Origin of the sequence: Gordonia sp. ALPHA1B1 (genome assembly GCF_005502615.1) — a bacterium.
GTDB lineage: Bacteria > Actinomycetota > Actinomycetes > Mycobacteriales > Mycobacteriaceae > Gordonia > Gordonia hongkongensis.
In genome coordinates this window covers 56,607-114,277 of sequence record NZ_SCOC01000007.1, presented here as the reverse complement: position 1 = coordinate 114,277, position 57,671 = coordinate 56,607, and the positions used below count along the sequence as shown (strand labels likewise).

The 57,671-nt window shown below is 69.4% G+C and carries 52 protein-coding genes (2 of these 52 cut by a window edge); 37 read left to right on the top strand and 15 right to left on the bottom strand.

Annotated elements, in window-relative coordinates; all coding sequences use genetic code 11:
* Positions 1–1,261, bottom strand: partial view of a PLP-dependent aminotransferase family protein gene (locus FFS52_RS06855; RefSeq protein ID WP_068970148.1) — the 5' portion only. It extends 203 nt beyond the left edge of the window; the window shows 1,261 of its 1,464 coding nt (coding positions 1–1,261); its start codon is at positions 1,259–1,261; its stop codon lies off the left edge, out of view.
* Between the two features lie 82 nt (positions 1,262–1,343).
* Between FFS52_RS06855 and FFS52_RS06850 the strand changes: the two genes are divergently transcribed.
* On the top strand, positions 1,344–2,123 hold the full coding sequence (locus FFS52_RS06850) for an SDR family oxidoreductase (protein ID WP_068970149.1): 780 nt from the start codon (positions 1,344–1,346) through the stop codon (positions 2,121–2,123).
* Positions 2,120–2,629 carry a carboxymuconolactone decarboxylase family protein gene (locus FFS52_RS06845; RefSeq protein ID WP_068970150.1) on the top strand — a complete coding sequence of 170 codons (510 nt, stop codon included), beginning with the start codon at positions 2,120–2,122 and terminating at the stop codon, positions 2,627–2,629. The genes FFS52_RS06850 and FFS52_RS06845 overlap by 4 nt, the downstream gene beginning before the upstream one ends.
* Here FFS52_RS06845 and coaA read toward each other — a convergent pair.
* Positions 2,601–3,542, bottom strand: a complete 942-nt coding sequence (coaA, locus tag FFS52_RS06840; protein ID WP_058250729.1) for a type I pantothenate kinase — start codon at positions 3,540–3,542, stop codon at positions 2,601–2,603. The genes FFS52_RS06845 and coaA overlap by 29 nt on opposite strands.
* A gap of 97 nt (positions 3,543–3,639) precedes the next feature.
* Between coaA and FFS52_RS06835 the strand changes: the two genes are divergently transcribed.
* The 5 genes from FFS52_RS06835 (at position 3,640) to FFS52_RS06815 (ending at position 10,347) form a co-directional block, all read left to right on the top strand.
* A complete protein-coding gene (locus tag FFS52_RS06835; protein WP_068970151.1) occupies positions 3,640–4,872 on the top strand; it encodes a DUF885 domain-containing protein in 1,233 nt (410 codons plus the stop codon).
* Positions 4,873–4,962: 90 nt separating this feature from the next.
* The gene (gene glyA, locus FFS52_RS06830; protein ID WP_068970153.1) at positions 4,963–6,270 is read left to right on the top strand and encodes a serine hydroxymethyltransferase; all 1,308 of its coding nucleotides are present in this window, start codon (positions 4,963–4,965) and stop codon (positions 6,268–6,270) included.
* Positions 6,271–6,313: 43 nt separating this feature from the next.
* Complete coding sequence (locus FFS52_RS06825) at positions 6,314–7,180, top strand: acyl-ACP desaturase (protein ID WP_068970154.1); 867 nt, start codon at positions 6,314–6,316, stop codon at positions 7,178–7,180.
* 341 nt (positions 7,181–7,521) lie between these two features.
* Positions 7,522–8,814, top strand: a complete 1,293-nt coding sequence (locus tag FFS52_RS06820) for a PhoH family protein (RefSeq protein WP_058250725.1) — start codon at positions 7,522–7,524, stop codon at positions 8,812–8,814.
* A gap of 558 nt (positions 8,815–9,372) precedes the next feature.
* Positions 9,373–10,347, top strand: coding sequence for a L,D-transpeptidase family protein (locus tag FFS52_RS06815; RefSeq protein ID WP_068970155.1), 975 nt, complete (start codon positions 9,373–9,375; stop codon positions 10,345–10,347).
* A 382-nt stretch (positions 10,348–10,729) separates the two neighbouring features.
* Here FFS52_RS06815 and FFS52_RS06805 read toward each other — a convergent pair whose 3' ends face one another.
* Positions 10,730–11,377 carry a response regulator transcription factor gene (locus FFS52_RS06805; RefSeq protein WP_068970176.1) on the bottom strand — a complete coding sequence of 216 codons (648 nt, stop codon included), beginning with the start codon at positions 11,375–11,377 and terminating at the stop codon, positions 10,730–10,732.
* Positions 11,378–11,547: 170 nt separating this feature from the next.
* On the opposite strand from FFS52_RS06805, the gene FFS52_RS06800 reads away from it, so the two are divergent.
* The gene (locus FFS52_RS06800) at positions 11,548–13,266 is read left to right on the top strand and encodes a GAF domain-containing protein (RefSeq protein ID WP_068970177.1); all 1,719 of its coding nucleotides are present in this window, start codon (positions 11,548–11,550) and stop codon (positions 13,264–13,266) included.
* 361 nt (positions 13,267–13,627) lie between these two features.
* Here FFS52_RS06800 and FFS52_RS06790 read toward each other — a convergent pair whose 3' ends face one another.
* From FFS52_RS06790 to glpX, 4 genes are all read right to left on the bottom strand, one after another.
* Entirely contained in the window at positions 13,628–14,314 is a 687-nt protein-coding gene (locus FFS52_RS06790) for a PIG-L family deacetylase (protein WP_068970156.1), read from the bottom strand.
* 5 nt (positions 14,315–14,319) lie between these two features.
* Positions 14,320–15,744, bottom strand: a complete 1,425-nt coding sequence (locus FFS52_RS06785; RefSeq protein WP_137809247.1) for a class II fumarate hydratase — start codon at positions 15,742–15,744, stop codon at positions 14,320–14,322.
* 8 nt (positions 15,745–15,752) lie between these two features.
* Positions 15,753–17,450 (bottom strand): fumarate hydratase, encoded by a 1,698-nt coding sequence (locus tag FFS52_RS06780; protein WP_068970178.1) that lies wholly within the window; start codon positions 17,448–17,450, stop codon positions 15,753–15,755.
* Positions 17,451–17,539: 89 nt separating this feature from the next.
* Complete coding sequence (gene glpX, locus FFS52_RS06775) at positions 17,540–18,535, bottom strand: class II fructose-bisphosphatase (protein ID WP_065629922.1); 996 nt, start codon at positions 18,533–18,535, stop codon at positions 17,540–17,542.
* A gap of 135 nt (positions 18,536–18,670) precedes the next feature.
* On the opposite strand from glpX, the gene FFS52_RS06770 reads away from it, so the two are divergent.
* Positions 18,671–19,252 carry a DUF4245 domain-containing protein gene (locus FFS52_RS06770; protein ID WP_068970157.1) on the top strand — a complete coding sequence of 194 codons (582 nt, stop codon included), beginning with the start codon at positions 18,671–18,673 and terminating at the stop codon, positions 19,250–19,252.
* Between the two features lie 57 nt (positions 19,253–19,309).
* Positions 19,310–19,642, top strand: a complete 333-nt coding sequence (locus tag FFS52_RS06765) for a hypothetical protein (RefSeq protein ID WP_068970158.1) — start codon at positions 19,310–19,312, stop codon at positions 19,640–19,642.
* Positions 19,643–19,648: 6 nt separating this feature from the next.
* Here FFS52_RS06765 and FFS52_RS06760 read toward each other — a convergent pair whose 3' ends face one another.
* From FFS52_RS06760 to FFS52_RS06750, 3 genes are read right to left on the bottom strand one after another with little or no spacing between them, the layout of a single operon-like run.
* The gene (locus FFS52_RS06760) at positions 19,649–19,891 is read right to left on the bottom strand and encodes an exodeoxyribonuclease VII small subunit (RefSeq protein ID WP_068970159.1); all 243 of its coding nucleotides are present in this window, start codon (positions 19,889–19,891) and stop codon (positions 19,649–19,651) included.
* Positions 19,888–21,174: an exodeoxyribonuclease VII large subunit gene (xseA, locus tag FFS52_RS06755; protein ID WP_068970160.1), complete on the bottom strand. Its 1,287-nt coding sequence runs from the start codon at positions 21,172–21,174 to the stop codon at positions 19,888–19,890. Before xseA ends, FFS52_RS06760 begins: the two co-directional genes overlap by 4 nt.
* Complete coding sequence (locus tag FFS52_RS06750; RefSeq protein ID WP_137809246.1) at positions 21,171–21,875, bottom strand: lipid droplet-associated protein; 705 nt, start codon at positions 21,873–21,875, stop codon at positions 21,171–21,173. The genes xseA and FFS52_RS06750 overlap by 4 nt, the downstream gene beginning before the upstream one ends.
* 52 nt (positions 21,876–21,927) lie before the next feature.
* Between FFS52_RS06750 and FFS52_RS06745 the strand changes: the two genes are divergently transcribed.
* Positions 21,928–22,881, top strand: a complete 954-nt coding sequence (locus tag FFS52_RS06745; protein ID WP_058250715.1) for a 4-hydroxy-3-methylbut-2-enyl diphosphate reductase — start codon at positions 21,928–21,930, stop codon at positions 22,879–22,881.
* A gap of 28 nt (positions 22,882–22,909) precedes the next feature.
* Here FFS52_RS06745 and mycP read toward each other — a convergent pair whose 3' ends face one another.
* Positions 22,910–24,307, bottom strand: coding sequence for a type VII secretion-associated serine protease mycosin (gene mycP, locus FFS52_RS06740; RefSeq protein ID WP_137809245.1), 1,398 nt, complete (start codon positions 24,305–24,307; stop codon positions 22,910–22,912).
* Positions 24,307–25,860: a type VII secretion integral membrane protein EccD gene (eccD, locus tag FFS52_RS06735; RefSeq protein ID WP_137809244.1), complete on the bottom strand. Its 1,554-nt coding sequence runs from the start codon at positions 25,858–25,860 to the stop codon at positions 24,307–24,309. The genes mycP and eccD overlap by 1 nt, the downstream gene beginning before the upstream one ends.
* 97 nt (positions 25,861–25,957) lie before the next feature.
* On the opposite strand from eccD, the gene eccCa reads away from it, so the two are divergent.
* The 12 genes from eccCa (at position 25,958) to FFS52_RS06675 (ending at position 40,985) form a co-directional block, all read left to right on the top strand.
* Positions 25,958–30,037 (top strand): type VII secretion protein EccCa, encoded by a 4,080-nt coding sequence (gene eccCa, locus FFS52_RS06730; RefSeq protein ID WP_137809243.1) that lies wholly within the window; start codon positions 25,958–25,960, stop codon positions 30,035–30,037.
* A gap of 16 nt (positions 30,038–30,053) precedes the next feature.
* Positions 30,054–31,400: a type VII secretion-associated protein gene (locus FFS52_RS06725; protein WP_058250711.1), complete on the top strand. Its 1,347-nt coding sequence runs from the start codon at positions 30,054–30,056 to the stop codon at positions 31,398–31,400.
* A 205-nt stretch (positions 31,401–31,605) separates the two neighbouring features.
* Positions 31,606–32,049 carry a 50S ribosomal protein L13 gene (gene rplM, locus FFS52_RS06720; RefSeq protein ID WP_058250710.1) on the top strand — a complete coding sequence of 148 codons (444 nt, stop codon included), beginning with the start codon at positions 31,606–31,608 and terminating at the stop codon, positions 32,047–32,049.
* Positions 32,046–32,567, top strand: a complete 522-nt coding sequence (gene rpsI / locus FFS52_RS06715; RefSeq protein WP_065629913.1) for a 30S ribosomal protein S9 — start codon at positions 32,046–32,048, stop codon at positions 32,565–32,567. Before rplM ends, rpsI begins: the two co-directional genes overlap by 4 nt.
* A gap of 2 nt (positions 32,568–32,569) precedes the next feature.
* Complete coding sequence (gene glmM, locus FFS52_RS06710) at positions 32,570–33,916, top strand: phosphoglucosamine mutase (RefSeq protein ID WP_137809242.1); 1,347 nt, start codon at positions 32,570–32,572, stop codon at positions 33,914–33,916.
* On the top strand, positions 33,913–34,617 hold the full coding sequence (locus FFS52_RS06705; RefSeq protein WP_137809241.1) for an HAD family hydrolase: 705 nt from the start codon (positions 33,913–33,915) through the stop codon (positions 34,615–34,617). Before glmM ends, FFS52_RS06705 begins: the two co-directional genes overlap by 4 nt.
* Positions 34,618–34,781: 164 nt before the next feature.
* Positions 34,782–35,162, top strand: coding sequence for a hypothetical protein (locus FFS52_RS06700; RefSeq protein ID WP_137809240.1), 381 nt, complete (start codon positions 34,782–34,784; stop codon positions 35,160–35,162).
* The gene (locus FFS52_RS06695) at positions 35,159–36,286 is read left to right on the top strand and encodes a hypothetical protein (protein ID WP_137809239.1); all 1,128 of its coding nucleotides are present in this window, start codon (positions 35,159–35,161) and stop codon (positions 36,284–36,286) included. The genes FFS52_RS06700 and FFS52_RS06695 overlap by 4 nt, the downstream gene beginning before the upstream one ends.
* Positions 36,283–36,543, top strand: coding sequence for a hypothetical protein (locus tag FFS52_RS06690; protein ID WP_137809238.1), 261 nt, complete (start codon positions 36,283–36,285; stop codon positions 36,541–36,543). The genes FFS52_RS06695 and FFS52_RS06690 overlap by 4 nt, the downstream gene beginning before the upstream one ends.
* 10 nt (positions 36,544–36,553) lie before the next feature.
* The gene (locus FFS52_RS06685) at positions 36,554–37,543 is read left to right on the top strand and encodes an alpha/beta hydrolase (RefSeq protein WP_065629907.1); all 990 of its coding nucleotides are present in this window, start codon (positions 36,554–36,556) and stop codon (positions 37,541–37,543) included.
* A 100-nt stretch (positions 37,544–37,643) separates the two neighbouring features.
* Positions 37,644–39,506 carry a glutamine--fructose-6-phosphate transaminase (isomerizing) gene (glmS, locus tag FFS52_RS06680; protein ID WP_065629906.1) on the top strand — a complete coding sequence of 621 codons (1,863 nt, stop codon included), beginning with the start codon at positions 37,644–37,646 and terminating at the stop codon, positions 39,504–39,506.
* A gap of 9 nt (positions 39,507–39,515) precedes the next feature.
* Entirely contained in the window at positions 39,516–40,985 is a 1,470-nt protein-coding gene (locus FFS52_RS06675; protein ID WP_065629905.1) for an NAD(P)H-hydrate dehydratase, read from the top strand.
* On the opposite strand, the gene FFS52_RS06670 is transcribed toward FFS52_RS06675, so the two are convergent.
* Positions 40,933–41,409 carry a hypothetical protein gene (locus FFS52_RS06670; protein WP_137809237.1) on the bottom strand — a complete coding sequence of 159 codons (477 nt, stop codon included), beginning with the start codon at positions 41,407–41,409 and terminating at the stop codon, positions 40,933–40,935. The genes FFS52_RS06675 and FFS52_RS06670 overlap by 53 nt on opposite strands.
* 173 nt (positions 41,410–41,582) lie before the next feature.
* Here FFS52_RS06670 and alr point away from each other — a divergent pair, with 173 nt between their 5' ends.
* The 8 genes from alr (at position 41,583) to groL (ending at position 48,865) form a co-directional block, all read left to right on the top strand.
* Positions 41,583–42,767 (top strand): alanine racemase, encoded by a 1,185-nt coding sequence (alr, locus tag FFS52_RS06665; RefSeq protein WP_137809236.1) that lies wholly within the window; start codon positions 41,583–41,585, stop codon positions 42,765–42,767.
* Complete coding sequence (locus FFS52_RS06660; RefSeq protein WP_137809235.1) at positions 42,764–43,900, top strand: alpha/beta hydrolase; 1,137 nt, start codon at positions 42,764–42,766, stop codon at positions 43,898–43,900. Before alr ends, FFS52_RS06660 begins: the two co-directional genes overlap by 4 nt.
* On the top strand, positions 43,897–44,373 hold the full coding sequence (gene tsaE / locus FFS52_RS06655; RefSeq protein WP_058250699.1) for a tRNA (adenosine(37)-N6)-threonylcarbamoyltransferase complex ATPase subunit type 1 TsaE: 477 nt from the start codon (positions 43,897–43,899) through the stop codon (positions 44,371–44,373). Before FFS52_RS06660 ends, tsaE begins: the two co-directional genes overlap by 4 nt.
* Positions 44,370–45,074 (top strand): tRNA (adenosine(37)-N6)-threonylcarbamoyltransferase complex dimerization subunit type 1 TsaB, encoded by a 705-nt coding sequence (tsaB, locus tag FFS52_RS06650; protein WP_137809234.1) that lies wholly within the window; start codon positions 44,370–44,372, stop codon positions 45,072–45,074. Before tsaE ends, tsaB begins: the two co-directional genes overlap by 4 nt.
* On the top strand, positions 45,071–45,580 hold the full coding sequence (gene rimI / locus FFS52_RS06645; protein WP_137809233.1) for a ribosomal protein S18-alanine N-acetyltransferase: 510 nt from the start codon (positions 45,071–45,073) through the stop codon (positions 45,578–45,580). The genes tsaB and rimI overlap by 4 nt, the downstream gene beginning before the upstream one ends.
* On the top strand, positions 45,577–46,623 hold the full coding sequence (tsaD, locus tag FFS52_RS06640) for a tRNA (adenosine(37)-N6)-threonylcarbamoyltransferase complex transferase subunit TsaD (RefSeq protein ID WP_137809232.1): 1,047 nt from the start codon (positions 45,577–45,579) through the stop codon (positions 46,621–46,623). Before rimI ends, tsaD begins: the two co-directional genes overlap by 4 nt.
* Positions 46,624–46,816: 193 nt before the next feature.
* On the top strand, positions 46,817–47,116 hold the full coding sequence (gene groES, locus FFS52_RS06635) for a co-chaperone GroES (protein WP_004019185.1): 300 nt from the start codon (positions 46,817–46,819) through the stop codon (positions 47,114–47,116).
* 132 nt (positions 47,117–47,248) lie between these two features.
* Entirely contained in the window at positions 47,249–48,865 is a 1,617-nt protein-coding gene (gene groL, locus FFS52_RS06630; protein ID WP_137809231.1) for a chaperonin GroEL, read from the top strand.
* Between the two features lie 99 nt (positions 48,866–48,964).
* On the opposite strand, the gene FFS52_RS06625 is transcribed toward groL, so the two are convergent.
* Entirely contained in the window at positions 48,965–49,261 is a 297-nt protein-coding gene (locus FFS52_RS06625; protein ID WP_010841865.1) for a WhiB family transcriptional regulator, read from the bottom strand.
* 416 nt (positions 49,262–49,677) lie between these two features.
* On the opposite strand from FFS52_RS06625, the gene FFS52_RS06620 reads away from it, so the two are divergent.
* The 3 genes from FFS52_RS06620 (at position 49,678) to FFS52_RS06610 (ending at position 52,457) form a co-directional block, all read left to right on the top strand.
* Positions 49,678–50,637 carry a hypothetical protein gene (locus FFS52_RS06620; protein ID WP_137809230.1) on the top strand — a complete coding sequence of 320 codons (960 nt, stop codon included), beginning with the start codon at positions 49,678–49,680 and terminating at the stop codon, positions 50,635–50,637.
* A 175-nt stretch (positions 50,638–50,812) separates the two neighbouring features.
* On the top strand, positions 50,813–51,400 hold the full coding sequence (locus FFS52_RS06615; protein ID WP_010841867.1) for a sigma-70 family RNA polymerase sigma factor: 588 nt from the start codon (positions 50,813–50,815) through the stop codon (positions 51,398–51,400).
* Positions 51,384–52,457: an anti-sigma-D factor RsdA gene (locus FFS52_RS06610; protein WP_137809229.1), complete on the top strand. Its 1,074-nt coding sequence runs from the start codon at positions 51,384–51,386 to the stop codon at positions 52,455–52,457. Before FFS52_RS06615 ends, FFS52_RS06610 begins: the two co-directional genes overlap by 17 nt.
* Before the next feature lie 133 nt (positions 52,458–52,590).
* Here FFS52_RS06610 and FFS52_RS06605 read toward each other — a convergent pair whose 3' ends face one another.
* A complete protein-coding gene (locus FFS52_RS06605; RefSeq protein WP_137809286.1) occupies positions 52,591–52,980 on the bottom strand; it encodes a DUF5319 domain-containing protein in 390 nt (129 codons plus the stop codon).
* Positions 52,981–53,126: 146 nt separating this feature from the next.
* On the opposite strand from FFS52_RS06605, the gene guaB reads away from it, so the two are divergent.
* The 3 genes from guaB to FFS52_RS06590 all read left to right on the top strand — a co-directional run.
* Positions 53,127–54,638: an IMP dehydrogenase gene (gene guaB / locus FFS52_RS06600; RefSeq protein ID WP_137809228.1), complete on the top strand. Its 1,512-nt coding sequence runs from the start codon at positions 53,127–53,129 to the stop codon at positions 54,636–54,638.
* Positions 54,639–54,725: 87 nt separating this feature from the next.
* Positions 54,726–55,883, top strand: coding sequence for a GuaB3 family IMP dehydrogenase-related protein (locus tag FFS52_RS06595; RefSeq protein ID WP_137809227.1), 1,158 nt, complete (start codon positions 54,726–54,728; stop codon positions 55,881–55,883).
* Between the two features lie 54 nt (positions 55,884–55,937).
* Positions 55,938–57,671 carry the 5' portion of a GMC family oxidoreductase gene (locus tag FFS52_RS06590; protein ID WP_137809226.1) on the top strand. It continues 45 nt past the right edge of the window, so only the first 1,734 of its 1,779 coding nucleotides appear in the window; it begins with the start codon at positions 55,938–55,940; its stop codon lies off the right edge, out of view.

The following is a 57,671-nucleotide window of genomic DNA, read 5'->3' as shown; positions in this document are numbered from 1 at the left end:
CGACGGGGATCAACGCGTGCAGTCCGGCGGCGATGCCGGGGAGTTCGAGTCCGATTCCGGCCAGGGCCGACACCAGCGCATCGCGCCGGGTCCGGTACGCCTGACGACTGCGCCGGATGTGCCGGTCGTAGGCTCCGGAACCGATCAGTTCGGCCAGCGTGAGCTGATCGACGATGCTCGCGTCGGCCTCACGGAAGCCCTTGCCGCGCAACACCGGTTCGACCAGGTGGGCGGGAGTGGCCAGCCAGCCCGCGCGTACCGCCGGCGACAGGCTCTTGCTCAGCGAGCCGGTGTGGACGACGACGTCGGGGCCGAGCGCCTGCAACGCACCGACCGGTTCGCGGTCGTAGCGGAACTCGCCGTCGTAGTCGTCCTCCACGATGACCGCGCCGGTCCGCCGCGCCCAGTCGACGACCTGCATCCGGCGCGCCGGCGAAAGAGCGACACCGGTGGGGAACTGGTGGCTGGGGGTCAGCACGACCGCGGCCGCCCCGGTGCGTTCGAGCTCGTCGATCACCATGCCGTCGGCGTCGATGCGCACCGGTACGACCCGCGCGCCGCCGCGCTCGAGGGCGTGCCGGTGAAAGGGCAGACCGTGGCTCTCGACCGCGACGACACCACCGATCACCGTGCGCGCCAACAACTCCAGTGCCGACAGCACCGACGTCCCGAGAACGATCAGGTCCGGTGCGGTGCGGACACCCCGCGTGCGGGCCAGGTAACCGGTGAGGGCGTTCCGCAGCTCAAGGCGCCCGCGGGGGTGAGCCGGTCCGAAGGCGTCGTCGGGGGTCTCGGTCAGGGCGCGTCGGGTGGCGCGGATCCAGTCGTTGCGCGGGAACATCCCGGCGCAGGGTCGTCCCAGCGAGAAGTCGTGACGCAGGGCCGGCATGGCGGTGGACGCACCGGGATCGTCGATGGCCGGTGGCCGTGCCGCACCGTCGGCGACCCGGGTGGCCGAGCCCTGGCGCGCGGTCAGCCACCCTTCCGCGATCAGTTCGGAGTAGACCGCCGACACGGTGCCGCGAGCGAGACCGAGGTCCGCGGCGAGGGATCGGTACGGCGGCAATGCGGTGCCCGCGGGCAGTCGGTTGTCGAGGATGGCCGAGCGCAGCGCCTCGGTGAGGGCCCGACGCAGGGTGGCACCGCGCCCGCGTGCACCCGCGCCCGGATCGGGCTGCAGGTCGAGGAAAAGGTCCGCGCCCAGCCGCTCGGCCACTTCGGCCCAGGGATCCGCCGTCGAATTGACCCGCTTTTCTGCCATCGGATTGGACCACTTTCTTGAGCTAATTGCGGCATAGCCTAAACCCACAACACAGAGCTGTCCGTCCTTGAGGAGGAACGAGATGAAGATAGTGGTCGTGGGTGCCAGCGGTGCGCTGGGAAGTCGGGTCGCCGACCTGCTCGTCGAGCGGGGCCACGAGGTGGTGCGCGCCAGCCGGGCGACCGGCGTCGACGCCTACACCGGAACGGGTCTGGCGGCGGCGTTCGACGGTGCCGACGCCGTCGTCGACTGCCTCAGTCTCCAGACGCTGAAGGCGAAGGAGGCGATCGACTTCTTCGAGACCACGGCGACCAAGATCGGCCGTGCCGCGACGACGGCGGGTGTCGCGCACGTCGTCGTGGTGTCGATCGTCAACGCCGGCGATCCGGCGGTCAACGCCAAATTCGGTTACTACCAGGGCAAAGCGGCACAGGAGGCCGCCTACGGCGAGGTCGTCGACCCCGCGGCACTCACCATCCTGGCGTCGGTGCAGTGGTTCGAGCTCGCCGAGCAGATGATGTCGTCGATGGGGTTCGGTCCGATCGCCGCGGTGCCCAGGATGCGGTGCGCCCCGGCCGCGGTCGCCGACGTGGCCGTGGCGGTCGCCGACGTGGTGACCGCGGGTCCGACCGGAAAGCGGACGATCGAGGTGAGCGGACCGGTGGAGATGGACCTGGTCGATGTGGCGAAAGCGGTTGCTGCGCAGACCGGCTCACCACGATGGATATTCGGCGTCCGGTTCGGGGGGCCGGCGATACGGGAGGGCGGACTCGTGCCAGTCGATCCCGACGTCGTCACGTCGACGACGCTCGACGGGTGGCTGGCCGGTCGCGAGAATGCGAGCGCGGGGGAACGGCGATGAGCACCGCCGCCCGGCCTGCGACGAGAATGTGGATACCGCAGGACAATCCGTCCGTGTACAAGGCCCTCGTGGCGCTGCAGCGGGCATCGTCGGCCGGGGTTGACCCAGAACTCGCCGAACTGATCGTCATCCGGGCCTCGCAACTCAACGGGTGCGCCTACTGCCTGCACATGCACACCTCCGATGCCCTCGCCAAGGACATCGACCCGCACAAACTGATGCTGATCGCCGCGTGGCGGGAGGCCGGATCGGCGTTCACCCCGGCCGAACGGGCGGCGCTGGCTCTCACCGAGAGCGTCACGCTGATCGGCGAGAACGGTGTCCCCGACGACGTGTTCGATTCCGCACGAGCCCATTTCGACGCCGCCGCGATGGGTCAGCTGGTCGCGTCGATCGTGATGATCAACGCGTGGAACCGCATCGCGCTGGCCGGCGGGTACCCGGCCGGACTCGACGAACGCCGGGCCGCATCGTCGGTCAGAGCTTCCGCAGGCGCACCCGATTGATGGAGTGGTCGTAGTCCTTGCGCAGCACCAGTGACGCCCGCGGCCGGGTGGGCAGGATGTTCTCGATCAGATTCGGACGGTTGATCGAGGTCCACAGATCCCGGGCCGCGGCGGTCGCCTGATCGTCGGTCAGCGACGCGTACGCGTGGAAGTGCGAGTCCGGGTTGGCGAACGAGGTGGTCCGCATCTGCAGGAAGCGCGAGATGTACCAGGATTCGATGTCGTCGATCTTGGCGTCGACGTAGATGGAGAAGTCGAACAGGTCCGAGACCATCAGCGTCGCTCCGGTCTGGAGCACGTTGAGGCCCTCGAGGATCAGGATGTCGGGCTGGCGCACATAGTGATAGACGTCGGGCACGATGTCGTAGGCGAGGTGCGAGTAGACCGGCGCGGCGACCTCGCGCGCACCCGACTTCACCTCGGTGACGAAGCGCAGAAGGGCCCGGCGATCGTAGGACTCGGGAAATCCCTTGCGGTGCAGAATGCCCCGACGCTGCATCTCCGCGGTGCGCAGCAGAAAACCGTCGGTGGTGATCAGGTCCACCTTCGGGTGGGACTCCCAGCGGGCGAGCAGGGCGGCGAGCACGCGGGCCGTCGTCGACTTCCCGACCGCCACACTGCCCGCGATCCCGATGACGAAGGGCACCTGCCGATTGGTCTGCCGCTCACCGAGGAAGGTCGAGGTCGCGGCGAACAACCGTTGCCGCGCAGCGACTTGCAGGTGGATCAGACGAGAGAGCGGCAGATACACGTCGGCGACCTCGTCGAGGTCGATCTGCTCACCGAGGCCGACGAGCTCGGCCAGTTCGTCCTCGTTGAGGACCAGGGGCATCGACTCGCGGAGTTCGCGCCACTGCCTCCGGTCGAGTTCCAGGTACAGACTGGGATCCCGATCGGTGGCGTTGCGGGCCATCAGGGCAGCTCCGCCGATGTCGGTTCCGCCGCTCCCTGAGTGATCATGCGTACAGCTTAGGGCGACGTGTGACAGCGTCGATCGGTAGCCTGCCGGTATGCCGTCCCCGACCGTCGCCGACACCGACCACGCCTCGGACCCGCTGGTGGCCGAGTACCTCCGTCTCGGCCTCGCCTTCGATCGCCTCGAACGGGGCTTCGTCGACGCCTACACCGGCGATCCCGCGCTGAAGGCGGAGGTCGAGAACGCGCCCGCACCCGATCCCGCCCGGCTCGCCGACCGCGCGCGCGGGCTGCTCGCCGACCTGCCCGGCGCGCTCGACGCGGCGCGCGCCGAGTTCATCGGCGCCCACCTGCGCGCGCTGGAGTGCTCGGCGCGCAAGTTCGCCGGCGACGACGTCGGATTCATCGACGAGGTCCGCGCCTACTTCGACGTCGACATCGCGATGGCCGATCCGGACCGGTATCGGCAGGCGCACGCCGACCTGGCGGAGGCCCTCGGCGTCCCGGGCGCCACCGGCGACGAGCTCCGGGACATCTACGCCGCGCACCGGCGTGCCGACGAGATCCCACCCGAGCGGGTCGACGAGTGCGTCCGCGCGTTCAGCAGCGCGCTCCGCGAACGAGTACGGTCCGCATATCCGTTGCCGGACAACGAGATCGTCGAGTTCGAAGTCGTCACCGACAAGCCGTGGTCGGGATTCAACTACTACCTCGGCAACTATCGCTCACGCGTCGCCATCAACGCCGATCTCACGCAGTACATGTCCTCCCTGCCGGCCCTCATCGCGCACGAGGCCTACCCCGGTCACCACACCGAGCACTGCCGTAAAGAGCAGTTGCTCGTCGGCGCGGGGCACGACGAGCAGTCGATCTTCCTGGTCAACACCCCACAGTGCCTGATGGCCGAGGGCCTCGCCGACCACGCGCTGGCCGCGATCGTCGGTCCCGAGTGGGGAACGTGGGCACAGGAGATCTACGCCGACCTCGGACTCCGCTTCGACGCCGGGCGGGCGATGGGCGTCGGACGCGCCACCGCCGGGCTCCTCGGCGTTCGTCAGGACGCCGCGCTGCTGCTGCACGACCGCCACGCCGACGCCGACACCGTCGCCGAACATCTCCGGCGCTGGCTTCTCGCGCCCGAGGAACGGGCCCGACAGATGCTGCGATTCCTCACCTCGCCGCTCTGGCGCGCCTACATCAGCACCTACGTCGAGGGATACCGATTGCTCGAGGCGTGGCTCGAGCAGGCCGACGACCGCGCGGCCGCCTTCGGTCGCCTGCTCGACGAACCACTCATCCCGGCGAGTCTGCGGCGCGAACTGCTGTAGACCCTTCGTGACGTCCCTCCGCAGGCTCCGGGACTCCTCAGGGAGCGGGCGGCGAGTCTGCGGCGCGAACTCGGTGCCTAGAATCGGGGCATGACCGCGAACCCGTCATCCCTGAACTCGATGTCCCTGGCAGAGCTCGACCCCGACGTCGCAGCCGCCATGAACGGTGAACTCAGCCGCCAGCGGGACACCCTCGAGATGATCGCCTCGGAGAACTTCGTGCCGCGTGCGGTGCTGCAGGCCCAGGGCAGCGTGCTGACCAACAAGTACGCCGAGGGGTACCCGGGACGTCGCTACTACGGCGGGTGCGAGTACGTCGACGTCGTCGAGGACATCGCCCGCAACCGGGCGAAGGAGCTGTTCGGCGCCGACTTCGCCAACGTGCAACCGCATTCGGGTGCCCAGGCCAACGCCGCGGTGCTGCAGGCCCTGATGGAGCCGGGGGAGACCATGCTCGGTCTCGACCTCGCGCACGGCGGTCACCTCACCCACGGCATGCGCCTGAACTTCTCCGGCAAGCTCTACGAGAACGCCTTCTACGGCGTGAGCAAAGAGGACTTCCGCATCGACATGGACGAGGTGCGCAAGATCGCCCTCGACGTCAAACCGAAGGTCATCGTCGCCGGGTGGTCGGCCTACCCGCGCACGCTCGACTTCGAGGCGTTCCGCTCCGTCGCCGACGAGGTCGGCGCACACCTCTGGGTCGACATGGCCCACTTCGCCGGTCTCGTCGCCGCCGGCCTGCATCCGTCGCCGGTCCCGCATGCCGACGTCGTGTCCTCGACCGTGCACAAGACCCTCGGCGGCCCGCGTTCGGGGATCATCCTGGCCAAGCAGGAGTGGGCCAAGAAGCTGAACTCGGCGGTGTTCCCCGGTCAGCAGGGCGGGCCGCTCATGCACGCGATCGCCGGTAAGGCGGTGGCCCTGAAGATCGCCGCCACCGACGAATTCGCCGAGCGCCAGCGGCGCACCCTGTCCGGGGCGCGGCTCCTCGCCGAACGCCTCAACGGCTCGGATGTGGCCGGGGCCGGCGTCTCGGTCCTGACCGGCGGTACCGACGTCCACCTCGTGCTCGTCGATCTGCGGAACAGCGCCCTCGACGGCCAGCAGGCCGAGGACCTGCTGCATCAGGTCGGCATCACCGTCAACCGCAATGCGGTGCCGTTCGATCCGCGACCGCCGATGGTCACCTCGGGTCTACGTATCGGCACCCCGGCACTGGCCACCCGCGGCTTCGGCGACGAACAGTTCACCGAGGTCGCCGACATCATCGCCACCGCGCTCGCGGCCGGCGATGCCGCCGACGTCTCGGCCCTGCGCGGGCGCGTGTCCAAGCTCGCCCTCGACTTCCCGCTCTACGACGGTCTCGAGGAGTGGGGCCTGATGAGCCGGATCTGACCTGGATTGCCTGTCCCGGCGGCGCGTCCGTATCCTTTCAGCGATGAACGCCCTCACTGAAGACGACCTGATCATCGCGCTCGAGAAGGCTCTTCCCGAGATCGCCGAAGACCACCAGTCGGCCGCGGCTCCGTGGAATCCGCACGACTGGGTGCCGTGGGACGACGGACGCAACTTCGGGTTCCTCGGCGGAGCGGATTTCGATCCGTCGGAGGCCTTCCTGTCCGATGAGGCACGTGCGGGACTGCTCGCCCTCCTGCTGACCAAGGACAACCTGCCGTCGTACCACCGGGTGCTGGCCAAGCACTTCCCGGCCTTCTCCGACTGGCGACAGCTCGTGGGCGTGTGGACCGCCGAGGACAACCGCCACGCGATCGTCCTGCGCGACTACCTCGTCGTCCGGCGCGCGATCGATCCGGTGGACGCCGAGGAGCGCCGTCGCATCCACGTCACGCAGGGGTATCGGCAGACGCCGGAGCAGGTCGAGCCACTCGGCCCGCTCGACGTGCTCGCGCTGATGGCGGTACACGAGAACCAGTGCGTCCACTTCATCAAGCGCCTGTCCGCGGTCGCCGGCGACGAGGCACTCGTGGAGATCCTGACGAAGATCTCCAACGACGACCAGGGCCAGGCCACCACCTTCGGCGCGTTCCTCAACGCCGGCATTGTCGCCGACCAGGACGCCACCGTCCTCGCCATCGACCGGGCGCTGGCCCTCGACGAGCCGATCGGCCACGACATCGCCGACTTCGACGCCGAGCGCGCACTCATCGCCGACTACGAGAACGCCGAGGTGAAGGCGGCCATCGCGGCGGCCCTGGCCGACGCGGTCAAGCTCGACACCGTCTCCGGTCTCGGTGAGGAGGCGGAGGCCGCGCGCACCCGCATCCTCGCCCGCACCGGCCGCTGACGACTCGCGCCCAGTACGAACACGGCGCCACCGGGACGACGAAAGTCCTGGTGGCGCCGTGTTGCGTCTCCGGTGGAAACGATACGGCGGTTTACCCACAATTCACGCCGACACACCGGATTCCGGCGCGCCGCCAACGATTTTCGCGCGTACGTTGGCGAGTGACGGACCGCGGGGAAGCGGTTCGTTCGGGAGGTTCAATTCGTGGTTTGTGCGAGCAACGCGAGGGGACCGGCCCCGGTCCTCGTCCACCTCGGCTGACGCCGGGACAACGGACAACTGGACCGGCCGGTCGACCAACACTGGTTTGTGCGGGAGCCGCACGAACGTAGGAGCCCCACGTGACCACACGCACCTACGTCCTCGATACCTCCGTGCTGCTGTCCGATCCCTGGGCGGTCATGCGTTTCGCCGAACACCACGTCGTGCTGCCACTGGTGGTCATCAGCGAACTCGAGGGCAAACGTCACCACCACGAACTCGGCTGGTTCGCGCGTGAGGCGCTGCGCATGCTCGACGACATGCGACTCGAACACGGCCGGCTCGACCTGCCGCTCGAGATCGGCGACGAGGGCGGCACCCTCCAGGTGGAGCTCAACCACACCGACCCCGCCGTGCTGCCCGCCGGCTTCCGCACCGACTCGAACGACTCCCGGATCCTCGCCTGTGCACTGAACCTGCGCGCCGAGGGCAAGGACGTGACCCTGGTTTCGAAGGACACACCGCTGCGGGTGAAGGCCGGTGCGGTGGGCCTGGCCGCCGACGAGTACCACGCGCAGGATGTCGTGGTCTCGGGGTGGTCGGGCATGACCGAACTCGATGTCGCCACCGCCACGGTCGACACGTTGTTCGCCGAGGGCGTCGTCGACCTCGACGAGGCACGCGAACTGCCGTGTCACACCGGTGTTCGACTGCTCAGCGCCACGTCGAGTGCCCTGGGCCGGGTGAACGCGGACAAGCGGGTGCAACTGGTCCGCGGCGACCGCGAGGCCTTCGGACTGCACGGACGGTCGGCCGAGCAGCGGGTCGCCCTCGACCTGCTCCTCGACGAGAGCGTGGGAATCGTCTCGCTCGGCGGCAAGGCCGGTACCGGAAAATCGGCGCTCGCGCTTTGTGCGGGACTGGAAGCGGTCCTGGAACGGCGTACCCAGCGGAAGGTCGTCGTGTTCCGGCCGCTGTACGCAGTCGGCGGACAACAGCTCGGCTATCTGCCCGGTAGTGAGTCCGACAAGATGGGTCCGTGGGCGCAGGCGGTCTTCGACACGCTGGAGGGGCTCGCGTCGCCGGAGGTCATCGACGAGGTCTTGAGCCGCGGCATGCTGGAGGTGCTGCCGCTGACGCACATCCGCGGGCGGTCGCTGCACGATTCGTTCGTCATCGTCGACGAGGCGCAGTCGCTGGAGCGCAACGTGTTGCTCACCGTTCTGTCCCGCCTGGGATCGGGATCTCGCGTGGTGCTGACCCACGATGTCGCGCAACGTGACAATCTCCGCGTGGGCCGCCACGACGGCGTCGCCGCGGTCATCGAGAAGCTGAAGGGACACCCGCTCTTCGCGCACATCACGCTCACCCGCAGCGAGCGGTCGCCGATCGCCGCACTCGTGACCGAGATGCTCGAGGAGTTCGCGCCGTAGGGTCGGCGCCGACCTCTGGGTTCCAATTGCTCGGTGGCCGTAAGGATTTCGCCGCCGGAAACTCGAAGGCCGCGTCGACACCGGAAGGGAGTCGACGCGGCCCTCGTGTGTCAGATCAGGCGGTCGGCGGTTCGATCGGGGTGAAGTCGCGGAGCGAATTCAAGAGGTCGACGATGGCGGTGAGCAGTTCGACGTTCTCCAAGGATGTCATTGTTCTCCCTTAATCGAATGGCTATCCGTTTCGACGGCCGCCTTTATTCGACGCCGTCGTTCGCAACAGTAATGATCTGATAACAAACGCGCAAACAAAGTCCAAGAGAATTCGACCCATTTCTCAGATTGATTCGTCGAATGCGTTTTTGTACTGCATTTCGAATCATGGCAATTCGGTGTTTTCGTATCGAGAAATCGACCTCGACCGCGTGAATACGGCTTCTGTCCATACGCCGACCGGCTCGTCGCCGACACCTGATCCGAACCGCACCGTGACCAGGACGTGACTCATGGTCTCTTGCGCACTGTCAGACTGGCATGGTGCAGAAGTTACTGATGAGGCGAATGAGACTGTTGGGACTGTTGGTGATCGCGGTGCTCGCCGCGATTGTCGGCGGCGCCGGGCAGTCGGTCGCCGCCCCGGAGACAACTACACCCGAGACATCCACGCCGGGGACGTCCACCACACCTAGTCCGGGAACGACGCCCGGGTCGGGCATGCCGCTGCTCGACGGCATTCTCGACCAGCTCGCCGGTGGGACCGGGTCGGACGACGGCACCGGCGGTGCCGGTGCACCCGGGGCGGGTGGGCCGACGAGCCAGATGATCGTGGTGACCGCGCCGAAGGCGTCCGACACCACCGCCACCCTGACGGCCTTCGACCGGGGCGCCGACGGCAGTTGGAAACCCGTCATCGGCCCGACGAAGGCCTACCTCGGTTCGCTGGGCATGGGCGAGCCGAAGGACGACGTCCACCGGACCCCGCAGGGCACCTTCCCGCTCGACCAGGCCTTCGGCCGTGCGGAGAATCCCGGGACCAAGATGCCGTATCGCAAGGTCGACCAGCAGGACTGGTGGGACTCGAACATGAAGTCGCCGACCTACAACACGCACGTGCGTCAGCCGCAGAGCCCCGGTGGGGACAGTGAGAACCTCTACAACTCCGGCCCGGTCTACGACTACGCGGTCAACATCGCGCACAACCCGCAACGCACCCCGGGTCGGGCGTCGGCAATGTTCCTCCACGTGACGAACGGTGAACCGACGATGGGCTGCGTCGCGATCGAACGCGAGCTGATGAAACAGATCCTCGTGTGGCTCGATCCGGCCAAGAGCCCGAAGATCACCATCGGTGTCAACCAGGGTGCACCCGCGGGCGACGCGCCCGGAGCAACCCCTCAAACCGCTCCGGGCACGACGCCGGGGACGACGCCTCCCACCACCTCGGGTGTTCCGGGTGCCGACGTCCTGACCGGTCTGCTCTCGCAGCTCGTCGGCGTGGTTCCGGCCCTCTTCGGGCTCGGCGGTCAGGCGGGCTGATCGGTCCGGCCGGGCCGGGCGCGAACGTCGGACAAACTCATCCGGGCACATCGGCAGCCGGGGCACCACGTGGCCTCGGTGCTGATGTGCCACCCGTTGACCCGGGCGAGATCGTCCAGATCGGACTGGCGGAGCGGCGTACGGATCGCGAACGCGCGTCCGCAACTACCGCAGTGCCGGTCGGAGGGGGAAGTTCCGGTTTCCACGAATGCGGAAACAACTGTTATCTCGATGGACCTTCTCTGTCACTTGTTGGGGCGTCGGGCCGCACTCGTCCGAGAGCCCTCCCTGTCGGACGAGCGACCATTTCAGTGTCGGCTTATGTGACGTAGATCTCAAGAGTCGAATGACACATCGTTCGATCGACCCTCCGCGTGGCGCTTCAGCGTCGTCGGTCGCGGTTCGCGGTCTTCGCCGCGTACACCGCCGCTTGGGTCCGACGCTCCATGCCGAGCCTGCCGAGCAGTCGCGAGACGTAGTTCTTGACGGTCTTCTCGGCGAGATGCATCCGCGCGGCGATCTGCCGGTTGGTCAGGCCCTCGCCGAGAAGGGCCAGCAGCGTCCGATCCTGCTCGCTGAGTCCGTCGTCCGCCGGTTCCGCGGCGTCCTGCCGGGCGCGTAGCCGATCCATCAACGCCGCCGCGGCGCGGTTGTCGAGCAGAGACCGGCCGGCGCCCACCTCGGCGATCGCACGCGCCAGTTCCATCCCGGTGATGTCCTTGATGACGTATCCGCTGGCCCCGGCCAGGATGGCGTCCATCATCGCCTCGTCGTCGGTCAGTGAGGTCAGCATGAGGCAACGCAGGCCGTCCACCCTGCTGAGGAGCTCACGGCACAATTCGATGCCGTTGCCGTCCGGAAGCCGGACGTCGAGCACGGCGACATCCGGAGACACCGCGGGAATGCGCGCGAGCGCCTGCGCGACGCTGGCGGCCTCGCCGACGACCTCCACGTCGGAAACGGAGTCGAGCAACTCGACGAGTCCCCGTCGGACGATTTCGTGGTCGTCCACCAGGAAAACCCTGATCATGCCGTCTCCCTCCGGATCGGACACCTGAATCGGATTGTAGGACGGGCCGGACGAATTCGACGAATGTGTGCAGGTCTACCAAATGTCATCGCTCGTGTCCCAACCCGAGCGAAACCGCGTTCGAACTCGAAGTGCAGCACCCGGAAATGAACCTGACTATGATCCGGTACATGGTTTCCGAATTCTCGGAACTGGATCCGAGATCGCTCGAATTGCAGAAAGCGCTGTCGCAGATGCGTTTGCGCGAACTGCTCGACGAGGTCTCCGACCGGATCAGCCAGATCGCCGAAGTACGCGATCAGACCGACGGACTCCTGCAGGCGATGCTGGTCGTCAGTTCCGGACTCGATCTGGAAACCACCCTCGAATCGATCGTGGCGTCGGCGATCCGTCTCGTCGACGCCGAGTACGGGGCGCTGGGCGTGCTCGGGAGCGGGCATCATCTGTCCGCGTTCCTCTCCCAGGGCATCGATGCCGAGACCCGGGTACTCATCGGCGACCTGCCCACCGGCGGTGGCGTCCTCGGTCAGCTCATCGACCAGCCCGAGCTCCTGCGGTTGTCCGACCTGTCCGAGCACCCCGAATCGGTGGGTTTCCCCGCCAACCACCCGCCGATGACGAGTTTCCTGGGCACGCCGATCCGGGTCCGCGACGAGATCTTCGGCAATCTCTATCTGACCGAGAAGAGGAACGGCGGCGTCTTCACCGAGGACGACGAGGTGGTCATCCAGGCACTGGCCTCGGCTGCCGGGATCGCGATCGACAACGCCCGGCTCTACGCGCAGGCGCAGAACCAGCTGGCCTGGATCGAGGCCAACCGCGACGTGATGACCGAGTTGCTGACCGGCGCCGATCATCAAGACGTCCTCGAGCAGATCGCGCGGAAGGTGCTGACCCTGGCCGATGCCGACCTGGTCTTCATCGCCGAGCCCCACGACACCGAAGAGCCTGTGGAGCTGATCGACGAACTGGTGATCACGGTCGCCGAGGGAGAGGACGGACACGTCTTCCGCGGCCAGAGCATCCCCATCACCGGGTCGACCTCGGGGACGGCATTCGTCCAACGACGGCCCGTGCTCCGGAATCACCTGGAGTACGACGTCGGCGATTCGACGCGCTACGGGCCGGTCATGGCCGCGCCGCTGCGGACCATCGATTCCACACGAGGCGTGTTGATCGCCATGCGGGCTGACGGGCGGGAGCCGTTCGCCCGGGATCTCCTCGGGCTGTGCGCCGACTTCGCCGACCAGGCCGCACTCGCGATGCAACTGGCCACCGCGACGTTGCAGGCCCATCACATGCGCGTGCTCGAAGACCGTGAGCGCATCGCGCGCGACCTCCACGATCACGTGATCCAGCGGATCTTCGCCGAGGGGCTCAGCCTGCAGGCGACGCTGCAGCGCACCCACTCACCCGATATCCGCTCGCGACTCACCCGGTCGATCAACAACCTCCAGGACATCGTCCAGGAGGTGCGCTCGACCATCTTCGACCTGCAGACCGAGGACATGACGGTCACGCGGTTGCGGCAGCGCGTGCAGGAGGTCATCGACCAGCAGATCGACGATCTGCCGATCCAGATGCACGTGCGGACCTCGGGTCCGCTGTCCGTGGTCGATCGCCCCTTGGCCGAGAACGTCGTCGCGGTGATACGCGAGGCGGTCAGCAACGTCGTGAAGCACGCCCGGGCCACGACGGTGACGGTGTCGATCACGGTCGCCGACGAGCTGGTCGTCGAGGTCATCGACAACGGCATCGGGCTGCCGGCGGACGTGACTCCGAGCGGTCTGGCCAACCTCGCGCTCCGGGCCGAGAAGGCCGGCGGGGCGTTCACGACGACCCCGCCGCCGGGCGGCGGTCTCGCGCTGCGGTGGTCGGCGCAGCTCTAGTGGAGACACCCCACTAGGGGGCATCCGCCTCGGCCGGTAGTCGCCATGCCGACATGCGCTCGGTCAGCCAGGCGACCGTTTGGAGTCCGGTGAGCACTCCGAAGAGCACGAGCAGCCACACGGACAATCCGATGACCGCGCAGACGGCGAATGCGGCGAGGAAAGCGACGAGAACGGCCGTGAGAGTGATGACGGTCCCCCTGGGAGAGCTTGCACCGAACGGTGTGCGGAGAGATTGACCCTCACACCATCCACCGGCGTCGCGCCCGCCGGGAGGGGCCGAAGGTCACCGATCCGAGGGGCCAAGGAAACGTCGGGTCGTCGCCGCTGCCGCTGCTGATGCGCGGCGGGTCGTGCCGACTCAGGCGGGCCGACCCCGTTTGAGCTCGAAGCCGGTCACATGACGGGCATCGCCGTCCCGCGGCGCGGTCGCCATCTCGATCTGCGCCCGCGCCTGGTCGAGGACCGGGGTGTCCGGATCGAGGACGGAGAGGTAGCGGTCGTGGGCGGCCAGTGCGCGAACGGCCGTGTCGAGTTGTTCCTCGACCTCGACGCCGTGGGTCGCCGCCGGACCGTTCTCGAACAACCACGACGGCGGGGCTTCCAGGGCGTCGTAGGCCTCGAGGACCGCCGCGGCGAACTCCATGTGGTCGCGTTGATTGGGCATGCCCGGCGCCCACTCGGGTCCACCGAAGAGCGAGACGATCACCTGCGGCCGCACCCGTTCGACGGTCTCGGTGATCTTGTCCCGCAACTCCGGCACGTTGCGGATGTCACTGTCGGGGAACCCCCAGAACTCCACCTCGTCCACGCCGACGATCGACGCGGACGCGCGCTGCTCCGCTTCCCGCAGGGGGCCGCACTCGGCGGGCGGCAGACCCTCGATGCCCCGCTCGCCGCTGGAGGCCAGCGCGTAGACGACGCGGCGGCCCTCGCCGGTCCAACGGGCGACGGCCGCCGCCATCCCGTACTCGGGGTCGTCGGGGTGGGCGACGAGCACGAGCGCGGTCTGCCAGTCGGTGGGGAAGGGGAGCAGCTGCGCCGTCACGGTTCTCAGCGCTCCCGGTCGAGATTGGCCATCTTCAGCACGTCGAGCCGGGCGTCCAGTTCGTCCTCGGTCAGCTTCTCGCCGACCAGGCCACGTTCGAGGACGGTCTCGCGGATGGTCTTGCCCTCCTTCAGTGCCTGCTTGGCGACGGCCGCTGCCTCCTCGTAGCCGATGGCGCTGTTGAGGGGGGTGACGATCGACGGCGAACTCTCCGCGAGCGTGCGCAACCGCTCGGTGTTGGCCTGCAAACCGGTAATACAGCGGTCGGCGAACAACCGCGAGACGTTCGCGAGCAGCTTCAGGGACTCGAGGACGTTGCGCGCCATCATCGGGATGTAGACGTTGAGTTCGAAGGCGCCGTTGCCGCCGCCCCAGGTGACTGCGGCGTCGTTGCCGATGACCTGCGCCGCCACCTGCGTGACAGCTTCGGGCAGAACGGGATTGACCTTGCCCGGCATGATGGAACTGCCCGGCTGCAGGTCGGGGAGCAGGATCTCGCCGAGCCCGGTGAGCGGACCCGAGCCCATCCAACGGACGTCGTTGGCGACCTTGGTCAGCGACACCGCGACGGTCTTCAACTGGCCGGAGAGTTCGACGAGCCCGTCACGGGCCGCCTGCGCCTCGAAGTTGTCCTTCGCGAGGGTGAGTGACTCGACGCCGGTGAGCGACACGAGTTCGGCGACCACCTTGGTGCCGAAGCCATCTGGCGCATTGAGGCCGGTGCCGACCGCGGTACCGCCGATGGGCAGTTCGCCGACGCGCGGGAGGGCGGCGGTGATGCGCTCGATGCCGGCCTCGACCTGACGCGCGTAACCGCCGAATTCCTGTCCGAGCGTGACCGGTACCGCGTCCATCAAATGCGTGCGCCCGCTCTTGACGACCTCACGCCATTCGGTTGCCTTGTCGGCCAACGTCTTCTGCAGATGTTCGAGCGCCGGGATCAGGTCGGTGACGGCGGCCTCGGTGGCGGCGACGTGCGTCGCCGTCGGGAAGGTGTCGTTGGACGACTGGGACATGTTGACGTGATCGTTCGGATGCACCTCGACGCCGTTGGACTTGGCGATCGACGCGATGACCTCGTTGGTGTTCATGTTCGAGCTGGTGCCCGAACCGGTCTGGAACACGTCGATCGGGAACTGGTCGTCGTGGCGTCCGTCCGCGATCTCGGTGGCCGCGGCGACGATCGCGTCGGCCTTCTCCTTGTCGAGCAGACCGAGGTCGGCGTTGACGGTGGCGCAGGCCGCCTTCAGCAGTCCCATCGCCCGGATCTGGGTCCGTTCGAGGGGGCGTCCGCTGATCGGGAAGTTCTCCACGGCACGCTGCGTCTGTGCCCGCCACAGGGCGTCGACGGGTACCCGGACCTCGCCCATGGTGTCGTGCTCGATGCGGTATTGCTCGCCCTGCGCGTCGGTCTGTGTTTCCTCGGTCATCGGCGTGCCTACTCCTTTGATCGAATCCTTATGCCGCTCAGCGGGACGTTGACGGCCCCACTCGGGTCGGTGAAAAAGTCGTTGCCCTTGTCGTCAACGACGATGAAGGCGGGAAAATTCTCGACCTCGATCTTCCACACGGCCTCCATGCCGAGTTCGGGGTACTCGATGATCTCCTGGCTCTTGATGCAGTCGAGCGCGAGACGTGCCGCGGGCCCGCCGATGGAGCCGAGGTAGAAACCGCCGTGCGCGCCGCACGCCTCGGTGACCTGCTTGGATCGATTCCCCTTGGCCAGCATGACCATCGAGCCCCCGGCGGCCTGGAACTGCTCGACATAGCTGTCCATCCGGCCTGCCGTCGTCGGACCGAACGATCCGGAGGCCATGCCTTCGGGGGTCTTCGCCGGCCCGGCGTAGTAGACCGGGTGGTCGCGCAGGTAGTCGGGCATCGGCTCGCCGGCATCGAGGCGTTCCTTGATCTTGGCGTGGGCGATGTCGCGCGCGACGACCAGCGGTCCGGTCAGCGACAGGCGCGTCTTGACCGGATACTGCGAGAGTTGCGCGAGGATCTCCGGCATCGGGCGGTTGAGGTCGACCTCGACCACCTCGCCACCCGAGATGTCCTCGGCCACACCGGCTGCGGGCATGTAGCGGGCCGGATCGGTCTCGAGCTGCTCGAGGAACACGCCGTCGGCGGTGATCTTGCCGAGGGCCTGACGGTCGGCCGAGCAGGAGACCGCGATCGCCACCGGGCACGACGCACCGTGGCGGGGCAGCCGGACCACGCGCACATCGTGACAGAAGTACTTGCCGCCGAACTGCGCCCCGATGCCGAACGACTGGGTCAGCCGGAAGACCTCCTCCTCGAGCTCGAGATCGCGGAAACCGTGCGCCGACATCGAACCCTGCGTGGGCAGGTTGTCGAGGTAGTGCGCCGACGCGTACTTGGCGGTCTTGAGCGCGAATTCGGCTGAGGTGCCGCCGATCACGACGGCCAGGTGGTACGGCGGGCAGGCCGCGGTGCCCAGCGAGCGGATCTTCTCGTCGAGGAACTCCAGGATGCTCGTCGGGTTCAGGATCGCCTTCGTCTCCTGGAACAGGAACGACTTGTTGGCGCTGCCACCGCCCTTGGCCATGAACAGGAACTTGTACTCCGGACCCTTGGGCCCCTGCTCGGTGGCGTAGATCTCGATCTGGGCGGGCAGGTTCGAGCCGGTGTTCTTCTCCTCGTACGTCGTCAGCGGGGCGAGCTGCGAGTACCGCAGGTTGAGCTGCGTGTAGGCGTCGTAGACACCGCGGGAGATGGCCTCGGCGTCGTCGGTGCCGGTCAGGACCCCTTCGCTCTTCTTGCCCATCACGATGGCGGTGCCGGTGTCCTGGCACATCGGCAGCACGCCGCCGGCGGAGATGTTGACGTTCTTCAGCAGGTCAAGGGCGACGAACCGGTCGTTGCCCGAGGCCTCCGGGTCGTCGATGATCTTGCGCAACTGCGCGAGATGAGCCGGGCGGAGATAGTGGCTGATGTCGTGCATGGCCTCCGCGGTGAGCCTCCGGATGGCCTCCGGGTCGACCTTCAGGAAGGTCCGACCGTCGACGGAGAACGTGGACACACCCTCGGTCGTGATCAACCGGTACGGGGTCTCGTCGGCGCCGGTCGGGAGCAGATCGGAGTAGAGAAACTCGGGGGCTGAGGCTGGTTTACTCACGGACCGCATCGTATCGCCCACGACATCGGCCCCACGCCAGAGGTTGACTCGTGAAGTCACCGGTGTTGGTGTGGGGCCGATGTCGTGTCTCAGAGATCGATTCGGGAGTAGCCGCGGAGCTTGGCCGGCTTGTGGACGGCCTCGATGCGGCGGACGGTGCCGGACTTCGAGCGCATCACCAGCGACCGGGTCGTCGCGCCATTGGGCCGGTAGGTGACGCCGCGCAGCATGTCGCCGTTGGTGACCCCGGTGGCGCAGAAGAAGGCGTTCTCGCCGCTGACCAGGATGTCGTTGGTCAGCACCCGGTCCAGGTCGTGGCCGGCATCGATGGCCTTCTGACGCTCTTCGTCGTTGCGCGGCCACAGCTTGCCCTGGATCTCGCCGCCCATGCACTTCATCGCGACGGCGGTGATGATGCCCTCGGGAGTGCCACCGACGCCCATCAGCATGTCGACGGTGGAGTAGTCGTCGGCGGCGGCGACCGCACCGGCGACGTCACCATCGGAGATGAGGCGGATCTTGGCGCCGGCCTGCCGGATCTCACCGATGAGATCGGCATGACGAGGACGGTCGAGGACGATCACGGTCAGATCGGCGACGTCGATGCCCTTCGCCTTCGCGACCGAGTTGATGTTCCACTCGACGGACTCGTTGATGTTGATGGCGCCCTTGGCCTCGGGTCCGACAGCGATCTTGTCCATGTAGAAGACCGCCGACGGGTCGTACATCGTGCCGCGCTCGCTGACCGCGATCACCGAGATCGAGTTGGGGCGGCCCTCCGCCATCAGCGTGGTGCCGTCGATGGGATCCACGGCGACGTCACAGTCGGGGCCTTCGCCGTTGCCCACCTCTTCGCCGTTGTAGAGCATCGGCGCCTCGTCCTTCTCGCCCTCTCCGATGACCACGACACCGCGCATCGAGACCGACGACAACAGTTCGCGCATCGCGTCGACCGCCGCGCCGTCGCCGCCGTTCTTGTCGCCACGACCGACCCAACGACCGGCCGCGAGTGCAGCCGACTCGGTCACGCGGACCAACTCCATCGCGAGGTTGCGGTCCGGGGCCTGATGGGTGCTGACGGTCATGGGCAATCGACTCCTCTGTTCGGCGCGGGTCGACTCCAGCGGCGCCGAGTGATGGTGGCGGTGGTCTCGACCACCATCCTTGCATGTCACACCGGGCATTCGGTCAGTGACCCTGCTGGTGGGATACTCGGCGCCATGGCAGACAAACCCCGCATTCTGAACAACGGCAAGGACATGTTCTGGTCGTTGGTCCCGTTGCTCGCGCTGTGTGCGCTGGTGGCGATCGCGTCGGGGAATTGCTCGATCGGGGCCTCCAAGGACGTGGCCGACAGCAAGCTACCGCCGTTCGACGTGGTCAGCGCATTGAACGCCGACGCCGCCCAGCTCCCGTTCCCGATCCGTCGCCCGCCGACGCCGGAGGGCTGGCGGCCCAACTCCGGTTCCTCGGACGCGATCGAGGGGCACCGGGTCAGCACGGTGGGATGGCTCAGCAGCGACGGCGCCTACGTCCAGCTCAGTCAGTCCGATGCGCCCGAGGACGTGTTCGTCCCCTACCTCGGCGGCGGTAGCGGGGGTGATTTCGCCGACATCTCCGGTACCGGTACGCGCCAGGCGGGCGGGCGGCAGTGGGTGACCTACGAGACGTCGGAGGGCAAGCGGTTCTGGATCACGGACCTGGGCAAGGTACGCATCGCGGTCCTGTCGCGCGGCAGCGACGCCGACATCGAGACGATCGCGTCGTCGGTCGTCGCCCAGCAGCCGCTGCAATTGGGGTAGCGCACTACTCGTGAGGACCCGGCCCGGAGTTCCTAGCGTCGTCGGCAGGAGGCGCTCATGGATGGGGGATCGGGGTTCGGCTTGCATCTCGTGTGGGCCAGGCTCGTGCTCGTCGCGGCCCTCGTGCTGCTCGTGGTGACCGTTCCGGTGCAACGGGCGGGCGCCATCGATGCGCTGACCGACCCGCGATCCGGGACCGTGGTGCCCGCACCCGGTCTTCCGTACATCGTCGGGCTGCCTCCGGATTCCGCTGTGGGGCGGCCGCTTTCCTCCTTGTCGAGGGGTGGGGAGGATCGTCGGCCGGTCCTCGCGCGGGTCGGTGCGCGACCGACCGCCGTGCACACGCGCATCAGTGTTCTCGACCGCGAGGCGCTCACCCGGTTCGACTGATCGGTCTCAGTCGTCCTCGGGGTCGTCGGGGTCGGAGCCGGTGCTGATGACCGCCTCGATGCGCTCGCGGGCACCGCGCAGGTGCTCCTCGCAGCGGGTCGCGAGGGCCTCGCCACGCTCCCAGAGCGCCAGCGAGGCGTCGAGGTCGAGTCCGCCGTGCTCTAGGGTGGTGACGATCTCGGCGAGTTCGTCGCGTGCTTCCTCGTAGCCGAGTTCCTCGATCGGAGTGGATGATTCGTCGGTGCTCACGCATTTCCTCCGTGTTCCGGCATGGTCGTGGGTTCGTCGACCCGGGCGGTTGCGGCGCCGTCGGCGACCCGGATGCGCAGGGGTGCACCCGCCGGCAGGTCCGCGAGCGTGCCGACCACATGAGGCGGGTCGGTGTCGGTGCGCTGTACCACCGCGTAGCCGCGCGCCAGGGTCTGCGCGGGACCGAGTGTCGACAGGCGCGCGCCGAGATGGTCGGTACGTCGTTCCTCGGAGTCGATGTGGCGCAACACATCTCGGCGCAAGGCGCGGACCAGCTCGGCCACTTGCCCGGCTTCGGAGTCCACGAGCACCCCGGGACGGGCGAGCACCGGCCGCGCCCGCAGCGCGGCGACGACGCCGGACTCGCGGCGCACCCAGTTGCGCAGGGCCTGCGCGCTGCGTCGACGCAGATCCGCGATGCCCGCGAGTTCGGCCTCGACGTCGGGAACGACCCGTTTCGCCGCATCGGTCGGAGTGGCGGCGCGCAGATCCGCGACGAGATCGAGCAGTGGATTGTCCGGTTCGTGCCCGATCGCGCTGACGACCGGGGTCCGGCACCGCGACACCGCGCGCAGCAACGCCTCGTCGGAGAACGGGAGCAGGTCTTCTACGCTGCCGCCGCCGCGCGCGATGATGATGACCTCGACATCGGGGTGGGCATCGAGGTCGGCCAGGTGGGTCAGGATGCGGGCGACCGCCGTCGGCCCCTGCACGGGGGCCTCGCGGATGTCGAAGCGCACGTTCGACCATCGAGCGGTCGCGACACTCACGACGTCGTGCTGCGCTGCGCTCGCGCGGCCACTGATCAGGCCGACGGCGCGCGGCAGGAACGGCAGCGGCCGTTTGAGCCGTGAATCGAAGAGGCCCTCGGCGGCCATGAGCTGTCGCAGCCGTTCGATGCGCAGCAACAGCTCGCCGATGCCCACGGCCCGGATCTCGCTGACCCGCAGCGACACCGTGCCGCGCCCGGTGTAGTAACTCGGCCGGCCCAGGACCACCACGGAGCTGCCGTCCGTCAGCGGGACCTCGGTGCGTGCCAGCAGGTCGGGGCTGCATGTCACCGAGATCGAGATGTCGGCAGCGGGGTCGCGCAGGGTGAGGAACGCGGTGCGGGTCCCCGGCCGCCGGCTGATCTGGGTGACCTGTCCTTCGACCCAGATCTGTCCGAGCCGATGGATCCAGTCGGCGATCTTGGTGTTCACCGTCCGGACCGGCCAGGGATGCTCGGCCGAGTTCGGTGACGAGGAACGTCGCGGTGTGTCGCTCGTGTCGGCCCCGGTCACGCTTCGGTGGAGCGCTTGTTCTGCGCGGCGATCCGGTTCTCGAGCATTGTCACGAACGGCGCGCGGTCGCGGCGGGATTTCTCATAGTCGACAAGTGCGATCAGGTCCTCGACGGCGACCGACCGCAGACGGGCCCGGAGTTGCGCGAGGGTGAGGGTGTCGTAGTCGATGAGCTCGACGATCTCGGGCCCGGAGCCGTCGGCGGAACTCACCGCCTCGGTGCCCGGCACCTCGGCCGCGACGACCTCGTCGGGGGTCGAGCTGTACAGCGCGAACCGCCCGGCATCGGCGCGCGGCGGTGCGGCGAGATCGGCGTCGGCGGCCGCCTCCTCGATCTCCTCGTCGATGGTCGTGGGCGACGGGGTCGTCGCGGCGGCCTTCGGCTTCTCGTCCTGCACAGACGTATCGGTGGTCTCCGCGGGCGCGGCGGGCGTGACCGGGTCGGGACCCGCTGCGTCGTCCTCGTCGAAACGTGCCCACTCGGGCTGTTCGTCGGGCCGGTCGAAGAGCATCTCCAGGGCGGCGTCGCCCTTGATGGCCAGTTCGGCGATGTTCTGTTGCGCCCGCATACCGGCCTGGAGGGTCTGGCTGATGGCGGTCATCGGCAACGTGATGAGCAGCGCCGGGAGTTTCCGTGTCTCCTCGAGGGCGGTGACGATCAGACCTGCGGCTATCCGGGCGGGGTACGGTGCGCGATCCATGCCAACACTCTGCCATCACGGGCAACGCCGCGTAACCCGTACCCTGGGAAGCATGTCTGAGACGAAGCGTGTCCTGCTCGCCGAACCCCGCGGCTACTGCGCTGGTGTCGACCGTGCGGTGGAGACGGTCGAGCGTGCCCTCGACAAGCACGGCGCTCCCGTCTACGTGCGCAAGGAGATCGTGCACAACCGGCACGTCGTGGAGACCCTGGCCGAGCGCGGGGCGATCTTCGTCGGCGAGACCGACGAGGTGCCCGAGGGCGCGTTGGTCGTGTTCTCCGCGCACGGGGTGTCCCCGCTGGTGCACCAGACCGCCGCCGAGCGCAACCTGCGCACCATCGACGCCACGTGTCCGCTGGTCACGAAGGTCCATCAAGAGGCGAAGCGATTCGCGCGCGACGACTACGACATCCTCCTGATCGGCCATGAGGGCCACGAGGAGGTCGAGGGCACCGCCGGCGAGGCCCCACAGCACATCCAGCTCGTCGACGGTCCCGACAGCGTGGACGCGGTCGAGGTCCGTGACGAGTCGAAGCTGGTCTGGTTGTCGCAGACCACCCTGTCGGTCGACGAGACCATGGAGACGGTCCGTCGACTCCGCGAGAAGTTTCCGCTGCTCAACGACCCGCCCAGTGACGACATCTGCTACGCCACCCAGAACCGGCAGGTCGCGGTCAAGGCGATGGCTCCCGAATGCGACCTGGTGATCGTCGTCGGATCGCAGAACTCATCGAACTCGGTGCGCCTCGTCGAGGTGGCCCTGCAGGCCGGCGCGAAGGCCGGCCACCTGGTCGATTACGCCCGTGAGATCGACGACTCGTGGCTCGACGGTGTGACGACGGTCGGGGTCACCTCCGGCGCGTCGGTGCCCGAGGTGCTGGTCCGCGGGGTCCTCGACTACCTGGCCGAACGCGGCTACGGCACGGTCGAGACGGTCAACACGGCCAACGAGACGCTGACCTTCGCGCTCCCGCGCGAGCTGCGCCCCGCACGTTCGTCCAGCTGACCTCGGGCCACGGCCCGGCGTCGACAGATCAGAACTCGTCCGGGTCGAGCTTGCGCACCCGTCGGTGGGGTAGTGCGATCGCGAGAACGGCGGCGATGACGATCGCCGCGACGGCGCTGCCGATGATCGCGACGTTGCGGGCACTGTGGTCGGGCGGCTGGGCCACCGGCGGAGCGGCGATCGGGGCCGAGGCGCGGTCCCGCTGCTGGTCGGCCGGCACTTCGGCGGTCAGGGCGGCGACCGGATCGATGACACCGTGTCCGATCCGCTGATCGCGCCCGGTTCCCGGGGAGTGGGCGGTGGCGATGATGCGGTCCATCACCTCGCGCGCGGTCAGATCCGGGAAGCGGGCCCGGATCAGCGCGGCGGTGCCCGCGACGTACGGCGCGGCGAAACTCGTGCCGATCAAGGGCACCGGCCCGCCGTCGCTCTGCTGGGCCGACGCCAGCCGGTTCGAACCGCGCTTGCTGTCCAGGCTCACGATGTCGGTGCCCGGCGCTGCGACGCTCACCCACGGGCCATGCAGGCTGAAGTCGCTCGGCGAGCCGGTGTCGGCGTCCACCGAGCCGACCGTCAGGACGTACGGCGAGTACCACGCGGGACTGGCGACGGTCGCGACCGACCGCCATCCGTCGGGGTCGTCGGCGGCGGGAGCCGGATTCTGGTTCTGGCAGGCGCCGTCGCGCGTCAGGTTGCCGGCTGCCACGACGACCACGACGTTCCGGTCGTAGGCGTGCCGGATGGCCGCACCGAGCGCCCGGTCGTCGACCGAATCCGCCGCCGACGCGCACGCCACCTCGGAGATGTTGATGACGGTGGCGCGTAGATCGACCGCGCGCACGATGGCGTGCGCCAGCGTCCGGACGGACCCGTAACCCGAGCCGACCACCGGCGCGGCGTCCTCCCGGGCGCGGTCGTTCTTCTTCTGGAAAGCGCTGCTGGACTGGCGGATCGCGATGATCGATGCCGCGGGCGCGACGCCGGCGAACGCGTCGGCGGTGCTGGGCCGGGCGGCGATGATCCCGGCGACCAGGGTGCCGTGGGCGTCGCAGTCGTCGAGTCCGTTGCCGCCCGAGACGTAATCGCCACCGGCGACGACGCGACCGAGCCGCGGATGGGGCGTCACCCCGGTGTCGATGACGGCCACCCGCTGACCCTGTCCGCGACTGAACCGCCACGCCTCCGGGAGATTCATCATCGCCTGCGCCGCGGTCGGTTTCGTCACGGTGCGCGTCAGTTCCGGGATGTTGCACAGGTGCCGCTGCTCGGTCGGTTCGAGCGGGGCGACCGGGGCCGACCGGACGAGGGCGCCGGGATCGATCCGAGGCGGGGTCACCGCCGCAGCGGGCGTCGCCGAGGCCCCGACGAGTGCCGCGACGAGGGTCGTCGCGAATACTCCAGCACCACGGACACGGTTGTCGCGCATCAGATCTCGCGGACCATTCGGTACAGGTCGAGCAGCCACAACAGCAGGGGCACGATCAGGGCGACGAGGATGTACTCGCCGATCTCGGCCCACCGACGCATCACGGGTGAGAAGTCCTGGTTCGGTGCGACGACCCCGAAGACGAGGGCGCCGATCACCACGAGGATGCCGAGGGCGAAACCGATCACCGGCCACTGGTCGTCGCCGAACGCGAGACCGGTGATCAGGGTGATCACCACGAGCGATCCGCCGATGACGAGGATTCCCGCCTGGAACAGGTCGCTGTGGGAGCGGCCCCGCAGACACAGCACGACGCCGATGATCGCGGCGTAGACGGCGTTGCGCCATTCGAACCCGGCGAGCGGGGCGGCGGTGAGCACGGCCGCGATGGCGGTGACGATCGTGAGCCCGCCGACGATGCCGGTCAGGTACGCGTTGGCGAGGTAGGAACGACGTTCCAGCGCATCGGCTTTGGGAAGGGCGGTCGCGCCGATCGCCCCGATGCCCTCGATGGCCGGTCGCGGTTCGATGTCCTTGACGTCGATGGCGGCACCCGCGGTCGGCACCGGGGGCAGCGGCAGTTTCGCGAGCAGGATCGTCGTGCGGGGAGCCAGACCGATGCACAGCAGACCGACCGCGGCGATGACGGCGGCGACATCGGCCACCGGCGCATCGATGAGGAGTCGCGCCCCACAACCGGTGGCGCCGAGCAGCGCCGCGCTGGTCACGGCGCTGTGTGCGGTCGCCCCGGCCGCGGTCATGCGATAACTGATGACCGCGGCGACGAGTGCGAACGCGAAGCCCAGGGTGAGGTGTGCGGCGCCGTATGACCCGGGCGTCACGATCATCCCGGTCACGAAGGCCATCGGTGCGGCACACAGGGACAGCACCGTCGAACTCTGCTCGTCGCGGTAGTAGCGGGACACGATCGTCGAGGCGGTGACGAATCCGACGACCGCCAGCCCGGACAACCCGGCGAACCACAGGGCGCCGGTGCCGGAGCGGACCGCGGCCAGGGACGCCGCCGCCGCGACCGCGGCGACGAGTGCCAGTGCGTAACCGACCTTCCGGGCGGACGCCGCGGTCCAGTCGACGAACTGCGATTCGTTCAATCGGGCGACAGCGTCGACCACGTCGTCGAACAGCACCGGGGACTCCCCGGTTCGCGTGGAGGTCAACAGCAGCAGATCGCCGTCACGGATTCCCGACTCCGACAGCGACCGGTGCAGGGGCAGCGGGTCCTGTCCGACGAGCGCGAGCGTCCACTTGTTCTGCCGGTCGTGCGGTCGGCCGGGATTACGGGCGTCGGCATCCGGGTCGTCGGGGTCCGACCTCGTGGGATTGCGCGATTCGATCTGGGCGACAAGGTCACCGATGAGTCCGGCGATGGGGATGCCGGCCGGCAGTCCGACGTCGAGTTGGGTGTTGCCGCCCAGCACGGACACCCGTACGAGTTGCGGCTCGACGGCCCCCTCACCCCGTCGGCGGTCCCCGGTGTCCGCGTCGGCAGCGGTGGCCGGGTACCCCGGTGCGAATCCGTCCACAGACGACATCAGGTCAATCCTCCCCCTAGATTCAGCAGCTAACATAGCCAACCGCGGCGGGTTCGACCGCCCGGGGATACACAGCGCGACATGTCAGGGGGGACGTGTGGTCACGACGACGGAGGGCTTTGTGCGTCGCCCGCGCATCACGCCCCCACGCACGCCCGGAGGCGAGGTCAACATCCAGGCGCCGCCGGATGTGCCGCGGGTGGTGCCCGGCGGCCTCCTGATGAAACTGCTGCCGGTGGTGATGGTCGTCGCCGTCGTCGGCATGGTGGCACTGATGGTCGTCACGGGCGGGCGCAACATCCTGACCAACCCGCTGTTCATGATGTTCCCGCTGATGATGCTGATGTCGATGTTCGGCATGTTCGCCGCCGGCGGCCGTGGCGGGGGCAAACGCGCCGGAGAACTCAACGAGGAACGCAAGGACTACTTCCGCTATCTCGGCCAGCTGCGCGGCCAGGTCTTCGAGACCGTCGACAACCAGCGCGCAGCACGCACCTGGAGCCACCCGGACCCGCGTGCGCTGCTCGACGTGATCGGCAGCAGGCGCATGTGGGAACGCCGCCCCAGCGACGCCGACTTCGCCCATGTGCGCGTCGGGGTGGGCGTCCAGCGACTCGCCACGCGGCTCATGCCGCCGGAGACCGGGCCCCTCGAGGACATCGAGCCGGTGTCGATGGTGGCCCTGCGCCGGTTCGTGCGCACGCACTCCGCGGTGTACCGCCTGCCCACCTCGATCTCGCTGCGCGGCTTCCCGGCCATCAACATCGAGGGTGCGCGGCAGGAGACCCGCGAACTCATCCGGTCGATGGTCGTGGAGCTGTGTGCGTTCCACGGTCCCGATCATCTGCACATCGGCATCGTGACCGGCGATCCGGCGGGGGAGGCCTGGGACTGGGCGAAATGGCTTCCGCACGTGGGACATCCGACGCTGCGCGACGGCGTCGGGGCGATGCGGATGATCTATCCGACGCTGGCGGACCTCGAGAACTCGATGGCCGCGGACCTCCTCGAGCGCGGCCGGTTCAGTCGTTCGGCGCCGCCGAACGCCAACCGCGCACACCTCGTGGTGATCATCGACGACGGTTACGTCGCCGGCGACGAGCGGATCATCAACGACGCCGGCATGGAAGGCGTCACGATCCTCGACCTGACCGCGCCGCCGGACGGTCTCGCGGTGCGGCGCGGGCTGCAACTCGTCGTGCGCGAGGGCAAGGTCTCCGCGCGCAGTGCCGCCGGCGTCGAGGAGTTCGCCGACATGGACTCGCTGACGATTCCCGAGGCGGAGGCGATCGCCCGGCGCATGGCGCGCTACCGGCTGGCCACCGCGGCGACGCTGGCCCACCTCGAGTCCGAGGCGACCTCGGCCGACCCCGGCCTGCCCGCGCTACTGGGCATCGACGACGCCGCACGCTTCGATCCGGCGACGGCCTGGCGCGGTCGTACCGGCCGGGAGCGCCTGCGCGTGCCGATCGGTTACACGCCGACCGGCGCGCCCGTGGAGATCGACATCAAGGAGAGCGCACACGGCGGCATGGGTCCGCACGGGCTGTGCATCGGCGCCACCGGATCGGGGAAGTCGGAGTTCCTGCGCACGCTGGTCCTGGCGATGCTGGCGACTCATTCGCCGTCGGAGCTGAATCTCGTGCTCGTCGACTTCAAGGGCGGCGCGACGTTCCTGGGCCTGGAATCCGCGCCGCACGTCGCCGCGATCATCACGAACCTCGAGCAGGAACTCTCGATGGTCGACCGGATGAAGGACGCGCTCTCGGGCGAGATGAACCGGCGCCAGGAGGTGTTGCGGGCGGCGGGCAACTACGCGAACGTCGCCGACTACGAGCGCGCCCGCGCCTCGGGGGTGCGCCTCGATCCGCTGCCGGCACTGTTCATCGTCGTCGACGAGTTCTCCGAACTGCTCTCGCAGAAGCCCGATTTCGCCGAACTGTTCGTCGCCATCGGTCGTCTGGGTCGCTCGCTGCACATCCATCTGCTGCTCGCCTCGCAGCGGCTGGAAGAAGGCAAACTCCGGGGCCTGGACTCGCACCTGTCGTATCGGATCGGCCTGAAAACGTTCTCCGCCAACGAGTCCCGCTCGGTTCTCGGTGTTCCCGACGCCTATCACCTGCCGAGCGTCCCGGGTTCGGCATACCTCAAGTGCGATTCGGCGGACCCGATCAGGTTCAACACCTCCTACGTGTCGGGGGCCTACTACTCGCCGACGGTCACCGAGTCGGCCGATCCGACGACCACGGCGTCATCGCGTCGCGGAAACCTCAAGGTCTTCACCGCACTTCCGGTGCCGCTGGACGAGGGCGCGTCGCGTTCGCTGCTCGACCAGGCCGAGAGCCTGCTCGACGAGGAACCGCCGGCACCCGAGGCGCCCACCGAGTTCGAGCCGGTCTCGGCGCAGGTGCCCACGCTCATGGAGACCATCGTCGAACGCATGGAACACGCGGGCCCGCCGGCCCACCGCGTGTGGCTGCCGCCACTGGACGACTCGCCCACCGTGGAACATCTTCTCGGCGAGCGGGACTGGTCCCACCCGGCGGTGCCGGGGAGTCTCAGCGTTCCGATCGGCGTCGTCGACCGGCCCTACGACCAGCGACGCGACCCGCTCGTCATCGACCTCGCGGGGGCCGCGGGCAACGTGGCGGTGGTCGGCGGTCCGCAGTCGGGCAAGTCGACGACGCTGCGCACGATCATCATGTCGGCCGCCGCGTCCCACACGCCCGAACAGGTGCAGTTCTACTGTCTGGACTTCGGCGGCGGCAGTCTGGCCGGTCTCGCCGGCCTCCCGCATGTCGGCTCGGTCGCCTCGCGCGGCGACATGGACGCGGTCCGCCGTACGGTCGCCGAGGTGGCGGCCGTGGTCCGGTCGCGCGAACTGCTGTTCACCCGGCTGGGCATCGAGTCGATGCGCGACTACCGGTCCCGCCGGGAAGCGTGGTTCCGGTCCGGCGTCACCTCGCCGGCGTCGGACCCGCTCGCGCAGGACCGGTTCGGCGACGTGTTCCTCGTCCTCGACGGCATGAACGTGCTGCGTACCGAACTGGAATCGCTCGAGGAACAGATCACCGCGATCGTGGCCCAGGGGTTGAGCTACGGCGTCCACGTCATGGTCACCGCGTCCCGATGGGCCGAGGTGCGCCCGGCGGTCCGCGATCTCATGGGTACCCGGATCGAGCTGCGGCTGGGCGACCCGATGGATTCCGACATGGGTCGTCGCGCCGCCGCGCTGGTCCCGCAGAACCGACCCGGCCGCGGCCTGACCGGGCAGGAGCTGCACATGCTGATCGCGCTGCCCCGGCTCGATTCGGTCAGCAGTGCCGAGTCGTTGCCCGCGGGCGTCGCCCAGTCGGTCGAGAAGCTCACCGCCGCCTATCCGGGCCGCTCGGCGATGGCCGTGCGCAAGCTGAGCACCGAGATCGACTACGCATCGGTGCAGCGCGCGGTTGCCGCCGCCGGGCTGACGCTAGCACCCAATCAGGTGGCGATCGGTGTCGGTGAGCTCGAACTCGCCCCGGTGGTCCTCGATTTCACCGCCCAACCGCATTTCATGGCGTTCGCCGACGTCGAACACGGCAAGACCAACCTGCTGCGGACGATCGTCACCGGGCTGGTCGCGGGTGCCACACCCGAGCAGGTGCGCATCGTCTTCGTCGACTACCGCCGCACGATGCTGGGGATCATCGACGGCGATCATCTTGCCGGCTACGCGAGTTCGCCCGACCGCGCGGCGTCGATGATGACGGAGCTGGCGGCGTATCTGAAGAACCGGATGCCGCCTGAGGACGTGACGGTCCAGCAACTGCGGGACCGCACCTGGCTCGAGGGCCAGCCCGAGGTGTACGTGGTGGTCGACGACTACGACATGGTCGTCACCTCGACCGGCAATCCGATGCTGCCGATCGTCGAACTGGCTTCCCATGCGCGCGACATCGGGCTGCACATCGTGCTCGCCCGACGTTCCGGCGGCCTCGGTCGGGCGATGTTCGATCCGCTGATCGCGCGCCTCAAGGACCTGTCGTCGGACATCCTGCTGATGAGCGGCGACCGGGACGAGGGATTCATCACCGGCCGGTCGAGGCTGCAGACGCTGGTGCCCGGCCGCGGCGAACTGGTGTCGCGCGTCCGGCCGCAGGAGATGATCCAGGTCGCCCATCTCCCGATCGGCGACTAGGGGTGGGTCGGGCCGGATGACACAGCCGGGCGAGGTGCAACCGATCGGCGACGGGAACCGTCCGACGGTGGTCGATCTCGCGTTCGGGACGCCGCTGGTCCATGACCCGGAGCGCGGGCTGCGCCGGGTGGATCGCGATGTGCGGCCGCTGCTCGAGTCGGTGGACCAGATGAGTGTCGTGGCCGACGGTCGGCGCGAACACCTGCGCCAGGTGTGGCGACGGGTCTTCGCCGGCCTCGACTTGCCCGCGGGCCGACCCCTCGTCGTCGGGCACCCGAGCACCTGGGGACCCCGTCGGGCATCGACGCTCGCCGACCTCGGCGACGGCCGCGCGCCGGTGGCACTCCTACCGCGGGCGGTGCTCGTCGCGCGCAGTCACGCCGATCTCACCGTGCGGCGGTGCGCCGTCGTCGAGACCACACATCTCCCGCGGCCGCCCGCCGATCCCGGCCACCCGCGACCGGCGTGGTGGGACGTGCAGATCGTCGGGCGCGGTCCTGACGGCTGGGTGATCGAGCGCTCCGGGCTCATTCGTCCCGGTGCCGACCGTGCGCCGCGCTCCTCGTCGAACGCGGACGGCCTCGACGTCATCGACGACTCGGTCGAGGCGGTGTTCGTCGACGGGGACCGCCCGGACGAGGTGTCCGCGGCGATCGGCGTCATCGCCGGGCACGCGGTCGCGGGACGCGTGGTCGCCGTCGACCGCGAGCTCGTGGTCCGGCTCGGCCACCGCACCGGCGGTGCGGACGAGGACACGATGGCCCCGGGCGCTGATCCCGGACCCTCGCTCCCGGTCGGCGCCACCCGGCGCCGGTCGGGGACGCTGCTCGCCGCGGCGGTGATGGCGATCCTGGTCGTGAGCGGTGCGATCGGGGTGGGACTCTGGCAGCGCGGCACCGCACCGGACGCGGCGTCGACGGAGGTCGGCCTCGGGCGTGCGACGCTGGCGGTGCCCGGCGACTGGCGGCAGTCCGAACAGCGGACCCCGAGCGGTTCGGCCGACGACCCCTCGACCACTCGCGCGGTGTTCGTCGATCCCGACGACGGCCGGCGCATCATCGCCGTCCTCACCGAGGTGCGCGCCGGCTCCACCCGGGAATCGGTCGCGGGGAGCCTGCGCAACCGGATCGAGCAGCGCGGCGACGACGTCGTCACCGAGTTCTCCGCCGCCACCCGGTTCGGCGGGCGGGACGTGATCGGCTACCGCGAGTCACCGGCCTCGGGCGGCGCGATCCGCTGGTACGTCGTGGTCGACGATGGTCTGCAGGTCTCGATCGGCTGTCAGGCGGGTACCGCGGCCGAATCCGCCGACGACGAGTGCGCGGCGGCGGTGCGGTCGGTCCGGGTGTCGCCGTCGTCGTGAGGCCGAGTCCGTTTTGACCCCGGCCGGAGGCCGAGTCCGTTTTGACCCTGACCAGCGCGGTCGCGTAGCCTGGATCGCTGGTGCTCGGCGCCTGGCGCACAGCTGTGTGTCCAGGTCAGCGGAGGCTCGGGTCCCCACTGGTCGCCGGGAACAACCTCTGCCGTGCACCCGACCAGCATCCATTCGACAAGAGTTGAGGACAACTGTGCCTACCTACACCCCGAAGGCCGGTGACATCACGCGTACGTGGCATGTCATCGACGCCGAGAACGTGGTGCTCGGCCGGCTGGCCGTGCAGGTCGCGAACCTGCTTCGCGGCAAGCACAAGCCGACCTACGCCCCGCACATGGACGGCGGCGACTTCGTCGTCATCATCAACGCGGAAAAGGTCGCGCTGACCAGCAACAAGGCTGATCGCAAGCTGAACTACACCCACTCGGGGCACCCCGGTGGCCTGAAGTCCCGCACCACCACCGAGCTGCTCGCGACCTACCCCGAGCGGGTCATCGAGAAGGCCGTCAAGGGCATGCTGCCGTCGACCAAGCTCGGCCGCGCCATGGCCTCGAAGCTGAAGGTCTACGCCGGCCCGAACCATCCGCACGCGGCCCAGCGCCCCGTCCCCTTCGAGATCAAGCAGGTGGCCCAGTGAGCAACGAGAACATCAACGACGCCGTCGAGGCCGTCGACGAGGCTGCCGTCGAGGTCGTGGAGGCCGTCGAGGTCGCCGCTGACGACTACGACGCCGCTGTGGTCGAAGAGGTCCGCGAGCCGGTCGTCATCGACCGTCCGATCCAGACCGTCGGCCGCCGCAAGGAGGCCGTCGTCCGCGTTCGCCTGGCGCCGGGTTCCGGTGAGTTCACCCTCAACGGCCGGTCGCTGGAGGACTACTTCCCCAACAAGGTGCACCAGCAGCTGATCAAGGCCCCGCTGGTCACCGTCGAGCGCACCGAGTCGTTCGACATCTACGCCAAGCTCGTCGGCGGTGGCCCCTCGGGCCAGGCCGGCGCGCTGCGTCTCGCCATCGCGCGTGCGCTCATCGAGGTCACCCCGGAGGATCGTCCCGCCCTGAAGAAGGCCGGCTTCCTCACCCGTGACCCGCGTGCGGTCGAGCGCAAGAAGTACGGCCTCAAGAAGGCCCGCAAGGCGTCGCAGTACTCCAAGCGCTGATCTTGGCACGCCTTTTCGGAACCGACGGCGTCCGAGGCCTGGCCAACGACGAGCTCACCCCCGAGCTCGCGTTGCGCCTGGCCTCGGCCGCCGCGGTCGTTTTCGCAGAGAGTTCGGCGACCGATTCGAACCGCCGTCCGCGCGCGGTCGTCGGACGTGATCCGCGCGCATCCGGCGAGATGCTGGAAGCCGCGGTGTGTGCGGGGCTCGCCGCCACCGGAGTCGACGCCATCTGCGTCGGCACCGTGCCGACCCCGGCGGTCGCATTCCTGACCGCGGACTACCACGCTGACTTCGGCGTGATGATCTCCGCGTCGCACAACCCCATGCCCGACAACGGGATCAAGTTCTTCTCCGGCGGCGGGCACAAGCTCGACGACGCTGTCGAGGACCGCATCGAAGCGACCATGGACGGCGAGTTCATCCGCCCGATCGGGGCTGCGGTGGGCCGGATCGTCGCTGCGCCGGACGCCGGCGACCGCTACCGGCGCCACCTCGCACAGGCCGTCGACACCCGACTCGACGGATTGACCGTGGTCGTCGACTGCGCGCACGGCGCGGCGTCGGAGCTCGCTCCGCAGGCTTACGCCGACGCCGGGGCGACGGTCATCGCGATCCACGCCGAGCCGGACGGCCTCAACATCAACGCTGACTGCGGGTCCACGCACATGGACAAGTTGCAGGCGGCCGTGCTCGAGCACGGAGCCGACCTCGGACTCGCCCACGACGGTGACGCAGACCGTTGTCTCGCAGTCGATTCCACGGGTCAGATCGTCGACGGCGATGCCATCATGGCCGTGCTGGCGACGTCCCTGAAAGACCAGGGCAAGCTCCACGACGACGTGCTCGTCGCGACCGTCATGAGCAACCTCGGACTGCACATCGCCATGCGCGAGGCCGGGATCACCGTGCACACCACCGGGGTCGGGGACCGGTACGTCCTCGAGGAACTGCGGCGGGGCGGTTATTCGATCGGCGGGGAACAGTCCGGTCACATCGTCGTCCCGGGTTCGGGCACGACGGGTGACGGCATCCTGACCGGACTGATGCTGATGGCGCGGATGGCCGCCACGTCGACGCGGCTCGCCGACCTGGCCGGCATCGTGACGGTGCTGCCGCAGGAGCTCATCAACGTGCGCGTGGGCGACAAACACGCAGTGGCCCAATCACAATCGGTGAAAGAAGCGGTCGTGGCCGCCGAAGCCGAACTGGGGGAGACCGGTCGCGTCCTGCTGCGCCCGTCGGGAACCGAGCAGCTCGTCCGCGTGATGGTCGAAGCCGCGACCGCCGATCAGGCGCTGGCGGTGGCCGGCCGTCTGGCCGACGTCGTACAGGGGGCCGGGGCATGACCGGTGGGGCACCGCGCGCGGTCCTGTTCGACTTCTCCGGCACCCTGTTCCGCTTCGAGGCGCGCGACGAGTGGTTCGCCGACCTGCGCGACGACTCCGGTGCCGAGTTCGACCGCGACCGTCAGGCGGACATCATCCGGCGCATGGTCGCACCCGTCGGTCTGCCCGACGGCGTCGTCGGTGCCGACCAGGATGCCTGGGAACGTCGTGATCTCGACCCGGCGCTGCATCGGACCGGTTACCTGGCGTTGCTGCGCACGGTCGGGATGAGCAATGCCGACCACGCGAACGCTCTCTACAACCGGGTGCTCGACCCGTCCTCGTGGGTTCCGTTCGCCGACACCGTCGCGGTGCTGCAGAAGCTCGGTGCGGCAGGGGTTCCGGTCGGCATCGTCAGCAACATCGCCTTCGACCTGCGCAAGGTCCTGGCTCTGCACGGCGTCGAGGACCTCGTCGCCGCGTTCGCGCTGTCGTACGAGGTCGGGGCGATCAAACCCGACCCCCGGATCTTCCACGCCGCGCTCGACCCGCTGGGTGTGCCGGCCGACGAGGTGCTGATGGTCGGGGACAGCGAGACCGCCGACGGCGGGGCGCGCGCCCTCGGCTGCGCGTTCGCGCTGGTCCACGACGTCCCGGCCGCCGACCGGCCCACCGCTCTGCTCGACGCCGTGACCTCGCACGGCATCGAACTGCCCGACTGACCGCCCGCCTGATGGCGCACTGGCGCCTCGCCCCTCCGTACGCGACAATTCCCTGCGTGTCCGGAGAATTCCCGGGAACCGGCGGCCGCTGCCGTGCGTCCAAGAATGCAGGGCCGCTCGGAGGATCGCAGTGAACTGGCGGACGCGCGTCGGGGAGGGGTGACATGAACGGCGACGGTGCGGACGGTGTCGGGTCGCGCCCGATCTCGATGGACACCGCCCGGGTGTCCGCGGTGTCGGCGTACTACCGCAGGTCCTCGCTGGTGTTGTCGGCGGTCGCCGACGATCTGGCCGCACACGACTTCGGGACCTGGGCTCGGGAGTCGATCGCAGGAGACGAGAACACGGTCGCCTTCGGGCCGTCGGCCGCGGCGTACGCCGAGATGAGCGCGACCCTGTCGCGCCGGTTACGGGTGCAGGCCACGGCCGCTGCGGCGCTCGCGGACACTCTCCGCAACAGTGCGCTGACCATGGCGGACGGGGATCGGCGCGTGGCGGGCGAGATCTCGCGAGCGCTGCCGCCCTCGGGGGTGGACGGCCGGTGAGACGAGGCGTGGACTCGCTGTCGGTGCTGAGGTCCGACGCCCGGGGTGGCGTCGAGACGTTGATCGAACTCGTGGCGGCCGGGCGTCTGATGGGGGTCGCCGCCCCCGACGATGCCACCCTCCGCAACGGACTCCGCGTGGTCGACGGATTCGACATCGCGGCCTTGTCCGCGGACAGCCGCGCCCTGGTGTCGGCGCACCGGGCCGTGTCCGAACAACTCCACCATCTCCCCGAACAGCAGGTCCGCCTCGACGACGGCTGGAACAGCGAGTCCGCGGCCGTCGCCCTCACGACGGTCATCGACCATCAGCGTCGCGCCGAATCGGATCTGCACATCCTGCGCACGCTCACCGACGCCACCTCGGCCGCGGCGTCGGGCATCGACCGCCTGCTGCGCACCTGCTATCTGGCCGTCGCCCGGTTGTCGGCACCGACCGCGGCCGGGGTGCCGCCGGCGGAACTGCCGCAGGCGGTGCTCACCGGTCGCGTGCCGATCGGGGTGGCGGTCGAGGACATCTCGTCCCGGCTGGCCCTGTTCAGCACCTCGCTCGAGACGACGACCCGCGGGATCGCCGGAATCCTCGACCTCCTCAACCGGTCCGTCGACGGCATCGACGACGAGGCCTATCCGGTCGACGCCGGGCCCCCGCACGCCGTCCCGGTCGTATCGCCGGGATCACCGTCCGCGGCGGCACCGGCTCAGACCGTCGCCGCGCCCGCACCGGGACCCCAGACCTGGATGGCCGAATCGACAACCGATGCCCGGCCGGCGGAAACCGGGGCGGCGACCGCCGCGGCACGATCAGAGTCCTCGGTGTCGGTGTCAGGTGCGGCCGCGTCCGAGCCCCCGGCGTCCGTACGGTCGTCGGAGCCCGACGAGTCGGCGCGCGCACCCCGCGACGACGGCGTCGACGTCCCGTTCCGGCTGGGCGGCGCCGAGGGACACGACGCGCCCGTCGCGTCGGGGCCGACGGCCTCGGCCACCGTCGAGGCGGCAACCGGGGTGGTCGCCGAAACCGAAGCCGCGGAACCGAATCGGTCGGAACAGAATCGGTCGGGGCCGGAACCGGAGGCATCGCCGGACCGATCGTCGGGTGATCTGGCGCTGGCGGGTGACCAGTGAACCTCGCCGACCAGATCGAGGCCCTCGCCCGCACCGCGACCGCCGGCGTCGCGGAGGCGTCGCACGTGTTCTCCGCTCGACAGCGGGACCTCGAACTCGCCATGGACGAGCATCGCCGCAACGCGGTGCGGTCGGAGACGCAGCAACTCCGGGACGACCTCGAGAACGCCGCCGACGCCGCGGACGCCACCCCGGGCATCATGTTGCCGGCCGACGTGGCCGACGCCAGTCCCCATCTGCCGCCGCGCAACACATAGGCTGTCTGCTGTGCCAGGCAAGAAGCAGCAGAAGCCGACGCAGTCGCCCGCGAAGCTGATGAAGGCGCTCGCCCGACGCGGCCCCCATCGCGTGTTGCGCGGCGACCTCGGGATCGTCGGGACCCCGGGTGTCGTGTTCACTCCCGCCGAGGGCGAACGGCTCCCCGCCATCGCGTTCGGGCACGGGTGGATGACGTCGGTCGAGCGCTACCGCGACCTGTGCCACCACCTCGCGTCCTGGGGCATCGTCGTCGCCGTCCCGGCGGGTCAGCGAGGCCTGCTCGCGTCCGACGACACGATGGCCGCCCAGCTCCGTTCAGCGCTGTCGATCGTGACCCGGGTCCCGCTCGGCTTCGGCGAGATCACCGTCGACCCGCGCAAGATCGGGTTCGCCGGCCACGGCTTCGGTGCCGCCGCAGCGGTATTGGCCGCGTCGGAGGGCGTGCTGCACGGTCAGCCGCAACCGCCGGCCCGGGGGGTGGTCGCACTGTTCCCGGCGCCGACGACTGCGCAACTCCTGCCCGCGGCCCGCCGGGTGAGTGCTCCGGGACTCATCGTGTCGGCGATCGGCGAACTCGACACCATCGACGGCAACGCCCTGCCCCTGGCACAGGCGTACGGGTCGGAGTCGGCCGCCGATCCCCGTCCCGGTGTGGTGCTGCGTACCCCGCCGGCCGCGACGTCCCGCGGGCTGATCGAGCACCGGTCGATCAAATCACTCCTCGGCGGCAACGGCGCCGACAAGAAGACGCACACCGCCGCACGCGCCCTGACCACGGGATTCCTGCTGCACACCCTCGACGACGACAGCCGGTACGAGGCCTTCGCCGACGCCGACACCGAGCTCGGCAAGGTGCCCGCGGTGGACCTCGACGATCCGCCGGAGATCCAGGACAAGATCGCCAAGTTGCTCGGCGCGAAAGAGCGCAAACGCCGCCGTGCGGCGAGTCCGGTGCCGTCCCGGGCCCCGAACGCGGTGGTGCCCGACACCATCGAGTGACGTCCGTGCCGCGGTACCCGGTGGCGGCCTGCTGTGACCCCCGCTCGGCACCCGACGCGCCGCGCTGCCGCTCGCGCGTCCGCAGGTACCCTGACTAGCTATGTGTGGAATCGTGGGATACGTGGGGCGGCGCGATGCCCTGGACATCGTCGTCGACGCGTTGCGGCGGATGGAATACCGCGGGTACGACTCGGCGGGCGTCGCGATCCTCGACGGCGAGGGAAGCACCGCGATCCAGAAGAAGGCACTCCGGCTGGAGAACCTCGAGAAGCAGATCGCCGCGGTCGGTCGCGAGTCGCTGTCGGGCACGACCGGCATCGGACACACGCGGTGGGCCACACACGGCAAGCCGACCGATCGGAACGCGCATCCGCACGCCAGTGACGACGGCAAGCTCGCCGTCGTCCACAACGGCATCATCGAGAACTACGCCGAGCTACGCGCCGAACTCGAGGACGACGGCATCGAGTTCGTGTCCGAGACCGACACCGAGACCGCCGTGCACCTCGTGTCGAAGTACTACGCGTTCGGGCCGACCGCCGGCGACTTCGTGGCTAGCGCGTATGCGGCGCTGCGTCGCCTCGAAGGTGCGTTCACGCTCGTGTTCACCCATGCCGACCACGCGGACACCATCGTCGCCGCGCGGCGGTCGACCCCGCTCGTGGTGGGTGTCGGGCAGGGCGAGATGTTCCTCGCGTCGGATGTCACGGCCTTCATCGAACACACCCGGGACGCGGTCGAGCTCGGCCAGGACGAGGTCGTGGTGATCACCGCCGACTCGTACACGGTCACCGACTTCGACGAGAACGCCCGGGACGGCAAGCCGTTCCACATCGACTGGGATCTCGCGGCCGCGGAGAAGGGCGGCTACGACTTCTTCATGCTCAAGGAGATCGCCGAGCAGCCGCGCGCGATCGCCGACACCCTCCTCGGGCACCTGCAGAACGGTCGCATCGTGCTCGACGAGCAACGCCTGACCGACGACGATCTGCGCGACGTCGACAAGGTGTTCGTGGTGGCCTGCGGCACCGCCTACCACGCCGGGCTGCTGGCCAAGTACGCGATCGAGCACTGGACGCGCCTCCCGGTCGAGATCGAACTCGCCAGTGAGTTCCGCTACCGCGACCCGGTTCTCGACCGGTCGACCCTGGTGGTGGCCATCTCGCAGTCCGGTGAGACCGCCGACACGCTCGAGGCGGTCCGGCACGCGAAGGACCAGAAGGCACGCGTCCTCGCGATCTGCAACACCAACGGGGCACAGATCCCCCGGGAATCCGACGCGGTTCTCTACACCCACGCGGGCCCCGAGATCGGCGTCGCGTCGACGAAGTGCTTCCTCGCGCAGATCGTCGCCGCCTATCTCGTGGGGCTCGCGCTTGCGCAGGCACGCGGCACGAAGTACGCCGACGAGGTCGCCCGCGAGTTCGCGGCCATCGAGGCGATGACCGACTCGGTCGCGCAGGTGTTGGACACGATGGAGCCGGTCCGGGAGCTGGCGCGTTCGCTGGCGCACCACAACACGGTGCTGTTCATCGGCCGGCATGTCGGGTATCCGGTGGCGCTCGAGGGCGCTCTCAAACTCAAGGAACTCGCGTACATGCACGCCGAGGGGTTCGCGGCCGGCGAGCTCAAGCACGGGCCGATCGCGCTGATCGAGGACGGGCTCCCGGTGATCACGGTCATGCCCTCGCCGGACGGCCGCGCCGTGCTGCACTCGAAGATGGTCAGCAACATCCGCGAGATCCAGGCCCGCGGAGCCCGCACGATCGTCATCGCCGAGCCCGACGACGCGGCCGCCCGTGCCGTCGCCGACGAGTTCATCCCCATCCCGAAGACGCCGACGCTCCTGCAACCGCTGGTGTCGACCGTGCCGCTGCAGGTGTTCGCGGCGAGCGTCGCGCAGGCCCGTGGCTACGACGTCGACAAACCGCGGAACCTGGCCAAGTCGGTGACCGTCGAATAGCGGTTCCGCATGCCGATCCGGTACCTGACGGCCGATGAGGTCCGCGCCGCCGAGCGGGCGACGGGGAACCTGCTCACCGACGGCGTCCTGATGCGCCGGGCGTCGCACGGCGTCGCCCGGGTGATCGCGGCAGAGCTGAGCCGGACCGGCGGATGTTATGGACGGTCGGTCGGGCTGGTCGTCGGTGCGGGGGACAACGGCGGCGACGCGCTGTTCGCCGGTGCCGAGCTGTGCCGCCGCGGCGTGCGGGTCGACGCGGTCCTGCTCGCCCCGGACCGCGCCCACGCCGCCGGGCTGCGGGCATTCCGCGCCGCCGGCGGACGGATCGGCGAGCGGCTACCCGACGGCCTCGAGGTGATCGTCGACGGCGTGGTCGGACTCGGTGGCCGGGGGCCGCTGCGGGCGAACGCCGCCGAGGTCTTCGCGGTGGTCGGTCCGGAAACCACCGTCGTCGCGGTCGACCTGCCGTCGGGCGTCGACGCCGACACCGGTGAGGTCCACGACCCGGCGGTGCGTGCCGACATCACCGTCACCTTCGGCTTCCGTCGCCGCGCCCACCTGCTCGCCGCCCCACAGTGCGGGCGGGTCGTCCTCGTCGACATCGGCCTCGATGACGCCGGCCTCGGCGACCCCGCCGATTCGCCGCTCGCCACCTTGACCGACGACGAGATCGATTGGCCGACACCGGGTCCCGGGGACGACAAGTACACGCAGGGGGTGGTCGGGGTGATCGCCGGGTCGCATCGGTACCCCGGTGCGGCCGTCCTCGCCACCGGCGCGGCGGTGACCGCGACCTCCGGAATGACCCGGTTCGTCGGCTCCGCCCACGCCGAGGTGGTGGCGCAGTGGCCGGAGGTCGTCGCCACGCCCGACCTCGCCGGTGCCGGACGCGTGCAGGCGTGGGTCCTCGGCCCCGGCATGGGTACCGACGATGCGGCCGCGACGACCCTGCGTACCGTCCTGGACACCGATCTGCCGGTCCTGGCCGACGCCGACGCGCTCACCCTGATCGCCCGCGACCCCGGGCTCGTCGACGGGCGGACGGCACCGACGCTGCTGACCCCGCACGCCGGCGAATTCGCCCGCTTGACCGGTACCGAACTGGGCGCCGACCGTCTGACCGCCGTCTCCGGTCTCGCCGCGCGGTGGGGCGTCACGGTGCTGCTCAAGGGACGTATCACGCTGGTCGCCGACCCGACGGGTCACGTCCTGGGCAACGACGCCGTGTCGTCGTGGGCGGCGACCGCCGGGGCCGGCGACGTCCTGTCGGGGATCGCCGGGGCCCTGCTTGCCGCCGGGAGGTCGCCGCTGGTCGCCGGTGCGTCGGCCGCGCGCGTCCACGCCCGGGCGGCGCAGCTCGCGAGTGGCGGCGCGCCGATCGGGGCGTCGACGCTGCTGGGGGCGCTGCGGCCGGCGATCCGCGAGTTCACCACGCCGCCAGCACGAACGCGAGCGGGTACAGCGCCGTCAGCACGCTGAACGCGGTGACCGACGACAGCACGATCGCGTCGGCGATGACGCCCGGGCGCCGAAAGGCGCCGTGCCTGACCCGCTGGACGAATGACACGACGAGACCCGCGCAGGCGACGATCGTCATGAGTACTCCCACGCCGAAGGCGACGAGAGCCGCGACCCCGTACCCGTCGGCGGGTTCGCCCGCCATGGCGTGCCCGAGGGCGAGAAGGAAGAGCACCGCGGCCTTGGCGAACGCCACCCACCCGATCGTGTTGGCGGCCCACGACGTGAGCGATGCGCGCAGGCCCGGCCGACCCGGGCGCGCGGGCGGGACGATCGGGTCGACGGGCACGAAGCCGGCGGGCACGAAGCCGGCGAGGTCGTGGGCTGGGCGCAGGCGGACCGAGGCGAGAACGGCGGGGTCCTGCGGATTCGAGTTCGTGTACATGGTGACTTCCGGTGGTGCGGCGGTTCGGGATCAGCGTCGGGGTCCACTCAACCGTCCTGCCCGACGCCGCGCATCGGTGTGACTACTCAGACCATCTCCGCAGAACGACGCGCACCTCACGCCGGAGGCAGCCGGGACGAGCCGCCCCCGGCGATCTGGGACAATGGTCGACGATGACTTCCCCTGCTCTGACCGCGACCGTGGATCTCGGCGCGATCGCCCACAACGTCGGCGTGCTGCGCGCCGCTTCGGGCGCTGACGTGATGGCGGTCGTGAAGGCCGACGCCTACGGCCATGGCGCCCTGCCGGTGGCCCGCGCCGTGCTCGCGGCCGGCGCCGCCGAACTCGGGGTCGCGCACCTCACCGAGGCCGCCGCGCTCCGCGCCGCCGGCATCGACGCCCCGATCACCGCGTGGCTGCACACGCCGGGAGCCGACTTCGCCGGAGCGATCGCCGACGGCATCGACATCGCACTCTCGTCGATCTCCCAGCTCGACGCGGTGATTGCGGCGGCACACCGCACCGGTCGGTCCGCGGTCGTCACCGCGAAGGTGGACACCGGCCTCAATCGCAGCGGCGTCGCGGTGGACGAATGGGCGGATTTCGCCGAGCGGGTGGCGAAGGCGCACGTCGACGGCTCGGTGACCCTGCGTGCGGCGATGTGCCACCTCGCGCGCGGCGACGAACCCGAGCACCCGCTGAACGACGCACAGGCGCAGCGGCTCGACGCCGCGGTCGCCGACCTGACCCGCCTCGGCGCTGCACCGCAGGTGGTCCACATCGCCAATTCGCCTGCCGCGCTGACCCGTCCGGATCTCGCCCGCGACCTGGTTCGGCCGGGGATCGCCGTCTACGGCCGAACCCCGGTACCGGCACGCGGCGACTTCGGGCTGATCCCGGCGATGACCCTGACCGCGACCATCGCGCTCGTGAAGAAGGTCGCCGCGGGACAGGGCGTGTCCTACAGCGAGACGTGGATCGCGCCGCGCGACACGGTGGTGGCCGTGGTCGCCGCGGGGTACGCCGACGGCGTGCCGCGACTGCTATCGGGCCGGATCCGGGTCCGGATCGGCGAGCGGATGTTCGACGGGGTGGGCCGCATCTGCATGGATCAGCTGGTCGTCGACCTCGGACCCGACGGCGCGGGTGTCCGCGAGGGGGACCAGGCCGAACTGTTCGGCACCGGCGCCTCGGGCGGCCCCACCGCGAAGGACTGGGCGGACGCGATCGGCACCATCGACTACGAGATCGTCTCCCAGGTCGGGACGCGCGTGGTCCGTCGTTACCTCGGCGAGACGCAGGTCGGGCTCGACCCCGAGACCACGGCAACCACGAAGTCCATGGGGACCGGACAGTGAGCGAGGCAGCATTGGTGGATTCCGACCGGGTCGGGCTGCTGGCCGGGGTGGCGGGGATTGCCGCCCTGGGCGGCATGGCAGCCGTCGGGGCAGCGCGCAACATCGCCCGCAAGAGCGTGGTGGGCCGGCCGGACCCGCACGCCGATGTCGATCTGACCGCGCTCTACCGCGAGCGGGGGACCGCGGTCACCGCCGATGACGGCCTGGATCTAGCGGTGCGGATCGTCGACCTCGGGACGGTGTCGGAGGGCTCCGTGCCCGACCTCACGATCGTGTTCGTGCACGGCTTCAGCCTCCGGCTGTCGAGCTGGCATTTCCAGCGCGAGCAACTCGCCGCCGAGTGGCACGATCGCAACTACCGGCTGGTGTTCTTCGATCACCGGGGGCACGGGGAGAGCGACCCGGCCCCGACCGAGACCTGCACGATCGCGCAGCTGGCCGACGACGCGGCAGCGGTGATCCGTGCCACCGTACCTGAGGGACCCGTTGTCCTCGTGGGTCATTCGATGGGCGGCATGACGCTGATGGGGCTCGCGCGCCGGCACCCGGCATTGTTCTCGTCGCACGGTCCGGTCGCCGGGGTGGCGCTGGTGGCGACGGCGTCGCGCGGTGTCACCGACGCCGGACTCGGTGAGGGACTGCGCAATCCGGTGGTGGATGCCTTCCGGATGAGTGTGCGCCGCGCGCCGCGCCTGGTCCAGGCGGGCCGCGGACTGACCCGCGCCGCCCTCGAACCGGTGCTGGTCGCGGCGAGTTTCGGGCCGACGTTCTACAGTCCGGCCCTCGGCGCCGCGGTGGACACGATGATCCAGAGCACGCCGATCGAGACCATCGTGAACTTCTTGCACGCCTTGGAGATCCACGACGAGTCGACCGCCCTGCCGGTGGTCGCCCAGGTGCCGACCACGGTCGTGTGCGGCGACCGGGACCGGCTCACGCCGTTGCGCAACTCGGTCCGGATGTACTCCCAACTGGGCGCTGATTCCCGCCTGGTCGTCGCCAAGGGCGCCGGCCACATGGTTCAGATGGAGGAGCCCCGGCTCGTCAGCGACGCGATCGCCGAACTGGTGGATCGCGCGCGGATCGCTCTGCCGGCCCCTCGTCGGCGCTGGTGGAAGCGAGGCCGCCGATGAGCGGCGTGGGTCCCCGGGGAACGCGCGACCTTCCCGAGGTCGACGACACCGAGGCCTTCGGCGCCGAGCTGGCGTCGACCCTGTCCGCAGGTGACGTGGTCATCCTCGACGGTCCGTTGGGCGCAGGAAAGACGGCGCTGGCCCGCGGGATCGGTGCCGGTCTCGGCGTCGAGGGGCGGGTGACCTCGCCGACGTTCATCATCGCCCGCGAGCACCGGCCGGGCCGGCCCGACCGCCCGGGGATGGTCCACGTCGACGCCTATCGGCTCGGCGGTACGGGAAGCGGGTCCGGGATGCTCGACGAACTCGATGCCCTGGACCTGGACTCCGACCTGGACGAGGCGGTCGTCGTCGTCGAGTGGGGCGAAGGTGTGGCCGAGCGGCTCGCCGACCGGCATCTGGTCGTGCGGCTGCGACGGGACACCGAAACCGATGTGCGACACGCCGAGTGGGAGTGGGTGAGCGCGGAATGAGTCAGGGTCTGGTGCTGGCGGTCGACACCGCCACCGATTCGGTGGTGGCCGGAGTGGCCGAACTGCGCGACGGTGAGGTGCGCGTGCTGGCCGAACGGGTGGTCGCCGACCACCGACGGCACGCGGAACTGCTCACCACCCTGGTCGCCGAGTGTCTTGCCGAATCCGGCACGGCCCGAACCGAACTGACCGCGGTGGTCGTCGGCTGCGGGCCTGGGCCGTTCACCGGACTCCGGGTGGGGATGGCGACCGGCGCCGCCTTCGCCGACGCGCTGGGGATACCGGCGTATGGCGTGTGCTCCCTCGATGCGCTTGCCGTCGACGCCGGTCCGGACGACGCAGGATCGCGAGCTCTGGTGGTGACCGACGCGCGCCGGCGCGAGGTCTACTGGGCGCTCTACGAGGGTGGCCGTCGTGTGCGCGGCCCCGAGGTGACCGCGCCCGCGGTGGTCGCCGAGGAGCTCGCCCCCGATGTCGCCGGGGGGCGGATCGGTGCGGTGGCGGGTTCTGCGGCCCACCTCGAACTCGCCGGCTGGACCGGTGATCCACCCGCGACCGGCGTGCCGACCGTACGCGGGGTGGTCATGGCGGCTGCCGCCGACATCGTCGCGGGCGCCGAACCCGAACCCCTTGTGCCGCTGTATCTACGACGCCCCGACGCGGTCGAGCAGAAGGCCCGTCGGGCGGGTGCGGCGCGATGACCACACCGGAGCTGGTCATCGACGCGCTCACCTTCGGTGACATCCCGCGCTGCGCCGCGATGGAACGGCGGATGTTCGCCGACGACTCACCCTGGCCCGCCGCGGCTTTCCGCGCCGAACTCAACGCCCCGTACAACACCTATTTCGCGGCTCGGGAGCGCCTCGGCGCCGACGTCATCGGTTACGCCGGGATCTCCACGCTCGGGCAACCCGACGCCTGGGAGTGCGAGATCCACACCATCGCCGTCGATCCGGACCATCGGGGACGGGGAGTGGGCCGGGCGCTGCTCGAGGCCATGCTCGCCGTCGCGGACGAGAACGACGCCGCGGTGTTCCTGGAGGTACGCACCGACAACGAGGTGGCTATCGGGCTGTACTCACATCACGGGTTCAGCACCGCGGGTCTTCGCCGCAACTACTATCAGCCGTCCGGCGCGGATGCCTACACGATGTTGCGGCTCCCGGTGTCGGGCCGGCCGCTCGAACCGGAGGAGGGCCCGGCGTGATCGTTCTCGGCATCGAAAGCTCCTGCGACGAAACGGGTGTCGGCATCGTCCGGTGGACGCCGGGCGACGGCGACACACCCGGATTCGCGACGATGCTGGCCGACGAGGTCGCGTCGAGCGTGGACGAACACGCCCGGTTCGGCGGCGTGGTCCCCGAGATCGCCTCCCGAGCGCACCTGGAGGCGATCGTCCCCACGATGCGTCGGGCGCGGGAGGCGGCCGGGATCGACCGCCCCGACGCCATCGCGGTCACCATCGGGCCGGGACTCGCCGGCGCGTTGCTCGTCGGGGTGGCCGCGGCGAAGGCCTACGCACTCGCCTGGGACGTGCCGCTGTACGCGATGAACCATCTCGGCGGGCACGTCGCGGTGGACACCCTCGAGCACGGACCGATGCCGGAGTGCGTCGCACTGCTGGTCTCCGGTGGACATACGCACCTGCTGCACGTCACCGATCTCGCCGAGCCCATCGTCGAACTGGGCACCACGGTCGACGACGCGGCCGGGGAGGCCTTCGACAAGGTCGCCCGCCTGCTCGATCTCGGTTTTCCCGGGGGGCCGGCGCTGGACCGCGTCGCCCGTGAGGGTGACCCGGGTGCGATCGCCTTCCCACGCGGTATGACCGGTCCCCGCGACTCGCGGCACGACTTCTCCTTCAGCGGACTCAAGACCGCGGTCGCACGGTATGTCGAGAAATGCGTGCGCGACGGTGTGGAGGTACCGGTGGCGGACGTCGCGGCCTCGTTCCAGGAGGCGGTGGCCGACGTGCTGACGATGAAGGCGGTCCGGGCCTGCGGTGACCTCGGGGTGGACACCCTGGTCCTCGGCGGAGGTGCCACCGCCAATTCGCGCATCCGATCGCTGGCGGAGGAACGCTGCGGGGCGGCCGGGATCGACCTGCGGGTTCCGAAGCCGCGCCTGTGCACCGACAACGGCGTGATGATCGCGACGCTCGGCGCTCATGTGATCGGCGGGGGAGCGGCGCCCTCGCCGCTGACCGTGGCGTCGGACCCGGCGATGTCGGTGCGTGTCAGTCAGCTGTAGCGGACGGCCCGGCCGTCTTCGCGGGGAGCGAACACGGCCGGGTTTTTGCAGCCTCCACCCTTGAGTGCTGGCACTCGCATGTATAGAGTGCTAGATGGCGCTGACCGAAGCCTCGGACACCCGCGACGACGGGGTTTTGCAGGGCCGTGAACGTGCAGATTCTTTCTCAGTACGAAAGTTGAGGACTCACATCGTGGCGAGCGTGAACATCAAGCCGCTTGAGGACAAGATCCTGGTGCAGGCCGTCGAGGCCGAGACGACCACCGCGTCGGGCCTGGTCATCCCGGACTCCGCCAAGGAGAAGCCGCAGGAAGGCACCGTCATCGCCGTCGGCGAGGGTCGGGTCACCGAGCAGGGCAACCGCGTCCCCGTGGACGTCAAGGAAGGTGACACCGTCATCTACAGCAAGTACGGCGGCACCGAGATCAAGTACGCCGGCGAGGAGTACCTGATCCTCTCGGCGCGCGACGTCCTCGCCGTCATCGGCAAGTAGGACCGGCACCGAACTCCGGCCGAGTTAGACCCCGCGAGCCTTCATCGCGTCTCACATCGCCCCGGCGCCCCGTGCAGGGGTACCGGGGCGATGTGCGTTACGCCGACAGGCTCCCGTTGCAGAAAGTGATTCATGGCCAAGCAGATTGAATTCAACGAAACCGCGCGCCGGGCGCTCGAGCGAGGCATCGACCAGCTCGCCGACACCGTGAAGGTCACCCTCGGCCCGCGTGGACGGCACGTGGTCCTCGCCAAGGCGTTCGGCGGACCGAGTGTCACCAACGACGGCGTCACCATCGCGCGCGACATCGAGCTCGACGATCCGTTCGAGAACCTCGGCGCGCAACTGGTGAAGTCCGTCGCCACCAAGACCAACGACGTGGCGGGCGACGGCACCACCACTGCGACCGTGCTGGCACAGGCGATGGTCAAGGCCGGCCTGCGCAACGTCGCCGCCGGGTCCAACCCGATCGCTCTCGGGCAGGGCATCAGCAAGGCCGCCGATGCGCTGAGCGAGGCCCTGCTCGCCGCTGCGACCCCCGTCGCCGGTGAACAGGCCATCGCCCAGATCGCCACCGTGTCCTCCCGCGACGAGGAGATCGGCGAGATGGTCGGCAAGGCGATGACCGCGGTCGGCGCCGACGGTGTCGTCACCGTCGAGGAGAGCTCGGGGCTGAGCACCGACCTCGAGATCACCGAGGGCGTCCAGTTCGACAAGGGCTTCCTCTCGCCCTACTTCGTCACCGATCTCGACAGCCAGGAAGCGGTTCTCGAGGACGCGCTGGTCCTGCTCTACCGCGACAAGATCAGCTCCCTGCCGGACTTCCTGCCGCTGCTGGAGAAGGTCGTCGAAGCAGGCAAGTCGCTGCTGATCATCGCCGAAGATGTCGAGGGCGAGCCGCTGTCGACCCTCGTCGTGAACTCGATCCGCAAGACGATCCGCGCCGTCGCCGTCAAGGCGCCGTTCTTCGGCGACCGCCGCAAGGCCTTCCTCGAAGACCTCGCGATCGTCACCGGCGGAACCGTCGTCTCCTCCGACATCGGCCTGAGCCTGCCGACGGTCGGTCTCGAGGTGCTCGGCTCGGTCCGTCGCGTCGTCGTCACCAAGGACGCCACCACCCTCGTCGAGGGTGCCGGCACCAAGGACGCGATCGCGGACCGTTCGGCACAGCTGCGTCGGGAGATCGAGCAGTCCGACTCCGACTGGGACAAGGAGAAGCTCGCCGAGCGTCTGGCAAAGCTCTCCGGTGGTGTCGCGGTGATCCGCGTGGGTGCGGCCACCGAGACCGCGCTCAAGGAGCGCAAGCACCGCGTCGAGGACGCCGTCGCGGCGGCCAAGGCCGCCGTCGAGGAGGGGATCATCCCCGGTGGTGGCTCGGCCATCGTGCAGGCGTCGAAGAAGCTCGACGCCCTCGCCGAGTCCCTGACCGGTGACGAAGTCCTCGGCGTGCGGGTCGTCCGCGACTCCGCGCGGGCGCCGCTCTACTGGATCGCCGCGAACGCCGGACTCGACGGCGCGGTCGTGGTCGACAAGGTCGCCGGTGGGGCCGAGGGCTCGGGGTTCAACGCCGCGAGCCTGTCCTACGGCGACCTCGTCGCCGAAGGCATCATCGACCCGGTGAAGGTCACCCGGTCGGCGGTCGTCAACGCCGCGTCGGTGGCCCGCATGGTGCTGACCACCGAGACGGCGATTACCGATCAGCCGGCCGACGAACCGGCCGGTCACGCCGGACACGGGCACGCGCACTGACGTAACTCCGCGCAGTTCGACGAACACGAGAGCCGGGCATCCTCGCAGGGATGCCCGGCTCTCGGGGTCGTGGTCTGGTCGGGTTCGACGCCCCTGGCCTCAGCTGGCCATCCGGCGGCCGACGCCCCGCTTCATCAAGATGCTGCGCTCGGATTCGGACAGTCCGCCCCAGATGCCGTACGGCTCCGCCACCGCGAGTGCGTGCTCCCGGCATTGCGCGATGACCGGGCACTGGTGGCACATCTCTTTGGCGCGTCGCTCACGCTGCGCTCGGGCGCGGCCGCGTTCGCCGTCCGGATGGAAGAACATCGACGAGTCGACGCCGCGGCAGAGTCCTGACATCTGCCAGTCCCAGATGTCAGCGTTGGGGCCGGGGAGATGATTGGGCTGAGGCATGACAGCTACTCCTTGTCGTGGGCCGCACCGGGGTGCTTCGGTGGGAAACGTCGATTTCCTGCAACGCTGAACTCACATTAAGCGGGCCTGAGAAATTGCGTCAATAGCCCTGAATTGGGACAGGATTGCTGCGAAAGTCTCAGAAATGTTAACGGCGGGTTAGGTGATCGCGGTTGGATAGCACAGCGCGGATGCGTCGTTGCGGTACCCCCTTAACCGGGGCGACCGACCCGGTGTGACCTGCAATGATGGCTGCCTAGTCCAGGTCTCCGTCCAGCGCGTCGGACGTAGGGGTGTGGTGACGTCGATCGAACCGATTTACACGGCGGAAATCTTCCGATGATGCACCCGTGATCTGTCCAGAGAATTAACGTTGGGAATCGTTCGTTAAATTCATGCAAACCGAAAAAGATCGAGTGACCAAGAACACCTCCTCGACGCTCGACAAAGCCGTTGAGCTGCGTCGACACCCCTCGATGCGACCTTCGGTGGTCCCGCTGCTGCATGCGTGGGCCGCGGCGGTCTCCGCCGGCGGGGACGGGAACTACGCCCGCGCGCTCACCGAACTCGCGTCCCTCGAACGGGTCGCCGGTGTACGGGCGCGGGTATCCGCGCCCACCGACCCCCACCTCGCCGTGCTGTCGCTGTGTCAGAGCACGCGGGCCTCTCTGATCCGCCAGGCCGGGCGACACCACATCTCGCATGGGGTCGACGGTCGAGCCCTCCTCACCGTCGGCATCTCCGGCGCCCGGGCCGAGCCGGGTGCACCGGGCCCCGGGCCACGCGAGGTCTCGCTCATCCGAGCGGCGGTCGCGGACGGACTCGTCGGGCTCGCGGCCGACAATCTGGGTCTGCTGCGGTTCGATGCGTCCCGTCGGCTGCTCGACCGGGCGCGAACGGTCCTCGATCCCACGGACGAGCGGCCGGTCGGGGCGAACCCCGAACAGTGGTCCTGGCGGCCGGCGGACGCGGACTGGATGACGGCCACGCGCTGCCGCCTGCGCTGGGAATGGGTGAGCGCCGAACTCGGTCTGTACCGCGGTGACGTGGCGTCCGGGCTCGAACACGCCCGAGCGGGGGCACTGCTGGTGCGGGAGATGCACGACGCGGCGACTCCGGTCCCGGCCCGCCATCGAGTGAAGACTGCGTTGATCGCCGCGGCTGCCGCCGCGGGCGCGGGGGATCGGGGTGGCACCGCGAACGCGGCGCGGGACGTCGTCGCCGACGCTCGCGACGAGGCCCTCCTGCCCCTGGAGTGGGCGGCGATGAGCCTCCTGCTGGGCACCGGAGCCGCGTCCGGCGACGAGGCCGTTCACCACCGCCGGCTCCGCGCCACGCTGATCGGCAAGGGCATGGCGCTGATGCCGGACGGTTGATCGCTAAGGTGTGTTGGGGTCTGCCACGTCGTCGCCGCCGGAGACGTCGCCGGAACGCGCTCTCCAGCCGCGTGCCACGACGATCGCCACCGGCGGCGTCACCGTGCCGGGGCCCGGACCAGGACCGGCAATTAGACCGGTTGGCCGACTTGTAACACGGGGATTCCTACGCGCGATGAAGTTGACAGGTGGTGAGTTGAACGACGCCGTCCGGGCCGCGGGCCAAGGCGATCGGGCAGCTCTCACGTCAGTTCTCGAAAGCGTGCAGGAACCGATCTTGCGCTACTGCCGAGGACGCATCGGGGTAGGGGAACGGCATCTGTTCTCCGCCGACGACATCGCGCAGGAGGCATTGATGGCGGTGATGACCGCGTTGCCACGGTACCGTGACCAGGGCAAACCGTTCATGGCCTTCGTCTACGGCATCGCCTCGCACAAGGTCGCCGACGCCATGCGGGTGGCGGCACGGGTGAAGTCGGACCCGGTCGAGGAGATCCCCGAGGTCTCACACGTCACCGGGGGTCCCGAGCAGTTCGCGATCGATGCCGACGGCAGCAGGCGGATGAGAGCCCTGCTGGGCATCCTCCCCGAGAAGCAACGCGAGGTACTGGTCCTGCGGTTGATCGTCGGGATGTCGGCGGAGGAGACCGCGCAGGCGATCGGCAGCACCGCGGGAGCAGTACGAGTCGCCCAGCATCGAGCGCTGGCGAAATTGAAAGACGAGTTGAGACGGACAGGAGGTCACGATGAGCGGACAGTCTGATTGGCGTAGACGCCGTGTCGCCGGTGGTGACCAGCCGAATCGACCCGGTCAGCCGCCGGCGCACCGTCGCGCGCCCGGTTCGAGCGGCCCGGCGCCCGCAGGGCCCGGACCCCGCCCGGTTGACCCGTTCTCCTCGGACGCGGAGTCCGGACTCGACGCGTTCGATCTCTCCGCTTCCGACGACGCGCTCGACCTCTCCGAACTGAGCTTCGACGAGAACTTCCTCGACGCGCTGACCCGCGATGTGCCGGTGCCGACCCGCGACGCGGCCGAGTATCAGCTGGCCGAGATGCTGTCGGGCTGGCGGTCGGAGATCGTGTCCACCCCCGAGCCCGAGCTGCTGTCCGTCGACGACGTCGAGCGGGCAATCGGGACCAGCGAGCGCGCGAGTCGCGGCCGCCGCATGGTCCGTCACCTGCGCGTCGTGTCGGGTGCCGCCGCGATCGTCATCGTTGCGGCTGCCGGCCTGACCGTGCTCTCCGAGGGCTCGCAACCCGGCGACCCGCTGTGGGGCATCAAGCAGGTCGTGTTCGCCGAGGCCGCGTCGCAGACGCAGGCGGCCCACGACGTCCGGAACAACCTCGAGCGTGCCGAGGCCGCGATCGCCGCCGGTGATCCGGGTGCGGCGGCCAGCCTGCTGGCCGAGGCGCAGGAGCGCATGGGTCCGATGGACAACGAGATGCGTGACGAGATGACGGACTGGATGAACCGCATCCGCGCGGGTGCGGGTCTGCCGATCGAGACCACCGATCCCGCACCGTCGACCGGTGCGGAACAGCCCGGGACGATCGACCCGACCCGGCCTGATCTCCGGAACTCCGAGGACCAGCCCTCACCCGACGCGTCGACGCCTCCGGGCGGCGGGACGGATGAACCGACCACGCCGTCCGAGCAGACGAGCGAACCGCAGGAGCCGTCGTCGGTCCCGCCCTCGAGCGAGCCGGCAGAACCGTCGACGCCGTCGTCGAGCACGAAGGTCACCCGTTTCCCGGCCGAGTTCCCCGAGATCCCATGGACACCGCCGCCCGGCGTGGACGCCGGTCGGCCGATCGGCTGACGCGACCGCACCATCGCCGACCCGAACGGTCGGTTGAGATCATGAGCGAGGCCCCGCACCGATCTGGTGCGGGGCCTCGCTCATGTGGCCGTGCCGGAGAGTCGGCGACATTTACCGCCACGCCCGTGGGGCGTCAGTGCTCGTCGTCGAGATGACTACGGGCGTCGGCGTAACCGCGGCAGTAGTCCCACGTGACGTAGGCGTCCGGACGAGGATCCACCGCGGGCTCGTGCGGCCGGACGGTGCCGTCGATGAGAAGCTGGATCAGGTTGGCGCGCAACATGTCCCAGTCGTGGTAATGGTCCTCGCGGCAGTCCTCGCACACGACGACCAGGCCGCGTACACCGCGATTGGCCAGCAAGGCCTCGTAGAGTGCGAGATCGGCGAGATCCTCCTCGACCGCGAGCCGCTCGTTCTCGTCCAACGGGATACCCGGCTCCACGCTGTCCAATGCGGATGCGGGATCGCTGGGATCGTCGGCGAACGGATCCGGCGGGAGGCCGGGTGGCAGGTGGTCACGCACCACACCACCGTAGCCGATCCGCGGGTGCGCGCGCCGCAGGCGTTCACCGGTCGAGCGCACCTGTTGAGAGTAGGTCGGGCGACCTCATCGGCGCGAAGACTCCTGTGTGACGATCGCCGCAACAAGGGACTCGATACCATGGTCCGATGACTGCTGTTCGTACCGGTGGAGACGATCCCGGCAAGGTCGCGATGCTCGGCCTGACCTTCGACGACGTCCTGTTGCTGCCCTCGGCGTCGGACGTGATACCCAGCGAGGTCGACACCTCGTCGCGGGTGACCAAGAACGTGACGCTGCGGGTCCCGCTGGTGAGTTCGGCGATGGACACCGTGACCGAGTCCCGGATGGCGATCGCGATGGCTCGCGCCGGGGGTATGGGTGTCCTCCACCGCAATCTGTCGATCGAGGAGCAGGCCGGTCAGGTCGAGACCGTCAAGCGGTCCGAGGCGGGCATGGTCACCGATCCGGTGACGTGCACCCCCACGCACACGCTCGCCGAGGTGGACGCCATGTGTGCGCGCTACCGCATCTCCGGCCTTCCCGTCGTCGACGCCGAGGGTGAGCTCGTCGGCATCATCACCAACCGCGACATGCGGTTCGAGGTCGACCAGAGCCGTCCGGTCGCCGAGGTGATGACCAAGGCCCCGCTCATCACCGCCCAGGAGGGCGTCTCCGCAGAGGCTGCGCTGGGACTGCTCCGCCGGCACAAGATCGAGAAGCTACCGATCGTCGACGGCAACGGTCGCCTGACCGGGCTCATCACCGTCAAGGACTTCGTCAAGACCGAACAGCATCCGCTGGCGACCAAGGACTCCGACGGACGGTTGCTCGTCGGGGCGGCCGTCGGCACCGGTGACCCGCAGTGGGACCGGGCGATGGCGCTGGCCGACGCCGGGGCCGACGTGATCATCGTCGACACCGCCCACGCGCACAACCGGCTCGTGCTCGACATGGTGGCCAAGCTGAAGGCCGAGGTCGGCGACCGGGTGGATGTGGTCGGCGGCAACGTCGCGACCCGCGAGGCCGCGCAGGCCCTCGTCGACGCCGGCGCCGATGCGGTGAAGGTCGGCGTCGGACCGGGCTCGATCTGCACCACCCGCGTCGTGGCGGGTGTCGGCGCCCCGCAGATCACCGCCATCCTCGAAGCCGTGGCGGTCTGTCAGAAGGCCGGGGTGCCCGTGATCGCCGACGGTGGCCTGCAGTACTCGGGTGACATAGCCAAGGCCCTCGCGGCGGGAGCGTCGACCGCGATGCTCGGTTCGCTCCTCGCCGGCACCGCCGAGGCGCCCGGCGAACTGGTCCTGGTCAACGGCAAGCAGTTCAAGAGCTACCGCGGCATGGGTTCGCTGGGTGCGATGCAGGGTCGCGGACAGGCGAAGTCGTATTCCAAGGACCGCTACTTCCAGGACGACGTCCTCAAAGAGGAGAAGCTGGTTCCCGAGGGCATCGAGGGACGGGTGCCGTTCCGCGGTCCGCTGTCGCAGGTGATCCATCAGCTCGTCGGCGGCCTGCGTGCCGCCATGGGTTACACCGGCGCGTCCACGATCCCGGATCTGCAGACCGCACGGTTCGTCCAGATCACCGCGGCGGGCCTGAAGGAATCCCACCCGCATGACATCACGCTGACCGCAGAGGCACCCAACTACTATTCCCGCTGAACTCCCCGAGGTCGTTCCCGCCGGACTCGTCCGGCGGGCCAGGCCGTAGGGTCGTTGTGCAGCTGAACTCCGCAGAAAGGCGCAGTGGTGCGTGACCTCGTCGAAATCGGCATGGGCCGGACAGCCCGACGGACCTACGAGCTGGGGGACATCAGCATCGTCCCGTCCCGTCGGACCCGTTCGTCCAAGGACGTCTCCACCTCATGGCAGATCGATGCCTACCGGTTCTCCTCGCCGATCCTGAGCCACCCGACCGATGCCCTGGTGTCGCCGTCGGTCGCGATCGAACTGGGCAAGCTCGGCGCGCTCGGCGTCCTGAACGGTGAGGGGCTGTGGGCCCGTCATCGCGACGTCGAGGCGAAGATCGCCGAACTCGTCGCCATCGCGGCGGAGGACCCGGATCCCTATGCGGCGGTCCGGCACCTGCAGCAACTCCACTCGGCCCCGCTCGACAGCGGGTTGCTCGGCGAGGCCGTGGCCCAGGTCCGCGACGCGGGGGTCACCACGGCCGTCCGCGTCAGCCCGCAGCACGCACCCGAGCTGACCCCGGCGCTGCTGGCCGCCGGGGTGGAGATCCTGGTGGTGCACGGCACGATCATCTCGGCGGAGCACGTGGCGCAGGTCGATGCCGACGGCACGCAGCGGGAACCGCTGAACCTGAAGACCTTCATCGCCGATCTCGACGTACCGGTCATCGCGGGCGGCGTGCACGACCACCGCACCGCGCTGCACCTGATGCGGACGGGTGCCGCGGGCGTGATCGTCGGCTACGGTTCCGCCGCGGGAGCCACCACGACGGGCGAGGTGCTCGGCATCGGTGTGCCGATGGCCACCGCCATCGCCGACGCCGCCGCCGCGCGTCGCGACTACCTGGACGAGACCGGCGGTCGCTACGTCCACGTCATCGCCGACGGCGACATCCACAGCTCGGGCGACATCGTCAAGGCGATCGCCTGTGGAGCCGACGCCGCGGTCCTCGGAACCTCGCTCGCCGCAACGAGTTCCGCGCCCGGCAACGGATGGTACTGGCCGTCGGCCGCTGCTCACCCCGACACCCCGCGCGGCGCCCTCCTGCAGGTCGCCGCGGGTGAAGACCGACCGAGTCTCGAGCGGGTTCTCTACGGCCCCTCCGACGACCCGTACGGCGAACTGAATGTCGTCGGCGCACTGCGTCGGGCCATGGCGAAGGCCGGTTACTGCGACCTCAAGGAATTCCAGCGCGTGGGGTTGTCCGTCCGCGGCTGATAGTTAGGGTGACCTGGGTCTCTTTATGTGACAATGCGCGTTAGTATGTTCGGCATGGGATTCGACAAGTCGACCGAACACGCCACCGACTTCGACGTTCTGATCGTCGGCTCCGGGTTCGGCGGCAGCGTGAGTGCGTTGCGGCTGGTGGAGAAGGGGTACCGCGTCGGCGTGGTCGAGGCCGGGCGCCGGTTCGAGGACGAGGACTTCGCCAAGACCAGCTGGCGCCTCAACCGGTGGTTGTGGGCACCGAAGCTGGGCCTGTACGGCATCCAGCGCATCCACGCCCTGAAAGACGTGATGATCCTCGCCGGGGCGGGGGTGGGCGGCGGTTCGCTCAACTACGCCAACACGCTCTACAAGCCCCCGACGCCGTTCTTCACCGATCCCCAGTGGAATCACATCACCGACTGGGAGGACGAGCTCAGCCCGTACTACGACCAGGCCCGGCGGATGCTCGGGGTGGTCACCAACCCGACGGTCACCGCCTCCGACCGCGTGGTCGCCGAAGTCGCCGCCGAGATGGGTGTCGGGGACACGGTGACCCCGACACCGGTCGGTGTGTTCTTCGGTGCGAAGACCGGTCTGTCCGGGGCGCCCGGCGAGACCGTCGCCGACCCGTACTTCGGCGGTGCGGGTCCGGCCCGAACCGCCTGCACCGAGTGCGGCGCGTGCATGACCGGATGCCGGGTGGGTGCCAAGAACACCCTGCTGAAGAACTATCTCGGCCTCGCGGAACGCCACGGCGCCACCATCATCGACCGGACCACGGTGGACTCGCTGCGGCAGCGCGCCGACGGTGTCTGGGAGGTGGGCACGCATCACTCGTCGTCGTGGGGTCCGCTCGGACGCCGTCGACGCACGATCACGGCGGGTCAGGTCATCCTGGCGGCCGGCACGTTCAACACCCAACGACTGCTACACCACGCGAAACTCGGTACGCTGCCGCAGATCTCGGACGCGATGGGCCGGCTCACGCGCACCAACTCGGAGTCGATCCTGGGTGCGATGGGGTCGCGGATCGACCCGGAGAACGACTACTCGCGCGGCGTCGCGATCACTTCGTCGTTCTACCCCGAGCCGAACACGCACATCGAACCGGTGCGATACGGCAAGGGCTCCAACGCAATCGCGTACCTGCAGACCCTGCTCACCGACGGCGGGTCCCGGCGCAACCGGTTCGGGCAGTTCCTGCGTCAGGTCGCCCGCAACCCGCTCCTGCTGGTGCGGTTGCTCGTGGTGCGACAGTGGAGCGAGCGGACCGTGATCGCCCTGGTCATGCAGAACAACAACAACTCGCTGACCACCTTCGTCCGCAAGCGCGGACCGGTGCGGTACGTCACCAGCAAGCAGGGCCACGGCGAGCCGAACCCGACGTGGATTCCGAAGGGCAACGAGGCAACTCGCCGGATCGCGGCGAAGCTCGACGGCGGCGTCGCCGGCGGGACCTGGGGCGACATCGTCAACATGCCGCTGACCGCGCACTATCTCGGCGGTTGCGCGATCTCCGACGACCCGGACAACGGCGTCATCGATCCCTACCAGCGCGTGTGGAACTACCCGACGTTGCACATCGCCGACGGCGCATCGGTGTCGGCGAACCTCGGCGTCAATCCGTCGCTGACGATCTGCGCGCAGGCGGAACGTGCGGCGGCGCTGTGGCCGAACAAGGGCGAGCAGGACCGGCGTCCTGCCCAGGGCGAGCCGTATCGCCGCATCGAGCCCGCGACGCCGACGTCGCCGGTGGTGCCGGCCGACGCACCCGGCGCCCTGCGGCTGCCGATCACC

Bases quoted from the DNA above. Each gene is read 5' to 3' on its own strand.
- FFS52_RS06850 (WP_068970149.1), top strand. From the start codon at position 1,344: ATGAAGATAGTGGTCGTGGGTGCCAGCGGTGCGCTGGGAAGTCGGGTC.
- FFS52_RS06845 (WP_068970150.1), top strand. From the start codon at position 2,120: ATGAGCACCGCCGCCCGGCCTGCGACGAGAATGTGGATACCGCAGGAC.
- coaA (WP_058250729.1), bottom strand. From the start codon at position 3,542: ATGGCCCGCAACGCCACCGATCGGGATCCCAGTCTGTACCTGGAACTC.
- FFS52_RS06835 (WP_068970151.1), top strand. From the start codon at position 3,640: ATGCCGTCCCCGACCGTCGCCGACACCGACCACGCCTCGGACCCGCTG.
- glyA (WP_068970153.1), top strand. From the start codon at position 4,963: ATGACCGCGAACCCGTCATCCCTGAACTCGATGTCCCTGGCAGAGCTC.
- FFS52_RS06825 (WP_068970154.1), top strand. From the start codon at position 6,314: ATGAACGCCCTCACTGAAGACGACCTGATCATCGCGCTCGAGAAGGCT.
- FFS52_RS06815 (WP_068970155.1), top strand. From the start codon at position 9,373: ATGAGACTGTTGGGACTGTTGGTGATCGCGGTGCTCGCCGCGATTGTC.
- FFS52_RS06805 (WP_068970176.1), bottom strand. From the start codon at position 11,377: ATGATCAGGGTTTTCCTGGTGGACGACCACGAAATCGTCCGACGGGGA.
- FFS52_RS06800 (WP_068970177.1), top strand. From the start codon at position 11,548: ATGGTTTCCGAATTCTCGGAACTGGATCCGAGATCGCTCGAATTGCAG.
- FFS52_RS06785 (WP_137809247.1), bottom strand. From the start codon at position 15,744: ATGACCGAGGAAACACAGACCGACGCGCAGGGCGAGCAATACCGCATC.
- glpX (WP_065629922.1), bottom strand. From the start codon at position 18,535: ATGACCGTCAGCACCCATCAGGCCCCGGACCGCAACCTCGCGATGGAG.
- FFS52_RS06770 (WP_068970157.1), top strand. From the start codon at position 18,671: ATGGCAGACAAACCCCGCATTCTGAACAACGGCAAGGACATGTTCTGG.
- FFS52_RS06765 (WP_068970158.1), top strand. From the start codon at position 19,310: ATGGATGGGGGATCGGGGTTCGGCTTGCATCTCGTGTGGGCCAGGCTC.
- FFS52_RS06750 (WP_137809246.1), bottom strand. From the start codon at position 21,875: ATGGATCGCGCACCGTACCCCGCCCGGATAGCCGCAGGTCTGATCGTC.
- FFS52_RS06745 (WP_058250715.1), top strand. From the start codon at position 21,928: ATGTCTGAGACGAAGCGTGTCCTGCTCGCCGAACCCCGCGGCTACTGC.
- mycP (WP_137809245.1), bottom strand. From the start codon at position 24,307: ATGCGCGACAACCGTGTCCGTGGTGCTGGAGTATTCGCGACGACCCTC.
- eccD (WP_137809244.1), bottom strand. From the start codon at position 25,860: ATGTCGTCTGTGGACGGATTCGCACCGGGGTACCCGGCCACCGCTGCC.
- FFS52_RS06725 (WP_058250711.1), top strand. From the start codon at position 30,054: ATGACACAGCCGGGCGAGGTGCAACCGATCGGCGACGGGAACCGTCCG.
- FFS52_RS06705 (WP_137809241.1), top strand. From the start codon at position 33,913: ATGACCGGTGGGGCACCGCGCGCGGTCCTGTTCGACTTCTCCGGCACC.
- FFS52_RS06700 (WP_137809240.1), top strand. From the start codon at position 34,782: ATGAACGGCGACGGTGCGGACGGTGTCGGGTCGCGCCCGATCTCGATG.
- glmS (WP_065629906.1), top strand. From the start codon at position 37,644: ATGTGTGGAATCGTGGGATACGTGGGGCGGCGCGATGCCCTGGACATC.
- FFS52_RS06675 (WP_065629905.1), top strand. From the start codon at position 39,516: ATGCCGATCCGGTACCTGACGGCCGATGAGGTCCGCGCCGCCGAGCGG.
- FFS52_RS06670 (WP_137809237.1), bottom strand. From the start codon at position 41,409: ATGTACACGAACTCGAATCCGCAGGACCCCGCCGTTCTCGCCTCGGTC.
- alr (WP_137809236.1), top strand. From the start codon at position 41,583: ATGACTTCCCCTGCTCTGACCGCGACCGTGGATCTCGGCGCGATCGCC.
- tsaE (WP_058250699.1), top strand. From the start codon at position 43,897: ATGAGCGGCGTGGGTCCCCGGGGAACGCGCGACCTTCCCGAGGTCGAC.
- tsaB (WP_137809234.1), top strand. From the start codon at position 44,370: ATGAGTCAGGGTCTGGTGCTGGCGGTCGACACCGCCACCGATTCGGTG.
- rimI (WP_137809233.1), top strand. From the start codon at position 45,071: ATGACCACACCGGAGCTGGTCATCGACGCGCTCACCTTCGGTGACATC.
- groL (WP_137809231.1), top strand. From the start codon at position 47,249: ATGGCCAAGCAGATTGAATTCAACGAAACCGCGCGCCGGGCGCTCGAG.
- FFS52_RS06625 (WP_010841865.1), bottom strand. From the start codon at position 49,261: ATGCCTCAGCCCAATCATCTCCCCGGCCCCAACGCTGACATCTGGGAC.
- FFS52_RS06615 (WP_010841867.1), top strand. From the start codon at position 50,813: ATGAAGTTGACAGGTGGTGAGTTGAACGACGCCGTCCGGGCCGCGGGC.
- FFS52_RS06610 (WP_137809229.1), top strand. From the start codon at position 51,384: ATGAGCGGACAGTCTGATTGGCGTAGACGCCGTGTCGCCGGTGGTGAC.
- guaB (WP_137809228.1), top strand. From the start codon at position 53,127: ATGACTGCTGTTCGTACCGGTGGAGACGATCCCGGCAAGGTCGCGATG.